This window comes from Pseudomonas sp. MF09156, assembly GCF_059862305.1.
Genome location: NZ_JCBCUR010000003.1, coordinates 230,329 through 287,999 on the forward strand (window position 1 = coordinate 230,329; position 57,671 = coordinate 287,999).

Annotated in this window: 42 protein-coding genes and 2 pseudogenes (2 of these 44 only partly in view); 22 read left to right on the forward strand and 22 right to left on the reverse strand. The window is 61.9% G+C overall.

What is annotated here, in order from left to right:
- Positions 1-728 carry the 3' portion of a metal ABC transporter ATPase gene (locus tag AC19YY_RS10165; protein ID WP_169952272.1) on the forward strand. 238 nt of this gene lie to the left of the window's left edge, so only the last 728 of its 966 coding nucleotides appear in the window; the start codon falls outside the window, past its left edge; it ends in the stop codon at positions 726-728.
- 27 nt (positions 729-755) lie between these two features.
- Here AC19YY_RS10165 and AC19YY_RS10170 read toward each other — a convergent pair whose 3' ends face one another.
- The 3 genes from AC19YY_RS10170 to msbA all read right to left on the reverse strand — a co-directional run bounded on the left by AC19YY_RS10170 (position 756) and on the right by msbA (position 5,059).
- A complete protein-coding gene (locus AC19YY_RS10170; protein ID WP_169952274.1) occupies positions 756-1,685 on the reverse strand; it encodes an NAD-dependent epimerase/dehydratase family protein in 930 nt (309 codons plus the stop codon).
- Positions 1,686-1,696: 11 nt separating this feature from the next.
- Positions 1,697-3,133 carry a bifunctional D-glycero-beta-D-manno-heptose-7-phosphate kinase/D-glycero-beta-D-manno-heptose 1-phosphate adenylyltransferase HldE gene (gene hldE, locus AC19YY_RS10175; protein ID WP_169952276.1) on the reverse strand — a complete coding sequence of 479 codons (1,437 nt, stop codon included), beginning with the start codon at positions 3,131-3,133 and terminating at the stop codon, positions 1,697-1,699.
- A 105-nt stretch (positions 3,134-3,238) separates the two neighbouring features.
- Complete coding sequence (gene msbA, locus AC19YY_RS10180) at positions 3,239-5,059, reverse strand: lipid A export permease/ATP-binding protein MsbA (protein ID WP_169992172.1); 1,821 nt, start codon at positions 5,057-5,059, stop codon at positions 3,239-3,241.
- A 124-nt stretch (positions 5,060-5,183) separates the two neighbouring features.
- Between msbA and AC19YY_RS10185 the strand changes: the two genes are divergently transcribed.
- On the forward strand, positions 5,184-5,840 hold the full coding sequence (locus AC19YY_RS10185) for a phosphotransferase (RefSeq protein ID WP_169952279.1): 657 nt from the start codon (positions 5,184-5,186) through the stop codon (positions 5,838-5,840).
- A gap of 2 nt (positions 5,841-5,842) precedes the next feature.
- Here AC19YY_RS10185 and AC19YY_RS10190 read toward each other — a convergent pair whose 3' ends face one another.
- From AC19YY_RS10190 to AC19YY_RS10205, 4 genes are all read right to left on the reverse strand, one after another.
- Positions 5,843-7,315, reverse strand: coding sequence for a hypothetical protein (locus AC19YY_RS10190; RefSeq protein WP_169952281.1), 1,473 nt, complete (start codon positions 7,313-7,315; stop codon positions 5,843-5,845).
- Positions 7,316-7,475: 160 nt separating this feature from the next.
- Positions 7,476-8,381 (reverse strand): glycosyltransferase family 2 protein, encoded by a 906-nt coding sequence (locus tag AC19YY_RS10195; RefSeq protein ID WP_169952283.1) that lies wholly within the window; start codon positions 8,379-8,381, stop codon positions 7,476-7,478.
- The gene (locus AC19YY_RS10200) at positions 8,374-10,128 is read right to left on the reverse strand and encodes a carbamoyltransferase C-terminal domain-containing protein (RefSeq protein ID WP_169952285.1); all 1,755 of its coding nucleotides are present in this window, start codon (positions 10,126-10,128) and stop codon (positions 8,374-8,376) included. Before AC19YY_RS10200 ends, AC19YY_RS10195 begins: the two co-directional genes overlap by 8 nt.
- 151 nt (positions 10,129-10,279) lie before the next feature.
- On the reverse strand, positions 10,280-10,621 hold the full coding sequence (locus AC19YY_RS10205; RefSeq protein ID WP_346266505.1) for a YceK/YidQ family lipoprotein: 342 nt from the start codon (positions 10,619-10,621) through the stop codon (positions 10,280-10,282).
- A gap of 163 nt (positions 10,622-10,784) precedes the next feature.
- Between AC19YY_RS10205 and AC19YY_RS10210 the strand changes: the two genes are divergently transcribed.
- On the forward strand, positions 10,785-12,881 hold the full coding sequence (locus AC19YY_RS10210) for a TonB-dependent receptor family protein (RefSeq protein ID WP_500604135.1): 2,097 nt from the start codon (positions 10,785-10,787) through the stop codon (positions 12,879-12,881).
- A gap of 151 nt (positions 12,882-13,032) precedes the next feature.
- Here the strand turns inward: AC19YY_RS10210 and AC19YY_RS10215 are convergent, their stop codons facing one another.
- The 9 genes from AC19YY_RS10215 to glnE form a co-directional block, all read right to left on the reverse strand.
- Positions 13,033-13,344 (reverse strand): hypothetical protein, encoded by a 312-nt coding sequence (locus AC19YY_RS10215; protein ID WP_170042423.1) that lies wholly within the window; start codon positions 13,342-13,344, stop codon positions 13,033-13,035.
- 209 nt (positions 13,345-13,553) lie between these two features.
- Positions 13,554-15,005: a lipopolysaccharide kinase InaA family protein gene (locus AC19YY_RS10220; protein WP_500604136.1), complete on the reverse strand. Its 1,452-nt coding sequence runs from the start codon at positions 15,003-15,005 to the stop codon at positions 13,554-13,556.
- Positions 15,005-15,757 carry a lipopolysaccharide kinase InaA family protein gene (locus tag AC19YY_RS10225; RefSeq protein ID WP_169952293.1) on the reverse strand — a complete coding sequence of 251 codons (753 nt, stop codon included), beginning with the start codon at positions 15,755-15,757 and terminating at the stop codon, positions 15,005-15,007. Before AC19YY_RS10225 ends, AC19YY_RS10220 begins: the two co-directional genes overlap by 1 nt.
- Positions 15,754-16,488, reverse strand: coding sequence for a lipopolysaccharide kinase InaA family protein (locus AC19YY_RS10230; protein ID WP_169952295.1), 735 nt, complete (start codon positions 16,486-16,488; stop codon positions 15,754-15,756). The genes AC19YY_RS10225 and AC19YY_RS10230 overlap by 4 nt, the downstream gene beginning before the upstream one ends.
- Positions 16,488-17,294: a lipopolysaccharide core heptose(I) kinase RfaP gene (gene rfaP / locus AC19YY_RS10235; RefSeq protein ID WP_500604137.1), complete on the reverse strand. Its 807-nt coding sequence runs from the start codon at positions 17,292-17,294 to the stop codon at positions 16,488-16,490. The genes AC19YY_RS10230 and rfaP overlap by 1 nt, the downstream gene beginning before the upstream one ends.
- Positions 17,294-18,415 carry a glycosyltransferase family 4 protein gene (locus AC19YY_RS10240; RefSeq protein ID WP_170042417.1) on the reverse strand — a complete coding sequence of 374 codons (1,122 nt, stop codon included), beginning with the start codon at positions 18,413-18,415 and terminating at the stop codon, positions 17,294-17,296. Before AC19YY_RS10240 ends, rfaP begins: the two co-directional genes overlap by 1 nt.
- Complete coding sequence (waaC, locus tag AC19YY_RS10245; RefSeq protein ID WP_170042415.1) at positions 18,415-19,476, reverse strand: lipopolysaccharide heptosyltransferase I; 1,062 nt, start codon at positions 19,474-19,476, stop codon at positions 18,415-18,417. Before waaC ends, AC19YY_RS10240 begins: the two co-directional genes overlap by 1 nt.
- 1 nt (position 19,477) lies before the next feature.
- Positions 19,478-20,512, reverse strand: coding sequence for a lipopolysaccharide heptosyltransferase II (gene waaF / locus AC19YY_RS10250; protein ID WP_169952302.1), 1,035 nt, complete (start codon positions 20,510-20,512; stop codon positions 19,478-19,480).
- Between the two features lie 198 nt (positions 20,513-20,710).
- A complete protein-coding gene (gene glnE, locus AC19YY_RS10255; protein WP_500604138.1) occupies positions 20,711-23,650 on the reverse strand; it encodes a bifunctional [glutamate--ammonia ligase]-adenylyl-L-tyrosine phosphorylase/[glutamate--ammonia-ligase] adenylyltransferase in 2,940 nt (979 codons plus the stop codon).
- A gap of 383 nt (positions 23,651-24,033) precedes the next feature.
- Between glnE and aceE the strand changes: the two genes are divergently transcribed.
- From aceE to msrA, 4 genes are all read left to right on the forward strand, one after another.
- Entirely contained in the window at positions 24,034-26,679 is a 2,646-nt protein-coding gene (aceE, locus tag AC19YY_RS10260; RefSeq protein WP_169952306.1) for a pyruvate dehydrogenase (acetyl-transferring), homodimeric type, read from the forward strand.
- Positions 26,680-26,690: 11 nt separating this feature from the next.
- Entirely contained in the window at positions 26,691-28,334 is a 1,644-nt protein-coding gene (gene aceF / locus AC19YY_RS10265; protein ID WP_170058109.1) for a dihydrolipoyllysine-residue acetyltransferase, read from the forward strand.
- Between the two features lie 311 nt (positions 28,335-28,645).
- Positions 28,646-31,336, forward strand: coding sequence for a putative bifunctional diguanylate cyclase/phosphodiesterase (locus AC19YY_RS10270; RefSeq protein ID WP_500604139.1), 2,691 nt, complete (start codon positions 28,646-28,648; stop codon positions 31,334-31,336).
- A gap of 67 nt (positions 31,337-31,403) precedes the next feature.
- The gene (gene msrA / locus AC19YY_RS10275; RefSeq protein WP_169952312.1) at positions 31,404-32,051 is read left to right on the forward strand and encodes a peptide-methionine (S)-S-oxide reductase MsrA; all 648 of its coding nucleotides are present in this window, start codon (positions 31,404-31,406) and stop codon (positions 32,049-32,051) included.
- A 96-nt stretch (positions 32,052-32,147) separates the two neighbouring features.
- On the opposite strand, the gene AC19YY_RS10280 is transcribed toward msrA, so the two are convergent.
- The gene (locus AC19YY_RS10280; RefSeq protein ID WP_032862126.1) at positions 32,148-32,984 is read right to left on the reverse strand and encodes a 23S rRNA (adenine(2030)-N(6))-methyltransferase RlmJ; all 837 of its coding nucleotides are present in this window, start codon (positions 32,982-32,984) and stop codon (positions 32,148-32,150) included.
- A gap of 252 nt (positions 32,985-33,236) precedes the next feature.
- On the opposite strand from AC19YY_RS10280, the gene AC19YY_RS10285 reads away from it, so the two are divergent.
- Positions 33,237-34,505 carry an O-acetylhomoserine aminocarboxypropyltransferase/cysteine synthase family protein gene (locus AC19YY_RS10285; RefSeq protein ID WP_170058112.1) on the forward strand — a complete coding sequence of 423 codons (1,269 nt, stop codon included), beginning with the start codon at positions 33,237-33,239 and terminating at the stop codon, positions 34,503-34,505.
- Between the two features lie 146 nt (positions 34,506-34,651).
- On the opposite strand, the gene putP is transcribed toward AC19YY_RS10285, so the two are convergent.
- Both putP and AC19YY_RS10295 read right to left on the reverse strand, forming a co-directional pair.
- Positions 34,652-36,136: a sodium/proline symporter PutP gene (gene putP / locus AC19YY_RS10290; RefSeq protein WP_169952316.1), complete on the reverse strand. Its 1,485-nt coding sequence runs from the start codon at positions 36,134-36,136 to the stop codon at positions 34,652-34,654.
- Positions 36,137-36,293: 157 nt separating this feature from the next.
- Complete coding sequence (locus AC19YY_RS10295) at positions 36,294-36,548, reverse strand: hypothetical protein (protein WP_172312384.1); 255 nt, start codon at positions 36,546-36,548, stop codon at positions 36,294-36,296.
- A 29-nt stretch (positions 36,549-36,577) separates the two neighbouring features.
- On the opposite strand from AC19YY_RS10295, the gene putA reads away from it, so the two are divergent.
- Both putA and AC19YY_RS10305 read left to right on the forward strand, forming a co-directional pair.
- Positions 36,578-40,531, forward strand: coding sequence for a trifunctional transcriptional regulator/proline dehydrogenase/L-glutamate gamma-semialdehyde dehydrogenase (gene putA, locus AC19YY_RS10300; RefSeq protein WP_169952318.1), 3,954 nt, complete (start codon positions 36,578-36,580; stop codon positions 40,529-40,531).
- A gap of 269 nt (positions 40,532-40,800) precedes the next feature.
- Positions 40,801-42,603: an acyl-CoA dehydrogenase gene (locus AC19YY_RS10305; RefSeq protein WP_500604140.1), complete on the forward strand. Its 1,803-nt coding sequence runs from the start codon at positions 40,801-40,803 to the stop codon at positions 42,601-42,603.
- Here AC19YY_RS10305 and AC19YY_RS10310 read toward each other — a convergent pair whose 3' ends face one another.
- Together AC19YY_RS10310 and AC19YY_RS10315 are read right to left on the reverse strand one after the other, a co-directional pair.
- Positions 42,604-42,897: a cell division protein ZapA gene (locus AC19YY_RS10310; RefSeq protein ID WP_169952322.1), complete on the reverse strand. Its 294-nt coding sequence runs from the start codon at positions 42,895-42,897 to the stop codon at positions 42,604-42,606.
- Positions 42,894-43,124 (reverse strand): hypothetical protein, encoded by a 231-nt coding sequence (locus AC19YY_RS10315; protein ID WP_029299225.1) that lies wholly within the window; start codon positions 43,122-43,124, stop codon positions 42,894-42,896. Before AC19YY_RS10315 ends, AC19YY_RS10310 begins: the two co-directional genes overlap by 4 nt.
- A gap of 341 nt (positions 43,125-43,465) precedes the next feature.
- Here AC19YY_RS10315 and AC19YY_RS10320 point away from each other — a divergent pair.
- The 6 genes and pseudogenes from AC19YY_RS10320 to trxC all read left to right on the forward strand — a co-directional run.
- Positions 43,466-44,122: pseudogene (locus AC19YY_RS10320) on the forward strand (MCP four helix bundle domain-containing protein); the annotation flags it as partial.
- Positions 44,123-44,425: 303 nt separating this feature from the next.
- Positions 44,426-45,025, forward strand: a pseudogene (locus AC19YY_RS10325) (methyl-accepting chemotaxis protein); the annotation flags it as partial.
- A 200-nt stretch (positions 45,026-45,225) separates the two neighbouring features.
- A complete protein-coding gene (locus AC19YY_RS10330) occupies positions 45,226-46,968 on the forward strand; it encodes a potassium/proton antiporter (RefSeq protein WP_029299228.1) in 1,743 nt (580 codons plus the stop codon).
- Positions 46,969-47,038: 70 nt separating this feature from the next.
- The gene (gene mscK / locus AC19YY_RS10335) at positions 47,039-50,377 is read left to right on the forward strand and encodes a mechanosensitive channel MscK (protein WP_169952326.1); all 3,339 of its coding nucleotides are present in this window, start codon (positions 47,039-47,041) and stop codon (positions 50,375-50,377) included.
- A gap of 48 nt (positions 50,378-50,425) precedes the next feature.
- On the forward strand, positions 50,426-51,889 hold the full coding sequence (gene selO / locus AC19YY_RS10340; protein WP_500604141.1) for a protein adenylyltransferase SelO: 1,464 nt from the start codon (positions 50,426-50,428) through the stop codon (positions 51,887-51,889).
- 120 nt (positions 51,890-52,009) lie between these two features.
- Positions 52,010-52,444 carry a thioredoxin TrxC gene (gene trxC, locus AC19YY_RS10345; protein ID WP_172312540.1) on the forward strand — a complete coding sequence of 145 codons (435 nt, stop codon included), beginning with the start codon at positions 52,010-52,012 and terminating at the stop codon, positions 52,442-52,444.
- A gap of 116 nt (positions 52,445-52,560) precedes the next feature.
- On the opposite strand, the gene AC19YY_RS10350 is transcribed toward trxC, so the two are convergent.
- Complete coding sequence (locus tag AC19YY_RS10350; RefSeq protein WP_169952333.1) at positions 52,561-53,331, reverse strand: ParA family protein; 771 nt, start codon at positions 53,329-53,331, stop codon at positions 52,561-52,563.
- Positions 53,332-53,678: 347 nt separating this feature from the next.
- Here AC19YY_RS10350 and AC19YY_RS10355 point away from each other — a divergent pair, with 347 nt between their 5' ends.
- The 6 genes in view from AC19YY_RS10355 to AC19YY_RS10380 are tightly spaced (at most 9 nt apart) and all read left to right on the forward strand, a layout consistent with a single transcriptional unit that may run on beyond the window.
- A complete protein-coding gene (locus AC19YY_RS10355) occupies positions 53,679-54,398 on the forward strand; it encodes a beta-ketoacyl synthase chain length factor (RefSeq protein WP_169952335.1) in 720 nt (239 codons plus the stop codon).
- Positions 54,374-55,186 (forward strand): lysophospholipid acyltransferase family protein, encoded by an 813-nt coding sequence (locus AC19YY_RS10360; protein ID WP_169952337.1) that lies wholly within the window; start codon positions 54,374-54,376, stop codon positions 55,184-55,186. The genes AC19YY_RS10355 and AC19YY_RS10360 overlap by 25 nt, the downstream gene beginning before the upstream one ends.
- Positions 55,164-55,433: a phosphopantetheine-binding protein gene (locus AC19YY_RS10365; protein WP_032862152.1), complete on the forward strand. Its 270-nt coding sequence runs from the start codon at positions 55,164-55,166 to the stop codon at positions 55,431-55,433. Before AC19YY_RS10360 ends, AC19YY_RS10365 begins: the two co-directional genes overlap by 23 nt.
- Before the next feature lie 9 nt (positions 55,434-55,442).
- The gene (locus tag AC19YY_RS10370) at positions 55,443-55,697 is read left to right on the forward strand and encodes an acyl carrier protein (RefSeq protein WP_500604142.1); all 255 of its coding nucleotides are present in this window, start codon (positions 55,443-55,445) and stop codon (positions 55,695-55,697) included.
- Positions 55,694-56,239, forward strand: a complete 546-nt coding sequence (locus AC19YY_RS10375; protein ID WP_169952341.1) for a COG4648 family protein — start codon at positions 55,694-55,696, stop codon at positions 56,237-56,239. The genes AC19YY_RS10370 and AC19YY_RS10375 overlap by 4 nt, the downstream gene beginning before the upstream one ends.
- Positions 56,236-57,671: the 5' portion of an acyl-CoA synthetase family protein gene (locus AC19YY_RS10380; RefSeq protein ID WP_172312536.1), read on the forward strand. Its footprint extends 235 nt past the window's final position; the window shows 1,436 of its 1,671 coding nt (coding positions 1-1,436); the start codon lies at positions 56,236-56,238; its stop codon lies beyond the right edge, outside the window. The genes AC19YY_RS10375 and AC19YY_RS10380 overlap by 4 nt, the downstream gene beginning before the upstream one ends.

Below are 57,671 nucleotides of genomic sequence, written 5' to 3' on the forward strand. Positions count from 1 at the left end.
TGTTGGTGCGCCAGCGCCGGCAGGACCGTGGCGATGTGGTGCTCAAGCTGATTTCCGGCTACGTGCCGGCCCATGAACTGAACCTGCCGTTGCACACGGCCATCCAGGAAATCGCCGAGGAATGCCTGCTGGAAACCCCGGAAGGCTGGCTCGGCGGGCGTTTCAACGACACCTGGCTGCCGGCGCCCTACTCCAGCGCGCTGCATTACCGTGAGGCCTTGCCGTTTCGCCTGTCACCGCTGTCCGGCGCCGCCCGCCCGGTGCGCTGCGCCAGCATGCAACTGATCGAACGCCCCCGGGCCTATGTGCACCTGCCCACGGCCTCCCTGCAATTGATCTATGACCTGCGCCTGGAAGTGCCCAAGGAAGCCAAGTCCTTGAGCCTGTTCCATGTGGACGAACGCCTGGAGGGTGATCAACTGGTGGCGCGCCTGGACCGCCAGCGCCCGGACCTGTACCTGATGCCCCTGAAGGACGGCCAGCCGTGCGCCGAGCTGTATACCCTGAAGAAGGATCAACTGATCCCGGCGAGCACGCGCGGCTTGTACCTGGCCGAGAGTTTTGCCCAGCAGGAAGGCTGGCTGGTGCGCGATGAGCGGATCCGCTGGAAGGACTGGCTCAGGCAACAGGGCCTGAGCGCACCAGAGAAGGAATCGAAGTTGAGCCAGTTGACCGGGCGGGCCAGGCAGATCTTGCGCAAGATGGTGCCGAAGAAGGCGGGTCGCTGAAGCAGCCCCGCCTGTGGCGAGCGGTTTCTACTGGTTGAGTAGTTTTTCCAGCCCAACCGTCAGCGGCGTCGGCTCAGGCAATGTGAAGCTCGCCGCCAAGCGCTGGTTGTTGGCCCTGGAATGCCGGATATCCCCCGAGCGCGGCGCGGTGTAGCTGACAGCCGGCAACGACCCGACGATTTGCGACAGCGCCTGCAGCAACTGCTTGAGGGTGGTGGTGCGGTTCCAGCCGACATTGATCGCGCCCAGCGGCGCATCGGCCATTTCCACGGCTTGCACCAGCACGGCCACCAGATCCCCGACGTACATGAAGTCACGGGTTTGCTCACCGTCGCCGAACACGGCAATCGGCAGGCCTTTTTGCGCGCGCTCGCTGAAGATGCTGATCACCCCGGAATACGGCGATGAAGGATCCTGGCGCGGCCCAAAGATGTTGAAGAAGCGGAAAATCACCGGCTCCAGGCCATGCTGACGACGGTAGAAGTCAAAGTAGTGCTCGCTGGCCAGCTTGTCCGAAGCGTATGGCGTCAACGGTGCCTTGGCGGTTTGCTCATCGATGGAGTCGCCTTCGCCGTTGTTGCCATACACCGCCGCACTGGAAGCAAACACCACACGCTTGACCCCAGCCTGGCGCATGGCTTCGCAGACATTGAGGCTACCCACGAAGTTGCTCTGGTGCGTACTGACCGGGTCATCCACCGACGCCTGCACCGAAGCGACTGCCGCCAGGTGCACTACCGCCGTAACCCCTACCGCTGCACGAGCGACCAGTGCGGCATCGGCCACATCGCCTTCGAGCAGTTGCAGGCGTGGGTTGTCCAGCGGCAGGTTGCTGCGCTTGCCGGTGGACAGGTTATCCAGCACGCGCACCGCGTAGCCCTTGGCCAGCAGTGCATCGACCAGATTGGAACCGATAAAGCCAGCACCACCGGTAATCAGTACGAGAGCATCAGACATAGCGGCAAACCCTATTGAGCGGCATCGTTGGTTTGGCGAATTTTTTCGACAATCGCGGTGGTCGAGCTGTTTTCCACCAACCCCAGGACTTTGACCTTGCCGCCATAGGCGTTGACGATATCGGCGCCGACGACCTGGTCGACCGAGTAGTCGCCGCCCTTGACCAACACGTCCGGCTTGACCTGGGCCAGCAGGTTTTCCGGGGTGCCCTCGGAGAAACTGATCACCCAGTCCACCGCGCCCAACCCAGCCAGGACCGCCATGCGCCGATCCACACTGTTGATCGGCCGGCCAGGGCCTTTGAGGCGGCTGACCGAAGCGTCGTCGTTGATCGCCACGATCAGGCGATCACCCTGGGCGCGGGCCTGCTCCAGGTAAGTCACATGGCCGGCGTGCAGGATGTCGAAGCAACCGTTGGTGAAAACGATGCTTTCGTTATGGGCACGGGCATCGTCAATCGCCAGCAGCAACTGCTCAAGGCTCAACACGCCACGCTCCGAGCCTTCCTCGCGCTGGATCGCACGGCGCAGTTCCGGGGCGCTGATGGATGCCGTACCCAGTTTGCCCACCACGATGCTCGCCGCCAGGTTGGCCAGGGCCACCGCGTGGGGCAATTCCTCACCGGCTGCGATCGCCGCCGCCAGGGTGGAAATAACGGTGTCGCCGGCGCCGGTGACGTCGAACACTTCCCGCGCTCGCGCCGGCAAGTGCATGGCCGGGTGGCCGGGGCGCAGCAGGGTCATGCCGTGTTCGCCACGGGTCACCAGCAAGGCGCCGAGGTCGAGGTCGGCCATCAGGCGTGCGCCTTTGCTCACCAAGTCGTGCTCATCGACACAACCGCCGACGATGGTTTCAAATTCGCTGAGGTTCGGCGTGATCAGGCTGGCGCCCCGGTAGACCGAGAAGTCCTTGCCCTTGGGATCGGCCAGCACCGGGATGCCCCGGGCCTTGGCGGCCTGGATCAGCACCTGGTGGTTTTTCAACGCGCCTTTGCCGTAGTCCGACAGCACCAGCACCTTGATGCCTTCGAGCAACGTGTCGACCTGGTCACTGAGGGCCAGGGCGTCGGTGGCGAAGGGTTCTTCAAAATCGATACGCAGCAATTGCTGGTGACGGCTCATGACCCGCAGCTTGACGATGGTCGGCTGGTGGGCAATGCGCTGGAACAGGGCACGCACGCCAGCGCCGCGCAGGCTGTTGGTCAGGCTGTCGGCGGCTTCGTCGTCACCGGTCACGCCGACCAGGGAGGCCGGGGCGCCGAGTGCAGCGATGTTAAGGGCGACGTTGGCAGCGCCGCCTGGACGGTCTTCGATTTGCTCGACCTTGACTACCGGTACCGGTGCCTCAGGGGAAATCCGTGAGGTACCGCCATGCCAGTAACGGTCGAGCATGACATCGCCGACCACCAAGACAGGGGCTTGATCGAATCGCGGCATGGACAACTTCATGGAGCAACCCACATACAAAATGAACAGGGGCGCGATATTAGCACAGGGAAAAGCATCGACCGATTCAATCCTGGCGGTCGATCCCAGCCTGGCTGCAATAGCGCCTCAATAGGCATCTGTCACGTGGGAGGGCGCCACAGGGTCACCTTCTTCGAACTCCTTGGCGTGCAAGCGGGCGTAGTAACCGTTCTTCGCCAGCAGCTCGACATGGGTGCCGCGCTCGACAATCTGGCCGTCGTCCATCACCAGGATCAGGTCGGCTTTCTCGATGGTGCTCAGGCGGTGGGCAATCACCAGGGTCGTGCGGTTCTTCACCACATGGTCCAGGGCCGCCTGGATATGGCGCTCGGACTCGGTGTCCAGGGCCGAAGTCGCCTCGTCGAGAATCAGCAGCGGCGCATCCTTGAGCAAGGCCCGGGCAATCGCAATGCGCTGGCGCTGGCCGCCAGACAGCAGCACGCCATTCTCGCCCACCAGGGTTTCGTAGCCCTGGGGCATCTTCACGATGAACTCGTCGGCATAGGCTTCGCGAGCGGCATGGTGCACCGCGTCGGCGGGCGCGCCGGCCAGGTCGCCATAGGCGATGTTGTTGGTCACGGTGTCATTGAACAAGGTGACCTGCTGGGTCACCAGGGCAATTTGCCGGCGCAGGTTGCGCAGGGTGAAATCCTGCACGCGTACGCCGTCGAGCAGAATCTGCCCCTGTTCGTGCTGATAGAAGCGCGGAATCAAGCCCGCCAGGGTCGACTTGCCGCTGCCCGAACGCCCCACCAGCGCGACCATTTGCCCAGGCTCGACGATAAAGCTGATGTCGTTGAGCACCTTCTTGTCGCTTTCCGGGTATTGGAAGCTGAGGTTGCGCACTTCAATGCGCCCAGCCAGACGTTCATGCTCGATCACGCCCTGGTCGACTTCGACCGGCTCATCCAACTGCTCGAAAATACTCTCGGCACCCGCCACGCCCTTTTGGATGGTCGAGCTGACTTCGGACAGCTGGCGAATCGGCTTGGGCAACAGGCCGGCCATGGTGATGTAGGCCACCAGGTCGCCGGGCGAGGCATCGCCACGCAAATACAGGACCAGGAACATGACCACGGCCATCGCACTGTAGGTCACCAACTGCAGCATCGGCGTGTATACCGCGCCGGTCTTGGTCATCGCCAGTTGTTTCTCGGTATTGCTCAGGCTCGCCTGCTCGAAGCGCACCTTTTCATATTGCTCGCCGCCAAAGCTGCGGACCACACGGTAGCCGTGGATCGTCTCGGAGGCCACATGGGTCACGTCGCCCATGGACACCTGGATTTTCTTGCTTTGCTTGCGGAATTTACGGCTGGTGCTGTTCACCATCATGCCGATCACCGGCAGGATCGCCAGCATCACCAGGGTCAGCTTCCAGTTCATCCACACCAGGGTGCAGAACAGGAAAATCACGGTCATGCCTTCGCGGATAACCACCTTGATCGCATCGGTGGCAGCACCGGTGACCATGGTCACGTTGAAGGTAATGCGCGAAATCAGGTGGCCGGAGTTGTTCTTGTCAAAAAAGCGGTTGGGCAACTCCAACAGTTTGTTGAACAGCACCACGCGCAGGTCGTGGACCAGGCCCAGGGAAACCCGTGCCAGGAAGAAGTTGCCGAGGAACGAACCCACGCCCTGCCAGGCCGCGATCAGCACGATCATCAGCGGCACGGTTTCCAGTAACTGCAACTTGCCCAGATAGGGGTTGCCGGGGAACAGGCTGGCCTCGGGATTCGCCAGGCCATCGACGAAATACTTGAGGATATAAGCGAGCATCGGTTGGGTCGATGCGAAGATCAGGAACCCGACGATACTCAGGATGAACAGACCCACATAAGGCCGTACGTAAGTCAGGAGGCGGAAGTAAATCGCCAGCGTCGACTGGGTTTTCGGTTCAGGACTGCTCATGGGAATCCGCGCAAATCAATAAGGCGCGGATCATATCACAGGCCTCTTCGCCCCAAAAAACATGAGCAGGGGCCAGCCTTGCATCAAGTCGGTTAAGATAACCGGCTATTGATGGGAGTCAGGCATGCAAGTAATCGATCACAACACCTATGAGGCATTGCGCGCCGGCGCGCAGGTGCTGGAAGCCGATGGTTCTGGCGACAAGGTGCTCCGGTTGACCGATGGTTGCATGCTCAAACTGTTCCGGCGCAAGCGCCTGCTCAGTTCGGCGCTGTTCTACCCGTATGCCCAGCGCTTCGCCAACAACACCCGCGCATTGCAGCAACGGGATATCCCCTGCCCGCGCATCATTGCGGTGTATCGCATTCCCAGCATTGCGCGGGACGCGGTGTATTACAGCCCGCTGGCCGGGGAAACCATCCGCCAGTTGAAACTCGCCAAGGCCGAGGCCGACGCCTTGCGTGTGCGCCTGGGCTGTTTCATTGCGCAACTGCATGAGAAGGGCGTGTACTTTCGCTCGCTGCACTTTGGCAACGTGGTCCTGACTCCGGAAAACACCCTGGGGCTGATCGACATTGCCGACCTGAGTTGCCAGGCCGCCGCCCTGAGCCAGAGCAAGCGCCTGCGTAACTTCAGCCATCTGCGGCGCTATCCCGAGGATCGGCAATGGCTGCTGGGCGATGATGCCGGGCAAGCCTTCTTCGATGGCTATCGCCAGGGCTTGCCGGCCGGCAGTCAGCAGGCGCCGCTGATTGAGCGCCTGCGGCAATTACTGGACTGACTTCACCGGGTGATGATCAGCACCGTGGCGCCTCGGCGATTGGCGAAGCGCTCGACGATGCGCATGTTGCGCTCGGCCAGCCAACTGATGAGCCAGGGCTCGTTACCGCGGGCCTCGATCAGGAAATAGCGGAATTGATCCGCATAGGCCGGCGACATCGCCGCTTCCCGGGTCAATTGCTTGAGCAGATAACCACGCCCGGCGTAATAACCGATCCGGCCGTCATCGAAATACGCTGGGACATCCGGCTCGACATTCGCCGCCATCCAGCGCCCCGCGTCAACGTACTGGACCTTGCCCGGCCCGGTGGACACCACATTGGACAACATCACCAAAAGGCAGACCGCCACCAGGGCCTTGCCCAGGCGCGGGAACTGTTGGGCAAACATCTGCATCGCCAAGGCCAGCGCCGGCACAAACAGTAGGTTCAGGAAGCTCATGTAGCGCAAGTTCATGAACTGCTGCTGGATAAAGAACAGCAGCAATACCAACAGGTACAACAGCGCCGCCCAGGCAAAAGGCCGGTATTCGTGCCAGTAGCGCTTGATCGCCTGCCAATTGCGGCCACGCAAAAACGGCACGGCAAACGGACCGCAAATATTTACAAAGCCGATGGCCATGGCCGCCAGGATGCCAAAAAAGATGATGCGTCCGGCTTCATCCTGGGAGTACTTGTTGATCAGCGAGTTGGCGAACTGATCGCGCAGCAAGTCAAACGACGCCAGCACCTGGTTGGGGTTGATCAAGCCCAGATAGTAGTCAACGCGAGCCGATGTAAAACCATCCGTGGCCGAGACCAGCACTATCCCCGCCACGACACCCAACAGCGGCAGCGCCACAAACTGCAGGAGCGCCAGGCGCCGCTCGCGCACCCACAGGCCAGGCAACTGCCATAAGCCCAACGCCGGCAACAGCAACAACGCTTCCAGCCGGAAGGCTGCCGCCGCGACAATCGCCAGGTGGATGATTGCCGCCCGCAGCCATCCACCGCGGGCCTGCCAGCGCATGGCCAGCCAAAGCGTCAGGATGCAGAAGAACCAGAAGCCGAACTCACGCAGGATCTCGCCACGAAACTGGTTGAACGCAGGCATCGCCAACACCACCAGGCAAGCCCAAGGCGCCACCTGCACCGAGCGCTGGCGCACGCAGTCAACCAGTAGCGCACAGGTACCGGCAGCAAACAGCGAACACCACAAGTACGCACTCAGTTCTATGGGCAGGGCTGAAACCGAATGGGTGCCCGCCAGGAGCAGGGAGAACCAGGGCCAGTTGAATACGGCAAAGGCGGCTTTCGGGCCATGGACGTGAGCGTCCTGGGCAATGGTCAGGTAGAAAGCCGCATCACGTCCGACAGTCGCTGCGCCCAGCACAGCGATCAGGGACAGCAGCAGGCTCCCAAAAAATGCCACTCGAACGGGATGCTCGACGACAATACTCAACACCCGGGCCCACAACTTGCTGCCTATTCCAACCACACCCCCCCCTTAAAACCTGGCGTCACATCGCGTGCACAAGATTTGAAAACATACATTTCAGAAAAACCACTGCACCACGAAAACCCAGCGCCCAGTCATTGCAATCAACTCTGGCGCTGCATAGGTAATTCCCGGCGTAGCGTAACAGGCTATAAAGCGCTTACTTGAACATCAGCTGAAGCGCCTTGCGTGTGTACGACCAGCGCGTCAGGGCGCGCCAGTCGGTACGTACCGCCTGGCAGTAAAACTGCCTGGCGAGCGTGTATTCCCCAGCACTGAAGCAATTGCGAAACAACGACAGGCAGCGCTGCGCGAGAAACGCACTGCGCAGGCCTTGCAACTCTGCTGGCATACGCACCGGCGAAAACACCTCGTCTACCAGGCTCACGCCAGCGGCGACACTGTGGTTGATGTCATGTCGCAAGCTGTCCGCATGCTTGTAGATCAGCGCCAGTGGCTGGTCGATGACCGTGCAAGGCACGCGCGCCAGGGCCTGGGCAAACACCGGGATATCCTCGGCATTACGCATGCGCTCCGGGTAGTTGCCCACCGCGAAGATGTCGCGGTGCATGGCGCAAGCGCCATTGGAGATCGCGATGGTCTTGTCCAGCAAGTACCCGCGCACCCGCTGGTATGGGGTGGCAGGCAGCGGCTTGACGGCATGCAGGCGGCGCTTGCCATCTTCAAATACCGACCAGTGGCCACCGATGATCAGGCGGCTATCCGGGTGAGCAGCAATATGCTGCGCAACCAGGGCCAGGGCGCCTGGGGCCATTTCATCATCGGCGTCGAGGAACATCAGGTACTGGCCCGCAGACTCCTCAATCCCGCGATTGCGCACCGAGGCCAGGCCGCCATTGGGCTTGCGCAGGGCCTGGAAACGCCCGGGGTGCTTGGCCAGCAGAGCTTCCAGCACCTGCGGCGTCTCATCGGTAGAGCCGTCATCAATCACCAACAGCTGCGCATCGGCTTCGTCGAGTTGCGCCAGCACCGACTCAACCGCGCGCCCCAGGGTGCGCGCGTAGTTGTAGGCCGGGATGACGACGCCAATCAGTGCTTCAGTCAACGGCTTGCCCTTCCACACCGTCTTTGACGACCAGGATGTCTTCCATGATCAGGTACTGCAGATCGGAGCCGAAGAACATGTTCAGGGCGTCGGTCGGCGAGCAGATCATCGCTTCGCCGCGGCGATTGAGCGAGGTGTTCAGGGACACACCGTTGCCGGTCAGCACTTCCAGCTCTTTCATCATGTCGTAGTAGCGCGGGTTGTACTCGCGCTTGAGCACCTGGGCGCGGGAGGTGCCATCTTCATGGACTACTTCCGGCACGCGGGTTTTCCACTCTTCGGCCACTTCAAAGGTGAAGGTCATGAACGGGGCCGGGTGATCGACCTTGATCATCTGCGGGGCCACGGTGTCGAGCATCGACGGGCAGAAAGGCCTCCAGCGCTCGCGGAACTTGATCTGGTGGTTGATCCGGTCAGCCACGCCCACGGCGCTCGGGCAACCAATGATCGAACGTCCGCCCAGGGCGCGCGGGCCGAACTCCATGCGGCCCTGGAACCAGGCCACCGGATTGCCGTCGACCATGATCTGGGCGATGCGCTTGGGCATGTCGTCGATCTGGCGCCACTTCGGCTTGCTCGGGTGCTTGGCGCACGCGGCAATCACTTCTTCATTGCTGTAGGACGGGCCGAGATAGACGTGTTCCATCTTCTCTACAGGTACCCCACGGGCATGGGACACATAGGCCGCCGCGCCCACGGCAGTGCCGGCATCGCCGGACGCCGGCTGCACGAACAGCTCCTTGACGTCGTCGCGGGCAATGATCTTCTGGTTCAACTTGACGTTCAGCGCGCAGCCGCCGGCGAAGGCCAGCTTGCCGGTTTCCTTGAGGATATCGCCCAGGTAATGGTCGATCATCTGCAAGGCCAGTTTCTCGAACAGCGCCTGCATGCTGGCTGCGTAGTGGATGTACGGCTCGTCGGCGATGTCGCCTTCACGCTTGGGACCCAGCCACTCAATCAGTTTTGGCGAGAAGTAGAAGCCCTTGCCCTTCTCTTTATAGCGGCGCAGGCCGATGACGTTGGCGTAGTCGGTGTTGATCACCAGCTCACCGTTTTCAAAGGAGGCCAGGCGCGAGAAGTCGTACTTGCTGGCATCGCCATAGGGTGCCATGCCCATGACCTTGAACTCGCCGTCGAGCATTTCAAAGCCGAGGAACTCGGTGATCGCGCCGTACAGGCCGCCCAGGGAGTCCGGATCGTAGAATTCCTTGATCTTGTGGATCTTGCCGTTTTCGCCGTAACCGAAGAAGGTGGTGGCGTACTCACCTTTACCGTCGATCCCGAGGATCGCGGTCTTCTCCTGGAAACCCGAGCAGTGATAGGCGCTGGAAGCGTGGGCCAGGTGGTGTTCAACCGGCTCGATCTTGATCTTCTTCGGATCGAAGCCCAGTTGCTCCAGGCACCAGACAATCTTGTTGCGGTAGCGCTTGTAGCGCCGGTTGCCCATCAGGATCGCGTCAAGGGCGCGGTCCGGGGCATACCAGTAACGCTTGGCATAGTGCCAGCGGGCCTCGCCGAACAGGCTGATCGGGGCAAACGGGATCGCCACCACATCAACGTCGGAGGGTTTGATGCCAGCCTGTTCCAGGCAGAACTTCGCCGACTCGTAGGGCATGCGGTTCTTTGCATGTTTATCGCGTACGAAGCGCTCTTCTTCGGCGGCCGCGATCAGCTTGCCGTCGATATACAACGCTGCGGAAGGATCATGGCTAAGGGCGCCGGACAGGCCAAGAATCGTCAATGCCACTGGGGTCTAGCCTCTTTTAGTCTGCATGCAGGCGCTGGCGCCTGAAAAAATGTGAGCCCCTCGCCTCGGCGAGAAAAGCTAAAGGGCGGGATTATAGCTTAAAAGCGGCAAAACGCCTCTAGCCGCAAATGGCACGGAGAAACAAGAGGCATCATCGGAAAATCTCGATACTGCCGTCTCGATTTTGCCGGTAGACGGTGTAGGGCAGTACCAAAGTATCGAGAACGCCAGATAGCACGAAATCAATGGCTATCCACGGCACCGAGGCGATCTGCTGGTCTTCCAGGCTTTTTTTGCTGTTGGGTTCGCCATTGAGGGAGCAGAAGTCATACACCACCCCGCTGTAGATACGGGGCACGCTCTCGCAGTGGCTGCGCAGGTCCTTGAGCTTCTGGCTGGCCACCGCATCTTCGCGAAACACCGTATTCAGGGTGCCGCAGGCCGTGGTCGAAAGGACAATGGCGGCGAGCAGCAGAATGTTTGTAGGATTCACGGGTAACCCTCTTTGGTATGGGGCGCACAGCCTAACCCAAGACTGTGTAAGACGAATATGCCGGCATTTTGCGGGAATATTCTTCAAAAAACGCCGCGCAGAATCGTTAAACTCGCGCCCTTTTTCCGCGCCCGCGCTGCGCGTCATGGAAGTTGGTTTGCTCATGAAAGTTGTTGCCCCCACGTGTTTTGCGATGTTGCTCCAGAGCCTGCCGGGCCTGCAGCAAACTGCCCTGGCCGAAGATGCCCTGCTGATCCTCGACCCCAGCGTGGTGACAGGTTCGCGCAGCGCCAGTCGCAGCTTCGACCTGCCCTACTCGGTGGACAGCATCAGCCGTGAGCAGATCAGCGACGGCCAGTTGGGTATCAATGCCTCGGAGGCCCTGTCCCGCGTGCCGGGGCTGGTGGTACAGAACCGCCAGAACTACGCCCAGGACCTGCAGATTTCCTCCCGCGGCTTTGGCGCGCGCTCGGCGTTTGGCGTGCGCGGGATCAAGCTGATTGCCGATGGCATCCCCGCCAGCACCCCGGATGGCCAGGGCCAGGCCGCCACCTTCAACCTCGACACAGCGGACCGCATCGAAGTACTGCGCGGCCCGGCCGCCACCCTGTATGGCAGCAACGCCGGCGGGGTGATCCAGATGTTCTCGCGCAATGGCGAAGGCCCGCCCCGTATCGGCGCCGAAACCCTGTTTGGCAGCGACGGCCTGAACAAGAATCACCTCAGCGCCGAAGGTGCGGTGCAGGGCGCCGGGTTTGTCCTCGATGCCTCGCGCATGGACACCGACGGCTACCGCGACCACAGCAGCGCCCGCCGTGACCAGACCTTCGCCAAGCTCAACCTCGAACCCGATGACGACAGCAAGCTGGCCCTGATCTATAGCAGCCTGGAGCAAAACGGCACCCAAGACCCGCTGGGGCAAACCTGGGCAGGCTACAAGGCCGACCCGCGTTCGGTAAACAGCAATGCCCTGGCGTACAACACGCGCAAGAGCATTGATCATCAGCAACTGGGGATGAATTACGAGCGGTACATTGGCGATGCGACGTTGCAGGTGAATGCCTATACCGGGCGGCGGAGTGTGATTCAGTATTTGTCGATTCCCAAGGGCACACCCACAAATGAGCTTGGCGGCGGCGGCGTGGTGCAATTCGACCGCAAGTTCTACGGCGGTGGCGTGCGCTGGATGCAGCCCATCGACAGCGTGCCGGGCGAATTGATGATCATCACCGGCCTGGACTTCGACCAGAGCGAAGACAGCCGTCACGGCTACAAGAACTACAACGGCATCACCTTCGGCGTGAAAGGCGAATTACGCCGCAATGAAATCGACACCGCCCGCAGCCTCGACCCTTACATCCAAGCCAACTGGGCCATCGAGCGCTGGACCCTGCAAGCCGGGCTGCGCCACAGCACGATGGAAATGGACGTGGATGACCAGTTCCTGAGCAACGGCGATGCCAGCGGCAATAAGACCTACCAGAAGAACACGCCCTCGATGAGCGTGATGTACGCCTTCACCCCAGACCTGCACGGCTACGTCAGCGCCGGCAAGGGCTTCGAAACGCCGACCCAGGCCGAAATGGCCTACGCCCCGGGCGCCATCGAAGGCTTCAACTTCGGCCTGAAGCCGTCAGAAAGCACTCAATATGAAGTGGGCTTGAAGGCGCAGGTGAACAACAGCACGCGGGTCAACGCTGCCGTATTCCAAATAACTACGGAAGATGAGTTGGTGGTCAATGCATCGAAGGATGGACGCACCAGCTACCAAAACGCCGGCCGCACCCTGCGCCGTGGCTTTGAGCTGGGTATCGAAAGCCAACTGAGCGAACAGTGGAGCGCCAACCTCGCCTACACCCGCCTGCAAGCCACCTACGACAGCAACTTCAGCAACAGCGGCAAAACCGTGGACAAGGGCAACTACCTACCCGGCATCCCACAGACCACGCTCTTTGCCGAACTGAACTGGAAACCAAGGGACTGGGTGAGTACCGCCGTCGAAGGTATGTACCGCAGCAAGATCTATGTCGAAGACACCAACCAAAAGCATGCTGCTCCGGCTTACAGCGTTTTCAACTGGCGTGCACGCTTTGAGCAGAAGGTCGAACACTGGACCTTTCACCAGACCCTGCGCCTGGACAACCTGCTGGATCGCCAGTACGTCGGTTCGGTGATTGTCGGCGATGGCAACGATCGTTATTACGAAGCCGCGCCCGGCAGGTCGTGGTATGCGGGCGCAGGAGCCCAGTACAGCTTTTGAGTGATAAAAACCAATGGGCAAATAACATTGCCCATTTGGTTCCCACATTAATAACAGACACTTCCTATAACCCAGCCCCTACACTTTGGAAAAGTACCCACCAAAATCATAAAGAACTATAAACGCAAACACCTACTCAACTTTTGAGCAATCACCCATCAGCCTTTAATTGCCACTCTCCATTAGCCCCGTAAACCAGTTCATGATCTATGGGCTCTCGATAGGGATCACCAAAGTTCACATGACCACCATCACCTTTGCCATTAGAGGCGGTTGGCTGCCATTCCTGGGTATCGGCGTTAAAAAATTCGGCGTCATCACCAGCGGTTGTGTCCTTTGGATTGCGGACACCCGACTGCACTTTATCTATCGGACTTGTTGGATTCACCGGATCTATCGGCTTATTTTTACCGGCCAGATCACTGTAAAAAGAAAACGGTTGAAAACCTGTTATCGAAGTCATTTGCACACTCCCGGAATTAACATTTCGATCACTCAATAAACATCTATATAAGATATTTTTATCACGCGTCGATACAACCTATTAACCCCAACGAACAATGTCCAGAGCACTACTTAATCAAAATATTAAGTAATGCCCCTTGCCTTCGAAAACACTGTGACTTCCCAGACCTGAAAAAATCGCTACGACTTATGACGGCCTCACGCGGATCACCTAGCTAACGCGCTCACCTTGGGCAAGCGCTGATCAATCACGCGATACAAAGCACTATCAGCCGGCCAGTTGCGCATAAACCGCGCACGGTCCTTGGCAAACGCCGGCGCGAAGCTGCTCAGCGAGCCATGCTGACACATCGAATCCAGATCAATCAGCACCCAACGCCCTCCCTGCCAGAACAGGTTGCGCCCCTTGAAGTCGCCATGGCTGATCCGCTCGCGAATCAGTTCGCCAAACAGGCGCTCCAGGGCCAGCAGTTCAGGCTCGGGCACCTCGCCGCTGTCCACGTAAGGGGCCAGGTGCTCGATCAGGTCGGGCCCGGACAGGTGCTCGGTGACCAGATAAGCCCGGCCGCGCAGCCAGAAAAAGCGTCGTTCCAGAAGCGCCAGGGGCTTGGGTGTGGCAATCCCCAGGAATGTCAGGCGGTTGCCTTCGCTCCAGGCGTGCCAGGCGCGGCTGGGCCTCCAGAAGCGCCTGAGCCAGTGGGCAAAACCCTTGATGTTGTAGCGTTTGATCACCAGCGCTCGACCTGCAGCATCAACCCCGGCCACCGTGGCCGAGGCGCCGGCTTTGTACATTTGGCCCTGGTCGATAAGCCTATCGACGTTTGCCAGCACCGGCAGCAGGGTGGCTTCTTCTTCACGCCGGATCGCCCGCAGCCCAAAGGCCCCGCGCACTACGCTGAACAAGGTGCACTCACGGCCGATCTTGCCCATGAAGTCTTTCAGGCGCCATGCGCGCACTTTGCGCACCTGTTTTTGCAAGGCTTCCAGAGGCAACGCGTGCTCGCCGTTGCTTAACAGGTAGTGCACCAGTAATTCTTCGGTAAACGGTTCGAGGTCGCTCGGTAACTGGGCAAAAAACACCCCGAGGTTTTCCAGCACCCGGTTGCGTGACAGGGGTTTACCCGCCTGCTCGACGCAGATGCCCCCCCCGTCGATCAAATACAGCTTGTCAGCCTGACGCATCAGGTTGTCCAGGTGCAGATCTTCCTGCCACAAACCCTTGGCGTGCATCTGGGCAATCGCACCCAGCGCTTGGGCCAGTACCGCCTGTTGCTCATCGGCCAAGAGCGGCAAGGCTTCGACTGCCGCCCAGGCGTCGGCCAGGCTTTGGGCCCCTTCCAGAAACTCGAACAGCAGCCAGCCACCCTCGCCGTCTTGCAGGCCGTCGGCGAGCAACAGCGGGGTAGTGAGGCCTTGCTCGGCGAGCAGGCGCACGCCCTGGAGTTCGCGCTGGAAATGTCGCGCGGCGTTGCTACCCACCAGCAACTTGGCCAGCACCGGCCGGCCGCGCCAGATGGCCGCGCCCACATAACGCTGGCCGGGCAACACCCGCAACAGGCTCAGCAGCTGCAACTGCCCAGGGCCCGCTGCATCCGCCAACTCAATACTCAACGGCAGCGCGGGGGTGCGCCCGGCGTTTTTGAGTTCAGACAGCCGCATCAGCGGGCCTCCTTGTGACTGCGGCGCCCCGCCAGGTAAGTTGCCCAGGTATCCACCAGCGAACTGTCGACCGGCTGGTCGAGGTAAGCCGCCAGAAATTGCCGCACCTGCTCTGCGGTCCATGCCCCGGCACGGCGCAGCAGCGGCTCCAGATCCTTGACCCGATCACGCCGGCCCAGCAACAGCGGCCGGGTTTTTTCCAGGTCGATCAACTGCGCCGCGTAACCGTCGCCGGTGGCCTGCAGGAAGATGTGCTTGGGGTAAAAACAGCCATGCACCTGGCCGACACCATGGAGCTTGCGCGCCAATTGGCCGCAGGCCACGAGGATTGCGTGGTGCTGGGCTTCGCTCAGGGCCGGCCACTGCTCCAGGAGTGAATCCAGGTCATTCCAGCCATCCAGCGCGCGGGTCAGCAGCAAGGCGCGGTATTCGCCGGCAACTTTGCGCTCGCCATAAAAGGCGGCCTGCAAGGCTGGGATCGCCTTCTGCCGATAGCGGCTGATATTGCGAAACTCGCGGGCAAAGGTTGGCTCGCCAAACGGCCGATGCAGGGTGCGCGTCAGGTAGTTGCTCTGGCGCTTGAGGTAGAAGCCACGGCCCTCCAGCTCCAGGCGGAACACACTGCTCCAGCCGCCGCGACTGGTGTTGGGCTCGTCCACTGCATCCAGTTGCCTGGCCCATAGGGCATCGAAGTCAGCCAGGCCATTGCGCTCCAGCAAGGCCCGGTCTTCAGTTGCCAGGAAGTCATTCATTCGCGTCCCTCGAAAAACTTCAGCACATGGCGGATCCGCTGTTTATCCGATGTGTTCAGGTGCTTGCGCCGACGATATTGCATGTAGAAGCGTAGGCGCTGGGTGGCCGACAAGTGGTATTTGGCGACCTTGTCCAGGCACGCCAAGTCCTTGGTGATCCGGTATTTGAGCCAGAAGCCGCGCCAGAAGTCGCCGTTGGGGCAGTCGATCAGGTACAGGGTCTGCTGGTCGTCGATCAACAGGTTGCGCCACTTCAAATCGTTGTGGGTAAACCGGTGGTCGTGCATGGTCCGGGTGTATTCGGCGAGCTGGCGGCTGACCTTGTCGACCCACACCGGGTCGGACAATTGCGGGTCCTTGCGTTCGGCCAGGGCCGCCAGGTCTTCAGTGCGCGGTAACTCGCGGGTGATCATCGCCCCACGGTCATAGGCCAGGCCCTTGCGCTCCAAGCCCCAGGCCACCACTTCGGCCGTGGGGATGCCCCACTTGGCGAAGCGCTTGAGGTTCTGCCATTCGGACTTGACCCGTGGCTTGCCCAGGTAACGCCGCAAGCCTTTGCCGGCGCCGGTGTAGCGCTTGACGTAGTAGTTGACCCCGCCGCGCTCCACGCGAATCACTTCGGACAGTGGGTCTCGGGTCAGCCGCTCGCCTTGCAGGGCGAACACCGCGTCGAGGCTACCAAAATCGTCCACAAGCTCCGAGTAAGCAGGTTCCAGGTTCCAACCCGCCATCAGAGCGCGCCTCCGTAGCGAATTTTACGGTCATAGAGTTTGCTGGCCTTGCGCTCCAGCCACTGTAGCAACGCGCCTTCCTCGGCCAGGATCTGGCGCAGGGGCTGCTGGAAGTAGCCCTTGAGGAAGCGCAATTTGTCGCGGCGGGTCAGGCCGATATCCAGGATCGAAAAATACAGGGCCGCCAGGTCCTTGTTGCGCCAGCGCTGACTGATGCGCGGCCGCACCTGGGCGCGGTGCAGGTCGATCACCGACAGCTTGAAGTCATCGACCGTCACCGGCTTGTCGGTGTGCAGCAGGAAGTGGCAGATGTAGCAGTCACGATGGTTGACGCCGGCGCGATGCATCATCCCGGTCATGCGCGCCACTTCGGCAATCAGCGCGCGCTTGAGACGCGGCTCGGGCGGCTGCTTGAGCCAGTCCATGCTCAAGTCTTCCAGGCTGATGGTCGGCGCCAGCTCTTGGGTGACAATAAAGGAATGCTGGTCGGCCGGGTTGGCGCCACGTTCGCCGTAGGCCACGGCGGTCATGGTCGGGACGCCCACTTCGTGCAGGCGCTGGATCGCCTGCCACTCCTGTCCGGCGCCCAGCACCGGCAATTTGGCGGTGAACAGGTTCTTGAAGATTTCACCCCAGCCGATGCCACGGTGGATTTTCACAAAGTAGCCGCGCCCATCCACCTCGGTGCGCAAGGTGCGACGGGCTTCCAGTTCACGGTAAACCTCACCCTCCAACAGCTCGACTTCGGCGAACGCATCGCGCCCGGCCCAAAGGCTCTTGAACGGTTCGGCAAGAATCAACTTCATCAGTGTTGCTCCGCCAGAATTACATCCGCAGCGTGCTGCGGCATGCTATAGAGGTCGGCCGTCTCGGCGAAGGCCAGACCATTGCGGCTCCAGGCCGCACGTTGCTGCTGATCACTGAGCATCCCGGCCAGGTACTGGTTGAGCTGGGCCTGCTCGAAAGGCTCGTCCAGCACACGCCCGCAATCGGCCTCGCTGATGTAATGGGCATAACCACACACCGCCGTGACCAATACCGGCAACCCGGCCACCAGGGCTTCGAGCAGCACGGTCCCGGTGTTTTCGTTGTACGCCGGGTGAATCAACAGGTCGGCGCCCAGCAAAAAACGCGGGATATCGCTGCGCCCCTTGAGGAACTGCACATTGTCGCCCAGGCCAAGGGTAGCACTCTGCAATTGGAATACTTTGGGGTCGTCCTGGCCAATTACAAACAGACGGGTGCGCTTTTTCAGGTCTGGCGGCAGTGCGGCCAGTGCCTTGAGGCTGCGATCCACGCCCTTGGTCTTGAAACCCGAGCCGATCTGCACCAGCAGCAAGTCATCGTGCGCAAGGTTGAATTCGGCGCGAAAGCCTGCGCGGATCTCGGCCGCATTCGGCGGCGCCCGACGGTCCTGGGCGATACCCGGCGGCAGCAGGTGGAAGCGCGCCAGCGGCGTGTCGTAGTGCTTGATAAACAGCGGCTGCTGGACCTCGGAGATCATCAGCACTTGGGTCTTGGCGTCCTTGGCAAACACCGCGCGCTCGTACTCGGCAAAGTGCCGGTAGCGGCCGAAGCTGCGATACAGCGAGTGCCGCAGGTTTTGCGCCTTGTCTTCAAAACAGCCGTCTGCCGCGTAGTACACATCCAGGCCGGGCATTTTGTTGAAGCCGATCAAGCGGTCCACCGGGCGCTTGGCCAGGTCGGCCTGCATCCAGGCGGTCAACTTCTCGTTGCGCCGATGGTTGAAGAACGCCTTGACCGGCGCCACCAGCACTTCAAAACCTTGGGGCACGTCGCCTTCCCAGATCAGGGTGTAGACACGGATCTGGTGGCCGCGCTGCTGGCACTCCAGGGCGATGCGCATGAAATCGCGCTGCAAGCCACCAAAGGGGAAATATTTGTACAGTACAAATGCCAGTTGCATTAGTGCAGCTCCTCAGCCAATAACAACGTGCTCAGTCGGCTGGCCACACGCTCAGGGTTCAGGCGAGTGAAGCACAACGGCCACTCGCGCTTGAGATCAAACCGGCGCTGGTCTTCGGCGGTCGGTTGGTAGGTGCATTTCTTTTGCAGGCAGGGCGCGCAGGGGAAATCGCTGCCCAGATGGATCTGCGCCTTGCCGTAGGCACCGGTCAGGCCCGGATTGGTCGGGCCGAACAGGGAAATTGTCGGCACATCCAGCGCGGCGGCCAGGTGCCCGAGGCCGGTATCCACCGCCACACAGGCCCTGGCGCCGGCCAGTACCCGCGCCACACCGGCCAGGTTCAGCTTGGGCAGCACCTCGGCGTTGGCCAGGCCTTGGGCCAGGCGCTCGGCGCGGGCTTTTTCGGCGGCATTGCCCCATGGCAACTTCACGTCCACCCCCAGGCTGCCCATGCGTTCGGCCAGGTCGCGCCAATAGGCTTCGGGCCAGTGCTTCGTGTCCCAGGTGGTGCCGTGCAGCAGCAGCACAAAGGGCTTCTTCGGCGGCAGGCCGAGCAGTTTTTCGGTGCTCAGGCCGTAATCCCCCAGGCCTTTGGGCAGGTCATAGCCCAGGGCCACGGCGAACAACTGGCGCAGGCGCTCCACCGCATGCTGCCCACGCGCAACCGCCAGGCGCCGGGAATAGAAGCGCGCGGCGATGGGTTCGCGGGCTGAATGTTGGTCAAAGCCCGCCACCGGCGCCCGCACATAGCGGGTCAGCCAGGCGCTTTTCAGCAGGCCCTGGGCGTCGATCACCAGGTCGTACTTGGTCGATTGGACCTGCTTCTTGAAGCGGCGCCACTCGCCACTCTTGAAGGTCTGCCAGAGGTTCTTGCGCCAGCGGCGAATCGCCACTGGGATCACCTTGTCCACCGCCGGATGCCAGGTGGGGATTTCGGCGAAGCCTTCTTCCACCACCCAGTCGAAACGAATCCCCGGGATCGCCCGGGCCGCGTCGGTCAATGCCGGCAAGGCGTGGATCACATCGCCCAGGGATGAGGTCTTGATTACCAGTACCCGCAACTCAGTGAACCTCGACCACGTTGCCCTGCAAGCGCTGCAAGGCTTGGGCTACCGAGTCGGGCAGCAACTGGCGCAGGCAGTTGTAGTGGCCGAAACGGCAGGTGCGGTCAAAGCACGGGCTGCACTCCAGGCCCAGGCGCACCACCTCGACCTTGTCGGCCAACGGCGGCGTGAAGCCTGGCGAGGTGGAACCGTACACCGCCACCAGCGGGCGGTTCAGCGCGGCGGCCACGTGCATCAGGCCAGAGTCGTTGGACACCACCGAGTCGGCGCAGGACAGCAGGTCGATCGCCTCGGCCAGGGACGTATCGCCACTGAGGTTGACCGCTTCTTCGCGCAGGCCGGGGATCAGGCGCTGGCGGATGTCCTCGCCCACCGAATGATCGTTTTTCGAGCCAAACAGCCAGACTTGCCAGCCTTCGCGGATTTTCAGCTCGGCAACCTTCGCATAATGCTCCGACGGCCAGCGCTTGGACTCACCAAACTCGGCGCCTGGGCACAGTGCCAGCACCGGGCGGTCGAGGCTCAGGCCGAACTTGGCCAGGGCTGCATCGCGGGTGACCGGGTCGATTTGCAGGCTCGGCCGTGGATACGGTGTCGGCAGCTCGGCATTGGCCGCATAGGCCAGGGCCATGAAGCGCTCGATCATCAGCGGGTAGCGGGCCTTGTCGAGCTTGCGCACGTCGTTGAGCAGGCCATAACGGAACTCGCCGCGCCAGCCGGTACGCTTGGGGATGCCGGCGAAGAACGGCACCAGGGCCGACTTCATCGAGTTGGGCAGCAGGATCGCCTGGTCGTACTGGCCGGCCAGGGACTTGCCGATCCGCCGCCGGGTCGCCAGTTCCAGCGCGCCATGGCCGAGCGGGAAGCTCAAGGCCTGCCGTACTTCGGGCATGCGCTCCAGGATCGGCCGGCTCCACTCGGGGGCGAGCACGTCGATTTGGCAGTCGGGATGACGCTGTTTCAGGCACTGGAACAGTGTCTGCGCCATCACCATGTCACCGACCCAACTGGGCCCAACGATCAGAATATTCATGTAGTTTCCACAAACGATTCGGGGAGGCTCATGCCTCCCCGCCTCGATAATTACTGTAGGTCACGGTGTGTGGGGGAGCGTGCTTGCCCGCGATAGCATCACCGCGTGCTGTCAGCCAGACCGCAGCGCCTGCATCGCGGGCAAGCCCGCTCCCACATAAAGCCGGTCTCCACATTCAATTGGGGTCGCTGTAGTGTTTTAGCTTAACCCCAGTTCTTGCCAGATCCGTTTCACCTGGCGCCGTTCGTCAGCAAACTGATCCCCGGCAACCACCCCCGCCTCGTTCTGCAAGGCCTGGCGATGAGCCGCCGAGCGGTAGGCCTTATACACCTCACGCAACAGGTGGGCATCGGCGGCGGGCATCAGCCCGACCTGCTCCAAGCCTTCCAGGATGCGGATATTGTCGGTGTAGCGCAGTAATGATGGATGCTGCGCAGACCACGCCAAAGCGGCGTATTGCACCATAAATTCAATATCGACGATACCTCCGGCGTCCTGCTTGAGATCGAACAGCGCCGTGGGCTCGAAGGCGTTCGCCGCCGTGCCGGCCCCGGTCGACTTGGTGCCCAGGTTATCGCGCATCTTGGCACGCATCTCGCTGACCTCCTGGCGCAGCTTCGCCAGGTCCTGCGTGCGGCCCAATACCTGCGCACGCACGCCTTCAAACGCGCGGCCCACGTCCTGGCTGCCGACCAGCACCCGCGCCCGCACCAGGGCTTGATGTTCCCAGGTCCAGGCCTCGTTTTCCTGATAACGGGCAAAAGCCCCCAGGGAGCTGACCAGCAGCCCGGATGCGCCAGAAGGTCGCAGGCGCATGTCCACTTCGTACAATTGCCCGGAGTTGGTCTGGGTGGTCAGCAGGTGAATGATGCGCTGGCCCAGGCGAGTAAAGAACTGCGCGCCATCGATCGGCTTGTCGCCGTCGGTTTCGGCCTGCGGGTCACCGTCGTGGATAAACACCAGGTCCAGGTCCGAGCCATGCCCCAGCTCGATCCCGCCGACCTTGCCATAGCCGACAATAATGAATCCGGGGTCGCACAGGGTGCCGTCCAGGCGTTGCGGCGTGCCGTGGCGCGCCACGGTCTGGCGCCAGGCCAGGGCCAGCACCTGCTCCAGAATGGCCTCGGCGAGCCAGGTCAGGTAATCGCTGACCTTCATCAGCGGCAGGCTGCCGGCGATTTCCGAAGCGGCGACACGCAGGCGGTGCGCCAACTTGAAGTGGCGCAGGGCTTCCATCTGCTGCTCAAGGTCATCTTCGGGGATACGCGTGAGGCGCTCGCGCAGTTCGGCGGCCAGTTCCGGCGCCAAGGGCGGCTTGAACAGGCGGCCTTCGTTGAGCAGTTCGTCCAGCAGCAGCGGGAAGCGGGTGATCTGCTCGGCAATCCACGGGCTGGCCGCGCACAGGGTCAACAGCCGACGCAGGGCGTCAGGGTTTTCCGTCAACAGCACCAGATACGCAGAACGCCGCGCGACAGCTTCTACCAGCGGCAGTACGCGCTCCAGCACCAGGTCCGGGTTGGCGTGTTCGACGGCCTGGGCCAGCAGGCGCGGGATAAACGCATCCAGGCGCTCACGTCCCAGGCGCTGCATCGCCCGCAGTTGCGGGCTGCCGCGCAGGCTGGCCAGGGCTTTCAGGGCCTTGGGCGCATCGGCAAAGCCGCCTTCGGCCAATTGGCGACAGGCGGCCTCCTCATTTTGGGATTCTTCCCACAAGGGCAGCCACTCGCCGCCGACCACCAATTCGCTTTCCACCCCCTCCTCTTCGTCCGGATCAGCGATCACCTGGCGGAAATGCCAATCCACCCGGCCACGCCAGTACATCAACTGCCCGTGGAACGCGGTCCAGTCGGCAAAGCCCAGCATGAACGCGATCCGCGCCTGGTCTTCATCACTGTGGGGCAACATCTGGGTCTGGCGGTCGGCGATGGCCTGGATCGCATGTTCGGTGTAGCGCAGGAACTCATAGCCGCTGCGCAACTCGGCAATCACCGCCGGCGGCAGGTAGCCCTGGCCTTCCAGGGTGCCCAGCACCTTCAGCAAAGGCCGCTGTTGCAGGCTCAGGTCGCGGCCGCCGTGAATCAGCTGGAACGCCTGGGCGATAAATTCCACCTCACGGATGCCGCCCGCGCCCAGCTTGATGTTGTCGGCCATGCCCTTGCGCCGCACTTCCTGCTGGATCAACTGCTTCATGGTGCGCAGCGCTTCGATCGCAGAAAAGTCCAGGTAGCGTCGATAGACGAACGGGCGCAACAGGTCGAGCAATTGCGCGCCGGCCACCTGGTCGCCGGCCACCACCCGCGCCTTGATCATCGCGTAGCGTTCCCAGTCGCGGCCCTGATCCTGGTAGTACTGCTCCAAGGCATTGAAACTCAGCACCAGCGCCCCGGCGGAACCGTAGGGCCGCAGGCGCATGTCGACCCGGAACACAAAGCCGTCGACGGTCATCGGGTCCAGGGCCTTGATCAATTTCTGGCCCAGGCGGATGAAGAATTCCTGGTTGTCCAGGGCACGCTTGGCCCCCACGGTCTCGCCGCCCTCGGGGTAGGCAAAGATCAAGTCGATGTCCGACGACAGGTTCAACTCCACCGCGCCCAGCTTGCCCATGCCGAGGATGACCATCTGCTGCGGCTCGCCGCTACGCCCGCCGGTGGGCGTGCCGAATTGCGCGCAGTGGCGCTGGTACAGCCACTGGTAAGCCTGGTCGATGCTGGCGTCGGCCATGTCCGACAGGTCGCGGCAGGTCTGCACCAGGTCCGCCTGTCGGGTCAGGTCGCGCCAGATGATGCGCACTTGCTGGCGGGTGCGCTGGCGGCGCAGCACGCGACCCAGTTCGTCTTCTGTTTGCGCCTGTTGCACGGCTGCGGCAATCTGCCCACACAGCTCATCGGGCGCAAAGCCCCGATCCAGCTCGCCCCAGGCCACCAGCTCAAGCAACATCAAAGGGTCACGAACACTCTGTTCAATCACAAAGTCACTGGCGGCGCACACCCGGGCGAAGTCGGCCCAACGTTGCGGCGTCCACGCAGACAGGCCATGATCGGCATCCAGCATGGCCACCGCGTCACGAAATGACTGCTCGGCCCGGCTGGCAAATGGCAACAGAATGGCTGGGAGTTCAACCAGCATTGGAAGGCTCATGGTCTATCCTTGATCGGCGCGTAAATGACTTGTAGCTGTGAACGCAAGAACCACGCTCGATGAAGGACTGTCGAACAAAGGTTAGAAATAGCTGAAAATTCTTTAATTTTGGCAGGCAACATTAAACTTCTACCTTTTCTTGTTCGCAAAAGATCAACAATAACGATTATGCTCACCAGCCAGACCGAGCCATACGCTCAGTCTTGTGTAGTTTTACTACTCGTATATACATTCGAAAGGCTGAAATGGCCGACGATTTGTAGTAAAACTACAGGACGCCGAAGCAACCTTCGGCCATCCAAGAATTTATGTCGTCTGCCCACAAGGCCAGTCGCAAACTTCAGGCAACCGATTCTGGTAGCCTTTCCGCCCTGGAGCAAGCCATGCAAGACCTCGATCCCGTCGAAACCCAGGAATGGCTGGACGCCCTGGAATCGGTTCTCGACAAAGAAGGCGAAGACCGTGCGCATTACCTGATGACCCGTATGGGCGAACTCGCGACCCGCAGCGGCTCGCAACTGCCCTACGCCATCACCACGCCATACCGCAACACCATCCCCGTTACCCACGAAGCACGCATGCCTGGCGACCTGTTCATGGAACGCCGCATTCGCTCGCTGGTACGCTGGAACGCGATGGCGATGGTTATGCGCACGAACTTGAAAGATTCTGACCTGGGCGGTCACATCTCCAGCTTCGCTTCCAGCGCAACCCTGTATGACATCGGCTTCAACTACTTCTTCCAGGCCCCGACCGAAGAACACGGCGGCGACCTGATCTACTTCCAGGGCCACACCTCGCCAGGCGTCTACGCCCGTGCGTTCATGGAAGGTCGCATCACCGAAGACCAGATGAACAACTTCCGCCAGGAAGTCGACGGTGGCGGCCTGTCGTCGTACCCGCACCCTTGGCTGATGCCTGATTTCTGGCAGTTCCCGACTGTATCCATGGGCCTGGGCCCGATCCAGGCGATCTACCAGGCACGCTTCATGAAGTACCTGGAAGCCCGTGGCTTCATCCCCGAAGGCAAGCAGAAAGTCTGGTGCTTCCTGGGCGACGGCGAGTGCGACGAGCCAGAATCCCTGGGTGCCATCTCCCTGGCTGGCCGCGAGAAGCTGGACAACCTGATCTTCGTCATCAACTGCAACCTGCAGCGCCTCGACGGCCCGGTTCGCGGCAACGGCAAGATCATCCAGGAACTCGAAGGCGTGTTCCGCGGTGCCCAATGGAACGTGACCAAAGTCATCTGGGGCCGTTTCTGGGACCCACTGCTGGCCAAGGACGTCGACGGCATCCTGCAACGCCGCATGGACGAAGTCATCGACGGCGAGTACCAGAACTACAAGGCCAAAGACGGCGCGTTCGTACGTGAACACTTCTTCAACACGCCTGAACTCAAGGCGATGGTTGCCGACCTGTCCGACGACGAGATCTGGAAACTCAACCGTGGCGGCCACGACCCGTACAAGGTCTACGCGGCATACCACGAAGCGGTCAACCACAAAGAACAACCGACCGTCATCCTGGCCAAGACCATCAAGGGTTATGGCACTGGTGCCGGCGAAGCGAAGAACACTGCGCACAACACCAAGAAAGTCGACGTCGACAGCCTGAAGTTGTTCCGCGACCGCTTCGACATCCCGGTCAAGGACGAAGAGCTGGAGAACCTGCCGTTCTTCAAGCCCGAGCCAAACAGCGCCGAAGCCCGCTACCTCAGCGAGCGTCGCACTGCACTGGGCGGTTTCGTGCCACAGCGCCGCGCCCAGAGCTTCAGCGTACCGACGCCACCACTCGATACCCTCAAGGCTATCCTGGACGGCTCGGGCGACCGTGAAATCTCCACCACCATGGCTTTCGTGCGGATCCTCGCGCAGTTGGTCAAGGACAAGGAAATCGGCCCGCGCATCGTCCCGATCATCCCGGACGAAGCCCGTACCTTCGGTATGGAAGGCATGTTCCGCCAGTTGGGCATCTACTCCTCCGTCGGCCAGCTCTACGAGCCAGTCGATAAAGACCAGGTGATGTTCTACAAGGAAGACAAGAAGGGCCAGATCCTCGAAGAAGGTATCAACGAAGCGGGCGCCATGAGCTCCTTCATCGCTGCCGGTACTTCGTACTCCAGCCACAACCAGCCGATGCTGCCGTTCTACATCTTCTACTCGATGTTCGGCTTCCAGCGTATTGGCGACCTGGCCTGGGCAGCAGGCGACAGCCGTACCCGTGGCTTCCTGATCGGCGGTACTGCCGGGCGGACCACGCTGAACGGCGAAGGCCTGCAACACGAAGACGGTCACAGCCACATCCTGGCTGCCACCATCCCGAACTGCCGCACCTTTGATCCAACCTACGGCTACGAGCTGGCGGTGATCATCCAGGACGGCATGAAGAAGATGACCGAAGAGCAGCAGGACGTTTTCTACTACATCACCGTGATGAACGAGTCCTACCAGCAACCAGCCATGCCGGCCGGTGTTGAAGAAGGCATCATCAAGGGCATGTACCTGCTCGAAGAAGACACCAAGGAAGCGGCACACCACGTACAGCTGATGGGCTCCGGCACCATCCTGCGCGAAGTGCGTGAAGCGGCGAAGATCCTGCGTGAAGAGTTCAACGTCGGTGCTGACGTATGGAGCGTTACCAGCTTCAACGAACTGCGTCGCGACGGCCTGGCCGTGGAACGCAGCAACCGCCTACACCCAGGCCAGAAGCCTGCGCGCAGCTACGTCGAAGAGTGCCTGACCGGCCGTAAAGGTCCAGTCATCGCCTCTACCGACTACATGAAACTGTTTGCTGAACAAATTCGCCAGTGGGTCCCGTCCAAGGAATTCAAAGTCCTGGGCACCGACGGTTTCGGCCGCAGTGACAGCCGCAAGAAGCTGCGTCACTTCTTCGAGGTCGACCGTCACTTCGTGGTGTTGGCAGCCCTGGAAGCCTTGGCTGACCGTGGTGAAATCGAACCCAAGGTGGTAGCAGACGCTATCGTCAAGTTCGGGATCAACCCGGAAAAACGCAACCCACTGGACTGCTGAGGAGATTTTTTGTGAGCGAACTCATTCGCGTACCTGACATCGGCAGCGGTGAAGGTGAAGTAATCGAGCTGTTTGTAAAGGTCGGCGACACCGTCGAAGCCGACCAGAGCATCCTGACCCTGGAGTCGGACAAGGCGAGCATGGAAATCCCTGCTCCCAAGGCTGGCGTGGTCAAGAGCCTGAAAGTGAAGCTGGGCGACCGCCTGAAAGAAGGCGACGAACTGCTGGAGCTGGAAATCGAAGGTGCCGCTGATGCGGCCCCGGCGGCGGCGCCTGCTGCCGCTGCTGCACCGGTGCAGGCTGAAAAGCCAGCGGCGGCTGCCGAGGCCCCTGCGGCCCCGGCCGCTGCACCGGCGGCGGCGACTGTCCAGGACATTCACGTCCCGGACATCGGTTCGTCGGGCAAGGCCAAGATCATCGAGCTGCTGGTCAAGGTCGGCGACACTGTCGAAGCCGACCAGTCGCTGATCACCCTGGAGTCCGACAAGGCCTCCATGGAAATCCCATCGCCGGCTGCCGGCGTCGTGGAAAGCATCGCGGTCAAGCTCGAAGACGAAGTCGGCACTGGCGACTTCATCCTCAAGCTGAAAGTACAAGGCGCTGCGCCTGCTGCTGCCCCGGCGCCGGCCGCTGCTCCTGCTGCCAAGGCTGAAGCTGCACCGGCTGCCGCCGCCCCGGCTCCTGCGGCAAAAGCCGAGGCCGCACCGGCCCCGGCGGCTGCCCCAGCGCCAAGTGGTGCCAAGGCTCACGCCGGCCCTGCCGTGCGTCAACTGGCCCGTGAGTTCGGCGTCGAGCTGAGCGCTGTCAGCCCTACCGGCCCACACGGTCGTGTGCTCAAGGAAGACGTGCAGGTCTACGTCAAATCCATGATGCAGAAGGCCAAGGAAGCTCCGGCTGCCGGCGCTGCTACCGGTGGCTCGGGCATTCCGCCGATCCGCACCGTAGACTTCAGCCGCTTCGGCGAAATCGAAGAAGTGCCGATGACGCGCCTGATGCAAATCGGCGCTGCCGGTCTGCACGCCAGTTGGCTGAACATTCCGCACGTGACCCAGTTCGACCAGGCCGACATTACCGACCTGGAAGCTTTCCGCGTTGCGCAGAAAGCCGTGGCCGAAAAGGCCGGCGTGAAACTGACCGTGCTGCCACTGCTGCTCAAGGCCTGCGCGCACCTGCTCAAGGAACTGCCGGACTTCAACAGTTCGCTGGCACCAAGCGGCAAGGCGATCATTCGCAAGAAATACGTGCACATCGGCTTCGCGGTCGACACCCCGGATGGCCTGCTGGTACCGGTCATCAAGAACGTCGACCAGAAGAGCCTGCTGCAACTGGCTGGCGAAGCGGCTGCACTGGCTGCCAAGGCCCGCGACAAGAAGCTGACTCCGGACGACATGCAAGGCGCCTGCTTCACCATCTCCAGCCTCGGGCACATTGGCGGTACTGGCTTCACGCCAATCGTCAACGCGCCGGAAGTAGCGATCCTTGGTGTTTCCAAGGCCACCATCCAGCCTGTGTGGGACGGCAAGGCCTTCCAGCCGAAGCTGATGCTGCCACTGTCGCTGTCCTACGATCACCGTGTGATCAATGGCGCGGCCGCTGCACGCTTCACCCAGCGCCTGAGCCAGTTGCTCAACGACATCCGCACCATCCTGCTGTAAGCCGCAGCAGCCTCCCCTTCACCGGGGAGGCTGGTTGCAACGATTTCCGAGCGCCACGCTCGTACCTCAACCCCGCCAATTTGGCGGGGCTTTTTTTGCCTGTGGTTTGCAGGAGCCGGCTCCTACAGGGAATCGACAGACCATCTATCAGGCCGACTGTAGAAAACCGCCCTGCGGCCGATAACCCACTTATAGCACTTAGCCTTCATCCTCTCTTGTCAGTCCGCGCTGCATGATGCAACCTTGCCGCAGACAGCAGCAAAGAGGGCGATAGCCCGGCGCGATGCGCATTTTTCCAAGCGAGTTCCCCCATGAAAAGCCAACCCGATGTCGCCCGAACGGCGGCCGAGGTCGTGACGCAATTACCGGTGCCTTCGCGCCTCGGTATGCTGCGTTTCGAGCGGCTGAATGAGGCTAGCTGGGCGCTGCTGTACCTCGACCCCAATTGTGAACGCCAATTCGGCTTGCCCGCAGTAGAGCTGTGCTCGCTGATCGGCTCGCCCTACGCCAGCCTGATGGAACCCCAGGCGCGCTATCAGTTGCACGACACGATCCAGCAGCAACTGACCACCAGCCCCCATTACCTGGTGCGCTACACCCTGCACACCAACGACGGCCCGCTGAGCCTGCTGGAGGTCGGCGAGGCCTACAAGCAACACAATCGCCACCTGCTGCGCGGCTACCTGATGGTGGTGGACGGTTTATTCAGCAACCTGGCGCCGCTGCCCGCCGCCGACCTGGAAGACCAGAACAGCCGCCTGCAGATCGCCCTGGAGCTCAACCAGCGCGCCCAACAGGAGCAGTTGCAGCACCTGGAGCGGGTGCGCGCCCAGCAGGAACTGATCCTGCTGCTGGCCCGCCAGCGCTACAGCACCAACAACTCCCTGCAAGAAGCCGCCGAACTGATCACCCGCAGTGCCTGTGACATCTACCAGATCGACTGCGCCAGCATCTGGAACCTCGAAGGCCAGCAGTTGGTGCCGATCTCTGCGTTTCATCGCGCCGACCAGCAACACCATATGCCGGCGCCGATTGATGCCAGTGGCTTCCCGGACTACCTCGAAGCCCTGCAGAGCAGCCGCGCCATCGATGCCGGCAATGCGATGCGCGACCCGCGCACCCGGGACATGGTCGAAAGCCTGCGGCCCATGGACATCCACGCCATGCTCGACGCCAGCATCCGCGTCGATGGCCAGGTGGTGGGCGTACTGTGCCTGGAACAAAGCGCTGGCACCCGGGACTGGCTGTCCGATGAAATCGCCTTTGCCGGCGAATTGGCCGACCAGTTCGCCCAGGTCATCAACAACCATAACCGGCGCACCGCCACCAGCGCCCTGCACCTGTTCCAGCGCGCCGTGGAGCAAAGTGCCAATGCCTTCCTGCTGGTCAATTGCGACGGCGTGGTGGAGTACGTCAACCCCAGTTTCACCGCGATCACCCAGTACAGCACCGAGGAAGTCCACGGCCATCGCCTGGCCCAGTTGCCGGCCCTGGAAAACCTCAGCGAACTGCTGTTCGACGCACCCTCCAGCCTTGCCAAGAGCAACAGTTGGCAGGGCGAGTTCAAGAGCCGGCGCAAAAACCTCGAACCGTACTGGGGCCAGCTGTCGATCTCCAAGGTGTATGGCGACAACCGCGAACTGACCCACTACATCGGCATCTACGAAGACATCACCCAGACCAAGCTGGCCCAGCAGCGTATCGAGCGTCTGGCCTACACCGACAACCTGACCAACCTGGGTAACCGCCCGGCGTTTATCCGCAACCTCGACGAACGCTTCGCCCGCGACAGCGACGCGCCCATCAGCCTGCTGCTGGTGGATATCGACAACTTCAAGCGGATCAACGACAGCCTCGGCCACCAGACCGGCGACAAGCTGCTGATCAGCCTGGCCCGACGCCTGCGCAACAGCCTCAATGCCGGCGGCAGCCTGGCACGCTTTGCCAGTAACGAATTTGCGGTGCTGCTCGACAACGCCGACCTTGAGGCCGGCCAGCAAATGGCCTGCCAGTTGCTGATGACCCTCGACAAACCGATGTTCGTCGACAACCAGTTGATCAGCGTCACCGGCTCCGTGGGCCTGGCCTGCGCGCCGCTGCATGGCCGCGACCCGCAGACCCTGATGCGCAACGCCGGCCTGGCGCTGCACAAGGCCAAGGCCAACGGCAAGCACCAGGTGCAGGTGTTTACCGAGGCCCTGAATGCCGAGGCCAGTTACAAACTGTTCGTCGAAAACAACCTGCGCCGCGCCCTGACCCAGAACGAGCTGGACGTGTTCTACCAGCCCAAGCTGTGCCTGCGCAGCGGGCGCCTGCTGGGCATGGAGGCGCTGCTGCGCTGGAACCACCCGGAAAAGGGCATGATCCGCCCGGACCAGTTCATCAGCGTCGCCGAAGAGACCGGCCTGATCATCCCCATCGGCAAATGGATCGCGCGCCAGGCCTGCCGCATGAGCAAGCACTTGAGCGCCGCCGGCCTGGGCAACCTGCAGGTGGCGATCAACCTGTCGCCCAAGCAGTTTTCCGACCCGGACCTGGTGGCCTCCATCGCCAGCATCCTCAAGGAAGAACAGCTGCCGGCCAACCTGCTGGAGCTGGAGCTGACCGAGGGCCTGCTGCTGGAAGCCACCGAAGACACGCGCCTGCAACTGGACCAGTTGAAGAGCTTTGGCCTGACCCTGGCCATGGATGATTTCGGCACCGGTTACTCGTCCCTCAGTTACCTGAAGAAATTCCCCATCGACATCATCAAGATCGACCGCAGCTTTATCCATGAGATCCCGGACAACCAGGACGACATGGAAATCACCTCGGCAGTGATCGCCATGGCGCACAACCTCAAGCTCAAGGTGGTCGCCGAAGGCATCGAGACCGCCGAACAACTGGCGTTCCTGCGCCGCCATCGGTGCGACGTCGGCCAGGGCTACCTGTTCGACCGGCCAATTCCCGGCTCCGAGTTGCTAGAGAAGCTCAAACGCTATCCGCGCGGGCCAATCGCCTGACAGCGCTGTAACACTCGGGCACACTGGTGGTCTGAACTGTTAACTCAACCTGACGAGAGGACTGATCATGGTCTTGCGCTCGGAAATCCTGGTGAATAAAAACGTGCTGCCTACTGCCGAACAAGCCTTGCCTGGTCGTGAAACCCCGATGAACCTGCCCGAGACGCACTTCGTCAACGGTAACCCGCTGCTGGGCCCGTTTATGGACGATGTGGGCTTTGCGATCTTTGGCCTCGGTTGTTTCTGGGGCGCCGAGCGCAAGTTCTGGCAGCGCGACGGCGTGGTCAGCACGGTGGTCGGCTACGCCGGCGGCTTCACGCCAAACCCGACCTATGAAGAAGTCTGCTCGGGCCTGACCGGCCATAGCGAAGTGGTGCTGGTGGTGTATGACCAGGCCAAGCTCAAGTACGAAGACCTGTTGAAGATGTTCTGGGAACTGCACAACCCGACCCAGGGCATGCGCCAGGGCAATGATATCGGCAGCCAGTATCGCTCGGTGATCTATGCCACCACGCCTGAGCAACTGGACGCGGCGCAGGCCAGTGCACAGGCTTATCAGGAAGAACTGACCAAGGCTGGCCTGGGCGAGATCACCACGCAAATCGACCAGGCGCCAACGGTGTACTTCGCCGAGGCCTACCACCAGCAGTACCTGGCGAAGAACCCGCAGGGTTACTGCGGGATCGGCGGTACTGGCGTGACCTGCCCGATCTGACCTCAAAAGCATCGCGGGCAAGCCCGCTCCCACATGGGATCGCATAACCATGTGGGAGCGGGCTTGCCCGCGATAGCAATCTAAACAGCGATGCCGTTATTCGGCGATCAACCAATCCATCTGCCAGCCACCCTGGGTCTGCCCCAGTTTCTTTGACAGCCACGGCAGCAGCTCACGCAGTTCCTCCTCCAGCCCCCACGGCGGGTTGGCAATCGCCAGGCCCGAGCCGGTCAGGGTGTTGGGCGTGTCCAGCGGATGCACCAGCAATTCCACACGCAGCAGCTTCGGCGCGCCGGTGCCGGCCAGGTCCTGGTAGAAGCGGCGCAACATGCGCTGATCCTTCACCGGGTACCAGATCGCGGCGACCGTCTGGCGCATGCGGCCCACGGCTTCCTTGAGGGAGGCGGCGCAGCGCTGCATCTCGTCGAGTTGCTCGAAGGGTGGGTCGATCAGCATCAACGCGCGCTTTTCCGGCACCGGCAGCAAGGCCCGTGGCACGTGCCAACCTTCGCCCAGATGGACCTTCACACGCCGATCGCCCTTCATGTTGTCCTTGAGCAACACACCGTCTTCGGGGTGTTTTTCGTTGAGCAGCACGCGGTCCTGGGGCCGGGTCAGGCGCCGCGCCAGCTCTGGCGAACCCGGGTAATAGCGCAATTGGCCATCCGGGTTCATCTCGTGCAGCACCTGCATGTAGTCGGCGGTCAGCGCCGGCAGGTCCGCCTCGCCCCACAGGCGGGCGATGCCTTCCAGGTATTCACCGGTGCGGTTGGCCTGGTCGCCTTGCAGGTCGTACAGACCAATCCCGGCGTGGGTGTCGAGATAGGCAAACGGCTGCTCCTTGCGCGACATCAGGGCGATGAGGCGGGTCAAGGTCAGGTGTTTGAAGACATCGGCATGGTTGCCGGCGTGAAAGGCGTGACGATAATTCATGGTTGCTCCTGCGCAGGGGGCGAAGTTTACCTTTTACGCGGGCAAAGGTGCAGGGCTGCATGCTGGGCGGTGCTTATGTCGCAAATGTAGGAACAGCAGCGAAAACGTTCTAGCGAGTTATGTGCGAGCGGGCTTGCCCGCGATGCAGGCGACGCGGTATTACCCGTACTCTGCGCTGATGCCATCGCAGGCAAGCCAGCTCCTACCTTATCCGGGGCTGCCCCATGCAATCCAGGGAGGTCAGTAACACTCATGAAAGACGCCACAATCGCATTGCATCACGGCTTCAAGTCGGACCCGACCACCAAGGCCGTCGCCGTGCCGATCTACCAGAACGTCGCGTTCGAGTTCGATAACGCCCAGCACGGCGCCGACCTGTTCAACCTCGACGTGCCCGGCAACATCTACACACGGATCATGAACCCCACCAACGATGTGCTGGAGCAGCGCATGGCGGCGCTGGAAGGCGGGATCGCTGCCCTGGCCGTGTCGGCGGGCAGCGCGGCGATCCACTATGCCATCCAGGCCCTGACCCGCGCCGGCGACAATATCGTCTCCACCCCGCAGTTGTACGGCGGCACCTACACCCTGTTCGCCCACCTGCTGCCGAGCTTCGGCGTGGACGTGCGCTTCGCCCGTGATGACTCGGCCGAGGCCATCGCCGAGCTGATCGACGACAACACCAAGCTGGTGTACTGCGAAAGCATCGGCAACCCGGCCGGCAATATCGTCGACCTGCAGGCCCTGGCCGACGTCGCCCATGCCCGTGGCGTACCGCTGATGGTGGATAACACCGTCGCCACGCCGATCCTGTGCAAGCCGATCCAGTTTGGCGCGGATATCGTCGTGCATTCCCTGACCAAGTATGTCGGCGGCCACGGCAACTCCCTGGGCGGAGTGATCGTCGACAGCGGCACCTTCCCCTGGACCGACTACCCGCACAAATTCCCCGGCCTCAACCAGCCGGAGCCGGCCTACCACGGTGTTGTGTACAGCGAAAAATTCGGCCCGGCGGCCTTTATCGCCCGTGCCCGCACCGTACCGCTGCGCAACACCGGCGCAGCCTTGGCGCCAATGAACGCCTTCCTGCTGCTGCAAGGCCTGGAAACCCTGGCCCTGCGCATGGAGCGCCATACCGAGAACGCGCTGAAAGTCGCGCAGTTCCTGCAAGCCCACGAGCAGGTGGAATGGGTCAGCTACGCCGGCCTGCCGGATCACCCGCACCATCACCTGGCGCAAAAGTACATGCAGGGCAAACCCTCGGCGATCCTGTCCTTCGGCCTCAAGGGCGGCTATGCGGCCGGTGTGCGTTTCTACGATGCGCTGCAAATCTTCAAGCGCCTGGTGAATATCGGCGATGCCAAATCCCTGGCCTGCCATCCGGCGTCCACCACCCACCGGCAGATGAACGAAGACGAGCAAGCCAAGGCCGGGGTACGCCCGGAGATGATCCGCCTATCGGTGGGTATCGAGGCGGTTGAAGACCTGCTCGATGACCTGCAACAGTCACTGGACGCCTGACTCACCCGCGCACGCAGCCAGGCAAGGCTGGCGTGGCTGCGTGCGCTACAGGCAATTTCAGTAAATCCCGACACAAAAAAAGGCCCGCCATCCAAGAATGCGGGCCTTTTTCAGTTCACCTGGCCATCAAGGCCAATACGAACGCCTCATTTGTTGAGGTTGTAGTCTTTCTCGGCAGCAGTGAAGCGCTCAACCATACCGGCAGTCGGGGCGCCCATCTTGCTCACGAAGTAGATCGCCAGGCTGGCGAACAGGAAGCCTGGGATGATTTCGTACAGACCCAGCAGTTCGAAGTGTTTCCACACGATCACGGTGATCGCGCCGACCAGGATCCCGGCCAGTGCGCCGTTGCGGGTCATGCCTTTCCACAGGACCGAGATCAGCACCACAGGACCGAACGCAGCGCCGAAGCCGGCCCAGGCGTAGCTCACCAGGCCCAGTACGCGGTTTTCCGGGTTGGCGGCCATTGCGATCGCGATCAACGCTACCACCAGCACCATGATCCGGCCGACCCATACCAGCTCAAGCTGGGACGCGCCCTTGCGCAGGAAAGCCTTGTAGAAGTCTTCGGTCAGGGCGCTGGAGCACACCAGCAGTTGGCAGCTCAGGGTGCTCATCACGGCAGCCAGGATGGCCGACAGCAGCACGCCAGCAATCCACGGGTTGAACAGCAGCTTGGCCAGTTCGATGAACACACGCTCAGGGTTTTCGGTCACGGGACCGGCGACTTCAGGGTGTGCCGAGAAGTAGGCAATACCGAAGAAGCCTACCGCCACGGTGCCGGCCAGGCACAGGATCATCCAGGTCATGGAGATACGACGGGCATTGGCAATCGACTTGACCGAATCCGCCGCCATGAACCGCGCGAGGATGTGCGGCTGGCCGAAGTAGCCCAGGCCCCAGCCCATCAGCGAGATGATGCCGATGAAGGTGGTGTTTTTGAGCATGTCGAAGTTGGTTGGATCGTTCGCTTCGATAGCCAGGAACGTGGTATCGACACCGCCGGTGGCCAGCAGCACGATGATTGGCGTGAGGATCAACGCGAAGATCATCAGCGTGGCTTGTACGGTATCTGTCCAGCTCACTGCCAGGAAACCACCGATGAAGGTGTAGGCAATCGTCGCCGCAGCACCGGCCCACAGCGCAGTCCCGTAGGACATGCCAAAGGTGCTTTCGAACAGACGCGCACCCGCGACGATGCCGGAGGCGCAGTAGATGGTGAAGAACACCAGGATCACTACCGCCGAGATAATCCGCAGCAGGCCGCTTTTGTCTTCAAAGCGGCTGGAGAAGTAGTCCGGCAGGGTCAGGGCGTCGCCGTTGTGTTCGGTCTGCACGCGCAGGCGACCGGCCACAAACAGCCAGTTCAGGTAAGCACCGACGATCAGGCCGATGGCGATCCAGCTTTCCGACAGGCCCGACATGTAGATGGCGCCCGGCAGGCCCATCAACAACCAGCCGCTCATATCCGAGGCGCCAGCCGAGAGTGCGGTAACGACGCTGCCGAGGCTGCGACCACCGAGGATGTAATCGGAAAGGTTATTGGTGGAGCGATAGGCCATGAGACCGATCAGCACCATTGCGGCGATGTAGATCACAAATGTGATCAGGGTTGGATTACTTACGCTCATTGAGTTACGCCCTGGCTTTGTTTTTATGTAGCGGCGGTCTGTCAGCTCTTGTAGACGAAGCTGCATGCCGCGCATTTATGACTGACGTTTCCCCAGGAAAGCCATCAGCCGATGAACCGAACTTTACAATTGGTTGCACCTTGGCCGCGAATGCTATTCAACAAAGCAAATAAGGTGCAACCAGTTTCTTGAGAATTAGTTGCACCTGTAGGCGTTTTTCGGCAAATGGCAGTTTTTTGCTCCTTTTCGGAGCAAGAACAGCCAAATCCAGAAGTAAATGCACCAACAACAAGCCGATTCCGTCGAGTGAAAATGAATTCTGACGAGCAGTGCGGATTTCCTGAAGAAAATGGGTTGCACCCGGTTGCACCTCGTACGGCGCAAAGCTAATCTTGCCGCCAGCTGATGCCACGCAGTAGTGGCACCCATGAGGATAAAAATATGGCTACGACCACCCTTGGGGTCAAACTCGATGACCCGACCCGCGAACGCCTGAAGGCCGCCGCGACCTCCATTGATCGCACGCCGCACTGGCTGATCAAGCAGGCAATTTTCAATTACCTGGAGAAACTGGAGGGTGGTGCAACCCTGACCGAACTCAACGGTTCGGGCCTCAAGGACGCAGACGACGCCGGTGAGGTGCAGAACGACCACGCCCACCAGTGCTTCCTCGAATTTGCCGAAAGCATCCTGCCGCAATCGGTGCTGCGCGCCTCGATCACTGCCGCCTACCGCCGCCCTGAGCCGGAAGTGGTGCCGATGCTGATCGAGCAGGCCCGCCTGCCGGCCCAGATGGCCGAAGCCACCAACAAGCTGGCCGCCTCGATTGCCGAAAAACTGCGTAACCAGAAGAGCGCCGGCGGCCGTGCCGGTATCGTCCAGGGCCTGCTGCAGGAATTTTCCCTGTCGTCCCAGGAAGGCGTGGCGCTGATGTGCCTGGCCGAAGCGCTGCTGCGTATCCCTGACAAAGGCACCCGTGACGCGCTGATCCGCGACAAGATCAGCACCGGCAACTGGCAGCCGCACCTGGGCAACAGCCCGTCGCTGTTCGTCAACGCCGCCACCTGGGGCCTGCTGCTGACCGGCAAACTGGTCGCCACCCACAACGAGGCCGGCCTGACCTCCTCCCTGAGCCGCATCATCGGCAAGAGCGGCGAGCCGATGATCCGCAAGGGCGTCGACATGGCCATGCGCCTGATGGGCGAGCAGTTCGTCACCGGCGAAACCATCGCCGAAGCCTTGGCCAATGCGAGCAAGTTCGAAGCCAAGGGCTTCCGCTATTCCTACGACATGCTCGGTGAAGCTGCACTGACCGAACACGATGCACAGAAGTACCTGGCCTCGTACGAACAAGCCATTCACTCCATCGGCAAAGCCTCTCACGGCCGTGGGATTTATGAAGGCCCAGGCATCTCCATCAAGCTGTCGGCCCTGCACCCGCGCTACAGCCGTGCCCAGTACGAGCGCGTGATGGACGAGCTGTACCCGCGCCTGCTGTCCCTGACCCTGCTGGCCAAGCAATACGACATCGGCCTGAACATCGATGCCGAAGAAGCCGACCGCCTGGAGCTGTCCCTGGACCTGCTCGAGCGCCTGTGCTTCGAGCCGCAACTGACCGGCTGGAACGGTATCGGTTTCGTGATCCAGGCCTACCAGAAGCGCTGCCCGTACGTGATCGACTACGTGATCGACCTGGCACGCCGCAGCCGTCACCGCCTGATGATCCGCCTGGTAAAAGGCGCGTACTGGGACAGCGAGATCAAGCGCGCCCAGGTCGAAGGCCTGGAAGGCTACCCGGTCTACACCCGCAAGGTGTACACCGACGTTTCCTACATCGCCTGCGCACGCAAGCTGCTGTCGGTACCGGAAGTCATCTACCCGCAGTTCGCCACGCACAACGCCCACACCCTGTCGGCCATCTACCATATTGCCGGCCAGAACTATTACCCCGGCCAGTACGAGTTCCAGTGCCTGCACGGCATGGGTGAACCGCTGTACGAACAGGTTGTAGGCAAGGTTTCCGAAGGCAAGCTGAACCGTCCGTGCCGCGTGTACGCTCCGGTCGGCACCCACGAAACACTGCTGGCCTACCTGGTGCGTCGCCTGCTGGAAAACGGCGCCAACACCTCGTTCGTCAACCGGATCGCCGACCAATCCATCTCGATCCAGGAGCTGGTGGCCGATCCAGTGGCCAGCATCGAGCAGATGGCTACGCTGGAAGGCGGCTTCGGCCTGCCGCACCCGCGTATCCCACTGCCGCGCGACCTGTATGGCAGCGAGCGCGCCAACTCGGCCGGTATCGACCTGGCCAACGAACACCGCCTGGCGTCGCTGTCCTGCGCCTTGCTGGCCACCGCGCACAACAACTGGAAAGCCGCGCCGATGCTCGGCTGTGCTTCGAGCAATGAAGCCGCTGTGCCGGTACTGAACCCGTCCGACCTGCGGGATGTGGTCGGTCATGTCCAGGAAGCCACGGTCGAAGACGTCGACAACGCGATCCAGTGCGCCCTCAACGCCGCACCGATCTGGCAGGCCACCCCGCCGGCCGAACGCGCCGCGATCCTGGAACGTGCCGCCGACTTGATGGAAGGCGAGATCCAGCCGCTGATGGGCCTGCTGGCCCGCGAAGCCGGCAAGACCTTCGCCAACGCCATCGCCGAAGTGCGTGAAGCCGTGGACTTCCTGCGCTACTACGCAGTGCAGGCGCGTAACGACTTCACCAACGACGCCCACCGCCCACTGGGCCCGGTAGTCTGCATCAGCCCATGGAACTTCCCGCTGGCGATCTTCAGCGGCCAAGTCGCCGCCGCACTCGCCGCCGGTAACCCGGTACTGGCCAAGCCGGCCGAACAAACCCCGCTGGTTGCCGCGCAAGCCGTGCGCCTGCTGCTGGAAGCCGGCATCCCTGAAGGCGTGCTGCAACTGCTGCCGGGCCAGGGCGAAAGCGTCGGTGCCCGCCTGGTGGGTGATGATCGCGTCAAAGGCGTGATGTTCACCGGTTCCACCGAGGTGGCGCGCCTGCTGCAACGCAACGTCGCTGGGCGCCTGGATGCCCAGGGCCGCCCAATCCCGCTGATCGCCGAAACCGGTGGCCAGAACGCGATGATCGTCGACTCCTCGGCCCTGACCGAACAGGTGGTGATCGACGTCGTGTCCTCGGCCTTCGACAGTGCCGGCCAGCGCTGCTCTGCCTTGCGCGTACTGTGCCTGCAGGAAGATTCGGCAGACCGCGTCATCGAAATGCTCAAGGGCGCCATGGCCGAATGCCGTCTCGGCAATCCGGAGCGCCTGTCCGTGGATATCGGCCCGGTGATCGATGCCGAAGCCAAGGCGGGCATCGAGAAACACATCCAGGCCATGCGCGACAAGGGTCGCACCGTGTATCAGGTGGCAATCGCCGACAGCGAAGAAATCAAGCGCGGCACCTTCGTGATGCCAACCCTGATCGAGCTGGAAAGCTTCGACGAGCTGCAACGGGAGATCTTCGGCCCGGTCCTGCACGTGGTGCGCTACAAGCGTAAGGAAATCGACCAGTTGATCGGTCAGATCAATGCTTCTGGCTACGGTCTGACCCTGGGCGTGCACACCCGTATCGACGAGACCATCGCCAAGGTGATCGACAACGTCCATGCCGGTAACGTCTACGTCAACCGCAACATCGTCGGGGCCGTGGTCGGCGTGCAGCCATTCGGCGGCGAAGGCTTGTCGGGCACCGGTCCGAAAGCCGGTGGCCCGCTGTACCTGTACCGCCTGCTGTCGACACGTCCTACCGATGCGATCGAGCAATCCTTCGTACGGGGTGACGCACTGGCCGCGCCGGATGTACGTCTGCGTGACGCCATGAGCCAACCGCTGACCGCCCTGAAAACCTGGGCCGAGAGCAATAAGTTCAGCGACCTGGGCGCCCTGTGCAACCAGTTCGCCGCGCAATCGCAAAGCGGTATCACCCGCCTGCTGGCCGGCCCGACCGGCGAGCGCAACAGCTACGCCATCCTGCCCCGCGAGCACGTACTGTGCCTGGCAGAGGTGGAAGGCGATCTGCTGGCGCAACTGGCGGCGGTATTGGCTGTAGGCAGCTCGGCGGTATGGCCGGAAACTGACCTGACCAAGGCGCTGTTCCCACGGCTGCCGAAGGAAGTTCAGGCGAAGATCCAGCGCGTGGCCGACTGGACCAAGGACGAAGTGATCTTCGATGCGGTCCTGCACCATGGCGATTGCGACCAACTGCGCGGGGTTTGCCAGCAAGTGGCGCAGCGTAGCGGCGCGATTGTCGGGGTCAACGGCCTGTCTTCGGGCGAAACCAACATTGCGTTGGAGCGCCTGGTGATCGAACGTGCATTGAGCGTCAACACCGCTGCGGCGGGTGGTAACGCGAGCTTGATGACCATCGGCTAATCAATCCAGTGGGGCACCTGCAATGGGTGCCCCACTGCATTGCATCGGTCGAAACCGGATAAGTGTGGGAGCGGGCTTGCCTGCGATAGTGGCGGGTCAGCCATGCAAATATTGCCTGGCCTACCGCTATCGCCGGCAAGCCAGCTCCCACATTGACCGCGTCATACCTTTGCGCTGTGTTTTGCTGCTCCATCACCCAGATCAATCTTGCTATCGCGCCTCTATTCGCGCACTTAGACTGCAGCCTATTCCCACATAGGTAAGCCGCCATGTCCGAGACGCTCCTCAGTTCCCGCAATCTGGCTTTCGAGCTGTATGAAGTCCTCGATGCCGAGGGCCTGACCCAGCGCGAGCGGTTTGCCGAACATAATCGCGAAACCTTCGATGCCGCCATCGGCACTGCCCGCAGCATCGCCGAAAAGTACTTCGCCCCGCACAACCGCAAAGGTGACGAAAACGAACCGCGCTACGAAGACGGCCAGGCGATCCTGATCCCGGAGGTGAAACCTGCCGTGGATGCCTTCCTCGAAGCCGGCTTTCTGAATGCGGCGCGCAGTTTCGAAGCCGGGGGCATGCAACTGCCGACACTGCTGTCCCAGGCCTGCTTTGCGCATTTCCAGTCAGCCAATGCGGCTTCCACTTCGTACCCGTTCCTGACCATGGGCGCGGCCAATCTGATCGAAAGTTTTGGCACCGAGGAGCAGAAGCAGCGTTTTCTGCAACCGATGATCGAAGGCCGGTTCTTCGGCACCATGGCCTTGACCGAGCCCCATGCCGGCTCGTCGCTGTCGGATATCCGCACCCGCGCCGAGCCGGCGGCGGACGGCACCTACCGGCTCAAGGGCAACAAGATCTTTATCTCCGGTGGCGACCACCCGCTGTCGGAAAACATCGTGCACATGGTCCTGGCCAAACTGCCGGATGCGCCCGCTGGGGTGAAGGGCATTTCGCTGTTTATCGTGCCCAAGTTCCTGGTCAACGAGGACGGCAGCCTGGGCCCGCGCAATGATGTGCTGCTGGCCGGACTGTTCCACAAGATGGGTTGGCGCGGCACCACTTCGACGGCGCTGAATTTCGGCGATAACGGCGAGTGTGTCGGCTATCTGGTGGGCAAGCCGCACCAAGGCCTGGCGTGTATGTTCCAAATGATGAACGAGGCACGGATTGGCGTCGGCATGGGCGCGGTGATGCTTGGCTACGCCGGTTACCTGTATTCCTTGGAGTACGCCCGGGAACGCCCGCAAGGCCGCCTGCCGGACAGCAAGGACCCGAACACCTCACCGGTGTCGATCATCCAGCACGCCGATATCAAGCGCATGCTGCTCACGCAAAAAGCCTATGTGGAAGGCGCCTTCGACCTGGGCCTGTACGCCGCGCGGCTGTTCGATGACACCACCACCCTGGACAACGAAACCGCGCGCAAGCAGGCCCATGAATTGCTCGATCTGCTGACGCCGATCGTCAAGTCCTGGCCCTCGGAGTTCTGCCTCAAGGCCAACGAACTGGCGATCCAGATTCTCGGCGGCCACGGCTACACCCGCGAATACCCGGTGGAGCAGTACTACCGCGACAACCGTCTGAACCCGATCCACGAAGGCACCCACGGCATCCAGTCCCTGGACCTGCTGGGGCGCAAGCTGGGGCAAAACGGCGGCGCGGGTTTGAAGCAGTTGATTCGCCTGATCGCCGAGACGGGCGCACGGGCGCAGGAATATCCGTCACTCACGCCATTGCGCGAGCCGCTGGAGCAACTGGTGGCACGCCTGCAAAGGGTGACCCTGGGACTGTTGACGGATCTCGCCCAGGGCAAGGTCAACAGCAGCCTGGCGAACTCGGCGCTGTACCTGAAAGTGTTTGGGCATACGGTGATTGGCTGGCGCTGGCTGGAACAGGCGATCCGCGCCGAAGAAGGGTTGGCCAGGGGCAATGCGGCGGATGTGGCCTTCTATAAAGGCAAGCTGCAAGCGGCCCGGTACTTCCTGACGTGGGAAGTACCGGGCTGCCATCATGAACTGTCGATCCTGGAAACTCGGGACGATACGTGCCTGGCCATGCAGGATGAATGGTTCTGATCAGGGCTGGCCGATGGCCTTGGCAATCACGTCGACCGTGGCGCTGACTTGCTCTTGGTAACGGTCGAGTTCCTGCTGGTGACGCTGCTGCATGTCGATCTGCTCGGCACATAGATTCAGCGCCGCCAGCACCAGCAGCTTGTCGCCGATCAGGGTCGGGTACTTCTGCTTGGTGGTGGCCAGGGACGCCTTGAGCAGGGTCACGGCCTTGAGCAGGGTGTTGTCTTCCCCGTCCGGTGCCTTGATCGAGTAATCCTCACCGAGAATCGAAACGACCTTTATCCCTTCACTCATGCGCTCACAGGACCTGCGCTCACACGCTCAACCAACGCCTGGATACGGGCTGCAGTGGCGCCCTGCTTTTCTTCCTGTTCCATCAGGTTCAGTTGCAAGCTGTCGTTCTCATCCTTGGCGCGGGCCAGTTCCGCCTTGAGGGATTCGTTGGTGCCCAGCAATGCTTGATTCTGCTGCACCAGGTCACTGACCAGTTGTTCCAGTTGGCTGAGGGATGTTTCTAACATTTTGAATTCTCGGGCTTTTTCAAAGGGCGGTGACGATAAAGAAAATTCACCGTGGAAGCCAGGGTTATCCTGGCGCGCAGCCCCGATTTCACGGGTCAGGCCACGCTGTGGAGCCTTAGTGACTGCATTTACGCCATCTGGTTCCTGAATCCATTCCAATGCGCGCAAGGTGCGACAAAAGCGCACAGCCCCTCAAGACTTTAGTCGTATGTCCGATAGGTCATGCTTACCCCGCCTCAAAGCCGCACGGATCGCGCCTCTCCCAGGACCATTGCATGTCTCTTCGTAATATGAATATCGCGCCGCGCGCGTTTCTCGGCTTCGCGTGCATTGGTGCGCTGATGTTGTTTCTCGGTATTTTTGCGCTGAACCAGATGAGCAAGATCCGTGGCGCCACCGAAGACATCACCCTGCGCAGCGTGCCGAGCATTCGCGCGCTGGACGACTTCACCCAACTGACCCTGCGCCTGCGCGTGCTGTCCTACCGCTTGCTGACCAACCGCGAGCCGGATGTGCAACAAAAGACCCTGGAAGCCTTTGAATTGCGCAACCAGCAGATTCGTGCCGCCCAGAGCGTGTACGAAAAGCTGATCGACAGCCGCGAGGAGCGCTCGGCCTACGACGACTATGTACGCCTGCTGGGCCAGTACCGGCAGATCGAAGAGCGGATGAAGAGCCTGTCGCGCAACAATCAGACCGAAGAGCTGCGCACCTTGCTCAACACCGAACTGCTGAGCAACTCCGAGGCGGTCAACGCGGTGCTGACGCGCCTGCTGGACATCAACAATTCGATGGCCAACGACAGCAACCAGAAAGCTGCCGATCAATATGATTCAGCCTTTGACCTGGTAGTGGCCCTGCTGGTGCTGGCCACGGCGCTGACTGTGCTGTTTGCCTGGCTGCTGACCCGCAGCATCACCCTGCCCATTGCCCAAGCCCTGGACGCCGCCGAGAACATTGCCGAAGGCAACCTGACCCAGCCGATCAAGGTCGATGGCGACGACGAAGCCGGCCGCCTGTTGCGCGCGATGAATAAAATGCAGGAGAAATTGCGCGACACCCTGCAGCGCATTTCCGGCTCGGCCACTCAACTGGCCTCGGCTGCCGAAGAGCTGAACGCCGTCACCGACGAAAGCGCCCGTGGCCTGACCCAGCAGAACAATGAAATCGAGCAGGCAGCCACCGCTGTCAACGAGATGACCAGCGCCGTCGAAGAAGTCGCGCGCAATGCGGTCAGCACCTCCGAGGCCTCGAAAAACGCCACCACCTCGGCGGGCGATGGCCGCGACCTGGTGCAGGAAACCGTCAGCGCCATCGAACGCATGAGCGGCGATGTACAGGGCACCGCCACCCTGATCGGCGCCCTGGCCGAAGAATCGCGGGATATCGGCAAGGTGCTGGATGTGATTCGCGGCCTGGCCGACCAGACCAACCTGCTAGCCCTCAACGCCGCCATCGAAGCGGCGCGTGCCGGGGAAGCCGGGCGTGGTTTTGCGGTGGTTGCCGATGAAGTAAGGGCCCTGGCCCATCGCACCCAGCAATCGACCAGTGAAATCGAGCGGATGATCGGCAGTATCCAGGCCGGCACTGAACAGGCGGTGGACTCGATGCGCAACAGCACCGAGCGCGCCGAGTCGACGCTCAATATCGCCAAAGGCGCAGGGATGTCCCTGGATACCATCAATAGCGCGATTATCGAGATCAACGAGCGCAACCTGGTGATCGCCAGCGCCGCCGAAGAGCAGGCCCAGGTCGCGCGGGAAGTGGACCGCAACCTGGTGAACATCCGCGACTTGTCGGTGCAATCGGCCACGGGCGCCAGCCAGACCAGTGCGGCCAGCGGCGAGTTGTCACGCCTGGCGGTGGATTTGAATGGGATGGTGGGGCGTTTCCGCCTCTGAAATACAGTCACCCCCTGTAGGATCTGGCTTGCCTGCGATGGCAGCGCCGCGGTGAGCCTGATTCACCGCGGCGCTGCCATCGCAGGCAAGCCAGATCCTACAAAAGCTTTTTGACAGCGCAGCAATTCAACAGGTTAGAATCGCTGGCACGCAGACTGCATGGTCAGTCTGCGCCTCGCCTTAATTCCGGAGTACTGCCTTTGAATGCGACGACCATCAACAGCCTGTTCTTGATCGGCGCGTTGCTGGTAAGTGCGAGCATTCTGGTGAGTTCTCTTTCGTCCCGCCTGGGGATCCCGATCCTGGTGATTATCCTGGCCGTGGGCATGATTGCCGGCGTCGATGGCGGCGGGATCATTTTCGATAACTACCCTACCGCGTACCTGGTGGGCAACCTGGCATTGGCAGTGATCCTGCTCGATGGCGGCTTGCGGACCCGGGTCGCGAGTTTTCGCGTGGCACTGTGGCCGGCCCTGTCGCTGGCGACCGTGGGGGTGTTGATAACCACCGGCCTCACCGGTATGGCGGCGGCCTGGCTGTTTGACCTCAATATCATCCAGGGCCTGCTGATCGGCGCCATCGTCGGCTCCACCGACGCCGCCGCCGTGTTCTCGCTGCTGGGCGGCAAGGGCCTGAACGAACGGGTCAGCGCCAGCCTGGAAATCGAATCCGGCAGCAACGACCCGATGGCGGTGTTCCTCACCGTAACCCTGATCGACATGCTCGCCAGCGGCCAGACTGGCCTGCACTGGAGCCTGTTGACCCACCTGATCCGCGAATTCGGGATCGGCGGCATTATCGGCCTGGGCGGCGGTTGGTTGATGCTGCAACTGGTCAACAGGATCAACCTGGCAAACGGCCTGTACCCGATCCTGGTGATCGCCGGCGGCCTGTTCGTCTTCGCCTTGACCAACGCCCTGCACGGCAGCGGCTTCCTCGCCGTGTACCTGTGCGGCCTGGTGATCGGCAACCGTCCGGTGCGCAGCCGCCACGGCATCCTGCATATGCTCGACGGCATGGCCTGGCTGGCGCAGATCGGCATGTTCCTGGTGCTGGGGCTGCTGGTCACGCCCCATGACCTGCTGCCCATCGCCCTGCCGGCCCTGGGCCTGGCGCTGTGGATGATCCTGTTTGCGCGGCCGCTGTCGGTGGCGGTTGGCCTGCTGCCGTTCAAGGCGTTCCATGGCCGCGAAAAAGTGTTTATCGCCTGGGTCGGCCTGCGCGGCGCGGTGCCGATCATTCTTGCGGTGTTCCCGCTGATGGCCGGCTTGCCCCATGCCCAGCTGTATTTCAACCTGGCGTTCTTTATCGTGCTGGTGTCGTTGCTGGTGCAGGGCACCAGCCTGCCGTGGGTAGCCAAGCTCTTGAAAGTAACGGTACCGCCCGAGCCCGCGCCGATTTCCCGGGCGGCCCTGGAAGTACACGTCACCAGCGAGTGGGAGTTGTTCGTCTACCGCCTGGGTGCCGAGAAATGGTGCATCGGCGCCGCCCTGCGCGAGCTGAAAATGCCCGAAGGCACGCGGATCGCCGCCCTGTTTCGCGGCCAGCAACTGCTCCATCCGTCGGGTAGTACGGTGCTCGAAGCCGATGATTTGCTGTGCGTGATCGGCCATGAACACAACCTCGCCGCCCTCGGCAAACTGTTCAGCCAGGCGCCGCAACGGGGCCTGGACCTGCGCTTCTTCGGCGACTTCGTGCTCGAAGGCGACGCCCAGCTGGGCGCGGTGTCGGCGCTGTACGGGCTCAAACTCGACGGCATCGATCCGGACATGCCGCTGGGCCAGTTCATCACGCAGAAGGTCGGTGGCGCCCCCATCGTCGGCGACCAGGTGGAGTGGAACAACACCATTTGGACAGTCGCCGTGATGGACGGGAACAAGATCGGCAAAGTCGGCGTCAGATTCCCCGAAGGAAGTCGCCCGGCCCCCGGACTCTTCCTCTAAACTGCGGGGCGACGGTGTGCCATTGGCCATCAACACGCCCCCTATTCTTCATCTTGTTCGACCGGTCTCTATGACAATCCTGCGCACTTTTTTAGCCACTGCCCTGCTGGGCCTGAGTCTCTGCGTCAGCCCGGTGTTCGCCGCCGACCCGCCAAGCATCGAGAGTGTGCAACAGACCCTGGACAAGCTGCCGGACCGCAAACTGCCCGACGCCGACATGAAGGCGCTGCAAAATGTGTTGCAGCAGACCCTGACGTTGCTGGGCAACAAGCAGGACTACGAGCAACGCCTGAGCGATCTCAAGCGCCAATTGCAAGACGCGCCACGCCAGACCACGGAAAACGCCCGTGAACTGGCCCGGCTCAAGGCCACCAAGGTGGTCCCGGTCGCCCAGCGCTACGCCAGCCTGCCAGTGCCGCAGCTCGAACAACTGCTGGTGCAGCGCAGCACCCAGCAAGGCGACCTACAAAAGGAGTTGGCCGACGCCAACAGCCTGAGCATCGCCGCCCAAACCCGCCCCGAGCGTGCCCAGACCGAAATCAGCAACAGCCAGACGCGCATCCAGCAGATCAACGGCATCCTCAAGGCCGGCAAGGACAATGGCAAACCGCTAAATGGCGACCAGCGCAACCTGCTGAACGCCGAACTGGCGGCGCTCAACGCCTTGATCCCGCTGCGCCGCCAGGAGCTGGCGGGCAACAGCCAACTGCAAGACCTGGGTAACAGCCAACATGACCTGGCGGTGGAAAAAACCGCGCGCCTGGAGCAGGAAATCCAGGACCTGCAAACCCTGATCAACCAGAAACGCCTGGCCCAGTCCCAGGAAACCGTGACCCAGCAGTCCATCGAAGCGCAGAAGGCCGGTGGCAGCAGCCTGCTGGCTACGGAAAGCGCAGCCAACCTGAAACTCTCTGACTACCTGCTCAAAAGCACCGACCGGCTCAATGAGCTGACCCAGCAGAACCTGCAAACCAAACAGCTGCTGGACAACGTGACCCAGAGCGATTCGGCCCTGGACGAGCAGATCAACGTGCTCAAGGGCAGCCTGCTGCTATCGAAGATCCTCTATAAACAGAAACAGGCCTTGCCGCGCCTGAAGGTCGACCGCGACCTGGCCGACGATATCGCCAACATTCGCCTGTACCAGTTCGAGGTCAACCAGCAGCGCGAACTGATCAGTTCGCCCAGCACCTACGTCGACAACCTGCTGGCCAACCAGCCCGAGGACCAGGTCACGCCACAGTTGCGCCGCACCCTGCTGGAGCTGGCCGTGACCCGCAGCGACCTGCTCGAACGCCTGAGCCGGGAGTTGAGCGCGCTGCTCAACGAATCCATCACCCTGCAACTGAACCAGAAACAACTGCTCAGCACCGCCGCCAGCCTGCGCGCGACCCTCGACGAACAGATGTTCTGGATCCCCAGCAACAAGCCGCTGGACGTCGAATGGCTCGAAGGCGTGCCCAACCGCCTGAGCAAACAGGTCGACACCCTGCCCTGGGCCTCCAGCCTCAGCGAACTGTATGACGGCCTGGCCCAGCGCCCGCTGCTGTTCCTGCCCCTGCTGCTATTGATCGGCGCGCTGTTGTGGCGGCGCAACAGCCTCTACGAGCGCCTGAAAAAAATCCATATGGATATCGGGCACTTCAAGCGGGACAGCCAGTGGCACACTCCGGTCGCGATCCTGGTGAATATCCTGCTGGCCTTGCCGGTAACCCTCGGCCTGGCGCTGTGCGGCTACGCCCTGCAGATCGATGCACGCGGGCAGAACGCCAACCTGGGCATGGCCCTGGTGCAAATTTCCCAGGCGTGGCTGGTGTTCTACACCGCCTATCGCATCCTCGCGCCGGGTGGCGTGGCCGAATTGCATTTCCGCTGGGAAAAACCCCAGGTCGAGTTTCTCCAGGGCTGGATCCGCAAGCTGGGGCTGGTGGTGCTGGCGCTGGTGGCCGTGGTGTCCATCGCCGAGCACCAGCCGGCAGCCCTGGCCGATGATGTGCTGGGGATCGCCGTAGTCCTCACCTGTTATGGGCTGATGGCCTGGCTGCTCAGCCGCCTGCTGCTCAACAGCCCGACCCATGAAAAGGCCTCGCTGTTTCGCAAGGTCGTCGGCGTGGCGTTTACCGCGCTGCCCATCGCGCTGTTTATCGCCGTGTGTTTTGGCTACTACTACACCGCGCTCAAACTCAGCGACCGCCTGATCAACACCCTGTACCTGCTGATGTTCTGGCTGGTGATCGAAGCCACCTTCGTCCGTGGCCTGGGTGTTGCCGCGCGGCGCCTGGCCTATGCCCGGGCACTGGCCAAACGCCAGGCCGCCAAGGAAGCCGGCGACGGCGAAGTGGTGATCGAGGAACCGACCCTGGATATCGAGCAGGTCAACGAACAATCCATGCGCCTGATCCGCCTGGCCCTGCTCGGCGGCTTTATTGCGGCGCTGTACTGGGTCTGGTCGGACCTGATCTCGGTGTTCTCCTACCTGGACAACGTCACCCTCTACGAATACACCAGCGGCACCGGCGCCAATATCAGCATGGTGCCCATCAGCATCGGCGACATGCTGGGCGCGCTGATCATCATCGGCATTACCTTTGCCCTGGCGCGCAACCTGCCGGGCCTGCTGGAAGTACTGGTGCTGTCGAAGCTGGACCTGGCCCAGGGCAGTGCCTACGCCACCACCACCCTGCTGTCGTATGTGATCGCCGGCGTGGGCTTTGTGTCGACCCTGTCGACCCTCGGGGTGAGCTGGGACAAGTTGCAATGGCTGGTGGCCGCACTGTCGGTGGGCCTGGGCTTCGGCATGCAGGAGATCTTCGCCAACTTTATCTCCGGCATCATGATCCTGTTCGAGCGCCCGGTGCGCATCGGCGACACCATTACCATCGGCAACCTGTCGGGCACGGTGAGCAAGATCCGCATCCGCGCCACCACCATCACCGACTTCGACCGCAAGGACATCATTGTCCCGAACAAAACCTTCATCACTGGGCAACTGATCAACTGGTCGCTGACCGACACCATCACCCGGGTGACCCTCAAGCTCGGCGTGGACTACGGCTCCGACCTGGACCTGGTGAAGGAATTGTTGCTCAAGGCCGCCAGGGATAACCCACGGGTATTGAAAGACCCGGAACCCCACGTGTACTTCCTCAACTTTGGCGAAAGCACCCTGGACCACGAACTGCGCATGCATGTGCGCGACCTCGGCGACCGCAACCCGGTCATCGATGAGGTCAACCGCTTCATCAACCGCGAGTTCAAGAAGCAGAGCATCAACATTTCGTTCCGCCAGATGGAGGTTTACCTGAAGAACCTGCACGGCCAGGAATACAAACTGGTGGAAATCGAGCCCTTGAGCAAGCCGGCCAATGACGGCTCGCCGCAACCCACGCCGCCGGCCAAACTCGACTAACCGCGCTATCCCCAGCAGAATGCTCGGACATTCTGCTGGAGATGGCCGGTGAAAGCCCTCGACGACCTGACCTTCGACAACCGCTTCGCCCGCCTGGGCGACGGTTTCTCAACCCACGTATTGCCCGAGCCCATCGACGAGCCGCGGCTGGTGGTGGCGAGCAACGCCGCCATGGCCCTGCTGGACCTCGATCCAGCCGTCGCCCAGACGCCAGTGTTTGCCGAACTGTTCGGCGGCCACAAGCTGTGGGCCGAGGCCGAACCGCGGGCGATGGTCTATTCCGGGCATCAGTTTGGCTCCTATAACCCGCAACTGGGGGATGGTCGCGGCTTGCTGCTGGGCGAGGTGTATAACGCGGCGGGCGAACACTGGGACTTGCACCTCAAGGGCGCCGGGCAAACGCCGTACTCACGCATGGGCGATGGCCGCGCGGTGCTGCGTTCGTCGATCCGCGAGTTTCTCGCCTCCGAAGCCTTGCACGCCCTGGGCATCCCCAGCAGCCGCGCCCTGTGCGTGATCGGCTCGGACACCCCGGTATGGCGCGAGAAGCAGGAACGCGCGGCCATGGTCCTGCGCCTGGCGCCGAGCCATATCCGCTTTGGGCACTTCGAATACTTCTACTACACCCAGAAAACCGAGCTGCACCAGCAACTGGCCGAGCATGTGCTGAAGTTGCACTTCGCCCACTGCCAGGAGCAACCCGAGCCGTACCTGGCGATGTTCCGCGAGATCGTCGAGCGCAATGCCGAGTTGATCGCCAAATGGCAGGCCTACGGCTTTTGTCACGGGGTGATGAACACCGACAACATGTCGATCCTGGGCATTACCTTCGACTTCGGGCCGTTTGCCTTCCTCGATGACTTCGACGCCCACTTCATCTGCAACCACTCCGATCACGAAGGCCGCTACTCCTTCAGCAACCAGATGCCCATCGGCCAATGGAACCTCAGCGCCCTGGCCCAGGCGCTGACGCCGTACATCAGCGTGCAAGCCCTGCGCGAGACCCTGGGCCTGTACCTGCCGCTGTACCAGGCCCACTACCTGGACCTGATGCGCCGCCGCCTGGGCCTGACCACCGCCGAGGACGATGACCAGAAACTGCTGGAGCGCCTGCTGCAACTGATGCAAAACAGTGGCGTGGACTACACCTTGTTCTTCCGCCATCTGGGCGACGAATCCGCCGCACTGGCCGTGGCGCGCCTGCGCGATGACTTTGTCGACCGCGCGGGCTTCGATGCCTGGGCCGACGACTACAAGGCCCGGGTTGAGCGCGACGGCACAGGCAGCGAGGCAGAACGCCGCGAGCGCATGCACGCGGTCAACCCGCTGTACATCCTGCGCAACTACCTGGCGCAAAACGCCATCACCGCCGCCGAATCAGGTGACTACAGTGAAGTGCGAAGGCTGCATGAGGTATTGAGCCAGCCATTTGAAGAACAGGCCGGGATGGAGCAGTACGCGCAACGGCCGCCCGATTGGGGCAAGCATTTGGAGATCAGTTGTTCGTCCTAGGATCAAAAGCGCAGCGTGCTCACGCCACGTTAGTCTTCACTGTCGCCTATTCGTCTGGCCTTGATAATCCCCGTGACGGGCGCCAGATTGAGCCCATAGGCCACACCCAAGGAGCCCATCATGTCCGATTCTCTTGTAATCCCCTGCCCACACTGCAACGCCCTCAACCGCATCCCCCACGAACGCCTGGGCGATGCCCCAAAGTGCGGGCGCTGCAAGCAGCCGGTGTTGCTCAGCAAACCGTTTGAATTAAGCCAGGGCGATTATTCCAGCCAGATCAAGGGCGATTTACCGCTCCTGTTGGATGTGTGGGCCGAATGGTGCGGGCCGTGCAAGTCGTTTGCGCCGGTGTTTGAACAGGCGGCCGGGCAGCTGGCCGGCAAGTGCCGGCTGGCCAAGCTCGATAGCGAGGCCAACCAGCAGCTTTCGGCGCAATTGGGCATTCGCTCGATTCCCAGCCTGATCCTGTTCAAGAACGGCCGGGAAGTGGCGCGCCAGAGCGGGGCATTTGCGTTACCGCAACTGATGAGCTGGTTGCGTAGCCAAGGGGTGTAACCCTGTAGGAGCGGGCTTGCCCGCGATGGCGAGGGGCAACTTGATGGATATGCAAGCTGGCACACCGTCATCGCAGGCAAGCCAGCTCCCACATCGAGCGTGCTCATCCTTGATGATCAGGCGTTTTCCAGCAGGTTATGCAACTCCACAAACTGCTGGGTCAGCTTGTGGCGCGGGTCGAGGTGGATCAGCGGTTTGCTCTCCTGGTGGGATTCGCGCATGCGCACCGAACTGGCCAGGTACACCGGCAGTACCGGCAGGCCCTCGGCGATCAACTCGTCCAGCATCTTCTGCGGCAGGCTCGCCCGGGCCTGGAACTGGTTGACCACGATGCCTTCCACTTCAAGGCCTTCGTTGTGGTCCTCCTTGAGCTCTTCGATTTCCGCCAGCAGGCCGTACAGCGCCTGGCGCGAAAAGCTGTCGCAATCGAAAGGGATCAGTACACGATCAGCCGCGATCAACGCCGAAACCGCATAGAAGTTCAGGGCCGGCGGGGTATCCAGGTAAATCCGGTCGTAATCCTCGGCCAGTTCATCCAGCAGCTTTCGCAGCTTGTTGATCTTGTGCTTGGCCTCGAGCTTGGGCTGCAGGTCCGCCAGTTCTGCGGTGGCGGTGATGACGTGCAGGTTGTCGAACGGGGTTTCGTAGATATCCACCTGGTTTTTCTTCGAAAACGGCCCGGATGACAGGGTCTGCTTGAAGAAGTCGGCAATGCCCATGGGAATATCGTCACCCGTCAGCCCTGTCAGGTACTGGGTCGAGTTGGCCTGTGCATCGAGGTCCACCAACAGGGTTCGATAGCCTTCGCTGGCGCTGACCGCCGCCAGGTTGCAGGCGATGCTGGACTTGCCAACGCCACCTTTTTGATTGAACACCACGCGCCGCATGGAAAAACCTCCGTGTATCAATGAATGCCCGAGTGTAGAGGGCAAAAGCGCCCGCTCGCTACCTTGATCAAGCTTGTACTACAGCATCTGAAGACGGATCCCGCATAACTATCTCGTAATACGCCAACCAATAAAGAGTTGCCTGACACCAGCCCCCCGTAGCCATTGGCGGACAATCACTGATTCTTTTCGGCGAATTTGTAAATTCTCGTGAACAATTCTTTACCAAAGTTTGCTAGAACCCCACCGCACCCGGATAATGCGCGCCACTCGGCCATCGCGCCATGCCCCGGTTTTATGGGCAATTTGCAGCACAAGGAAGCCCGCAGGGGCGGGAAATCTTCTCAGTGATCAACTTCAACATCGCCCAATGGCGCGCCTGGGCCCCTGGGCTCGACAGCGTGGATGCCTGGCGCGACTGGTGCCAGGCCCCAGTGTTGGTGGCCCAAAGCGATGCCGCGCCCGATGTGTCGTTCCTGCCGGCCATGCAGCGCCGGCGCCTGAGCCGCCTGGCCCGGATGGCCTTCAGCGTCGGCTGGCCCTTGGCCGACGGCCTGCAGGACCTGCCGCTGGTATTTGTCTCGCGTCATGGCGAAACCCCACGCACCCTGGACATTCTCAGCGACCTGGCCAACGACCAGCCGCTGTCGCCCACCCAATTCAGCCTGTCGGTACACAATGCGGTGATTGGCCTGTGGTCGATCCTGCGTAACGAAACCAGCGAAATGACCGCCCTGGCAGCCGCGGGCGACGGCCTGGAGCACGGCATGCTCGAAGCCGCAGCCCTGCTCAACGAAGGCGCGCCGGCCGTTCTGCTGGTGATTACCGAAGAGCAGCCACCCCTGGCCTACGCGCGGTGGATCGATGATGTGCCGTTCCCCTACGCCCTGGGCCTGCTGCTGACCCCAGGCGACGAATGGCAACTGGCGCTGCACACCACAACGGTCCAACCCACCGAGACCCAGTGGCCCCACGCCCTGAACCTGCTGCGCACCCTGCTCACCGAGCAAGGTGCCTGCCAACATGCCTGGAAGAACCGAGTATGGAACTGGCAACGCAAACCCTGACCGACAAGCCCCGGGACGCCTACTACTGGCGCCTGTTCGCCACGGCAGCCAGCTTCGTGCTGTTCGGCGTGGGCGGCTTGTGCCTGCGCTTGCTGGTGTTCCCGCTGCTCAGTTGCCTGCCGGGGGACGCCCGGCAGCACCAGCGCCGTGCGCGCCTGACCGTCGGGCGGTTGTTCTGGTTCTTTATCAACATGATGTACCGCGCCGGCATTCTCACCTACAGCGTCGAAGGCGCCGAAAAACTCGGGCGCCCCGGGCAGATGATCATCGCCAACCACCCGTCGCTGATCGACGTCGTGGTGCTGATCGGCCTGGTACGCCAGGCCAATTGCGTGGTCAAGCAGAGCCTGTGGCAAAACCCCTTCACCCGTGGCCCCGTGAATGATGCCGGCTATATCAGCAACGATGGCAGCATCGACATGCTCGATGCCGCCGCAAGTGCCCTGCGAGGCGGCCAGACCCTGATTATCTTTCCCGAAGGCACCCGCACCGTGCCGGGCAAAGCCCCGGCCTTTCATCGCGGGGCCGCCGCCATCGCCCTGCGCGGTGCGACAATCATCACCCCCGTGGTGCTCAAGGTCAGCCCGACCACGCTGACCAAGGCCGAGCCCTGGTATCGCATCCCCAACCGCCGCTTTCACTTCAGTTTGCGGGTGGGTGCCGATATAGACCCACAGGTGTTTGCCTCACAAGGGCCACCACCTCAGGCCTCACGCAAGCTCAACGATTATCTGCATCACTATTTCATTAAGGAGCTCGCCGAAGATGAGCAACCCCAACAGCCTTGAACACGAAATCAAAACCCTGATCATCGAGGCCCTGGGCCTGGAAGACATCGACGCCTGCGACATCGGCAGCGAGCAAACCCTGTTCGGCGAAGGCCTGGGCCTGGATTCGGTAGATGCCCTGGAATTGGGCCTGGCGATCCAGAAAAAGTACGGCATCAAGATCGATGCCGACGCCAAGGACACCCGCAATCACTTTATCAACGTGGCCAGCCTCGCGGCGTTCGTCACGGCCCGACAGGCAGCTTGAGACCCGACCATGCAAACTCGTGACGATATCTTCAACACCCTGCGCGACGCCCTGGTGGAACTGTTTGAACTGGAGCCTACGCGGGTCACCCTCGACGCCAACCTGTACCAGGACCTGGAAATCGACAGCATCGATGCGGTGGACCTGATCGACCATATCAAGCGCCAGACCGGCAAGAAAATCGCCGCCGAAGAGTTCAAGGCCGTGCGTACGGTCAATGATGTGGTCGAGGCGGTCTACCGTCTGGTCCAACCGACCGCATGAGCCGGCTGATCGGCCTTGGCCTGTTGCTGGTAGGGCTGCTGTACCCTTTCGCGGTGTATTACGGCACGGAGCATTTCGCCCCGTGGCAATTCGGCCTGCTGCTGGCCAGCCTCTGGCTGCTGCGCGCGCTGACCGGCCCGCGGCGTCCCGGCAGCGGCTGGATGGCCGGCGTGGCGCTTGTGTTTTGCCTGCTGCTGGCCTGGTTCGACAACCCGCAGTTGCTGCGCTGGTACCCAAGCCTGGTCAGCATCTTCATGCTGGCGCTGTTCGGCCTGAGCCTGAAGTACGGCCCGCCGATGGTCGAGCGCCTGGCGCGCCTGAGCGATCCGCATCTGCCTGAAAAGGCCATTGCGTACACGCGCCAGGTCACCGTGGTGTGGAGTGGGTTTTTCTTGTGTAACGGCCTGCTCGCCGCTGCGCTCACCTTGTGGGCACCGTTGAGCTGGTGGACGTTGTACAACGGCCTGATCGCCTATGGGCTGATGGGGTTGTTGTTTGCCGTGGAATGGCTGATACGACAAAGGGTTCGAGGCCGCGTATGAATTGGGTCAATCTTGAGCATCTGTTGCTTGAGCCTGTGCAACTGCGTTCGGTCACCACTGAACCTGCAATGAACCACGCACAACTGTGCGAACGGGCCCTGAGCCTGGCGGCCGGGCTCAAAGCCCGTGGCATCCAGCGCCTGGCCGTGCACCTGAGCGACGCCGGCGAGCTGGCGATTGCCCTGCTGGGCGCCTGGCGCGCCGGGGCCAGTGTGCTGCTGCCCGCCGACCTGCAACCCCAGACCCGCCAACGCTGGGCCACTGCGGTCGACGCCTGGCTGACCGAAGCGGGCGACCTGGAGGCGCTCTACCACCCGCCGCTCGCCGCCGCAGCCCTGGACCTGGACGCCTGCCAATTGGGCCTGTGCACCTCCGGCTCCAGCGGCGCGCCCAAGCGCATCGACAAGACCCTGCGCCAACTGGCCAACGAGGTACAGGCCCTGGAAGCCTTGTGGGGCGCCGACCTGGGCCGCGCGTGCATCGTCGGCAGCGTCGCTACCCAGCACATCTATGGCCTGTTGTTCCGCGTGCTGTGGCCGCTGTGCGCCGGTCGCAGCTTTGTGCGCCAGCAACTGCCGTTCCCCGAAGACTTGCAGCGCGTCAGCCGCCAGCACCCGCATTTCGCCTGGGTGGCCAGCCCGGCCCTGCTCAAGCGCATGGGCGATAACCTCGACTGGACGGCCTTGAGCACGGTCAAGCGCGTGTTCTCCTCCGGAGGCGCGCTGCCTGCCGATGCTGCCGACAGCCTGCACCAACGCCTGCACCAGTGGCCGACCGAGATCCTCGGCAGTTCGGAAACCGGCGGCATTGCCTGGCGCCAGGGCCACACGCCCTGGCAGCCGTTTGCCGATGTACGCCTGACTCAGGATGCCGATGGCGCCTTGTGCATTGCCTCGCCGTACCTGCCGGCCGGGCATGTCGAGCAGACGGCCGATGCCGCGCAGATCCACGCAGATGGGCGCTTCGAACTGCTCGGGCGCCTGGACCGGATCGTCAAGCTGGAAGAAAAACGCATCTCCCTGCCGATGCTCGAACAGGCCCTGGCCGACCACGCCTGGGTCGCGGAAGCGCGCCTGGGAGTGGTCCAGGAAAACCGCGCGTCCCTCGGTGCCCTGGTGGTACTCAGTGGCGACGGCCTGCACGCCCTGCGCAACCAAGGCCGGCGCAGCGTCACCCAAGCCCTGCGCCAGCACCTGGGCCAGCACTGCGAAGCCCTGGCCCTGCCCCGCCGCTGGCGCTTGTTGCGCCAGTTGCCGCTCACCCCCCAGGGCAAGCTGCCCCAGGCCGATGTCGAAGCCCTGCTGCTGGCGCCGCGCCCCAAGGCGCCGGAATTGCTGGCGCAAGTCGAGACCGACGGCGAATGGACCCTGCAACTGAGCATCCCGCCGGACCTGGCCTACTTCAGCGGCCACTTCCCTCACACCCCGGTGTT

What these genes read in the sequence shown, in the direction of transcription:
- AC19YY_RS10170 (WP_169952274.1), bottom strand. Translation starts at nt 1,685, where the DNA reads ATGTCTGATGCTCTCGTACTGATTACCGGTGGTGCTGGCTTTATCGGT.
- hldE (WP_169952276.1), bottom strand. Translation starts at nt 3,133, where the DNA reads ATGAAGTTGTCCATGCCGCGATTCGATCAAGCCCCTGTCTTGGTGGTC.
- msbA (WP_169992172.1), bottom strand. Translation starts at nt 5,059, where the DNA reads ATGAGCAGTCCTGAACCGAAAACCCAGTCGACGCTGGCGATTTACTTC.
- AC19YY_RS10185 (WP_169952279.1), top strand. Translation starts at nt 5,184, where the DNA reads ATGCAAGTAATCGATCACAACACCTATGAGGCATTGCGCGCCGGCGCG.
- AC19YY_RS10210 (WP_500604135.1), top strand. Translation starts at nt 10,785, where the DNA reads ATGAAAGTTGTTGCCCCCACGTGTTTTGCGATGTTGCTCCAGAGCCTG.
- AC19YY_RS10215 (WP_170042423.1), bottom strand. Translation starts at nt 13,344, where the DNA reads ATGACTTCGATAACAGGTTTTCAACCGTTTTCTTTTTACAGTGATCTG.
- AC19YY_RS10220 (WP_500604136.1), bottom strand. Translation starts at nt 15,005, where the DNA reads ATGCGGCTGTCTGAACTCAAAAACGCCGGGCGCACCCCCGCGCTGCCG.
- AC19YY_RS10225 (WP_169952293.1), bottom strand. Translation starts at nt 15,757, where the DNA reads ATGAATGACTTCCTGGCAACTGAAGACCGGGCCTTGCTGGAGCGCAAT.
- AC19YY_RS10230 (WP_169952295.1), bottom strand. Translation starts at nt 16,488, where the DNA reads ATGGCGGGTTGGAACCTGGAACCTGCTTACTCGGAGCTTGTGGACGAT.
- rfaP (WP_500604137.1), bottom strand. Translation starts at nt 17,294, where the DNA reads ATGAAGTTGATTCTTGCCGAACCGTTCAAGAGCCTTTGGGCCGGGCGC.
- AC19YY_RS10240 (WP_170042417.1), bottom strand. Translation starts at nt 18,415, where the DNA reads ATGCAACTGGCATTTGTACTGTACAAATATTTCCCCTTTGGTGGCTTG.
- waaF (WP_169952302.1), bottom strand. Translation starts at nt 20,512, where the DNA reads ATGAATATTCTGATCGTTGGGCCCAGTTGGGTCGGTGACATGGTGATG.
- glnE (WP_500604138.1), bottom strand. Translation starts at nt 23,650, where the DNA reads ATGAGCCTTCCAATGCTGGTTGAACTCCCAGCCATTCTGTTGCCATTT.
- aceE (WP_169952306.1), top strand. Translation starts at nt 24,034, where the DNA reads ATGCAAGACCTCGATCCCGTCGAAACCCAGGAATGGCTGGACGCCCTG.
- AC19YY_RS10270 (WP_500604139.1), top strand. Translation starts at nt 28,646, where the DNA reads ATGAAAAGCCAACCCGATGTCGCCCGAACGGCGGCCGAGGTCGTGACG.
- msrA (WP_169952312.1), top strand. Translation starts at nt 31,404, where the DNA reads ATGGTCTTGCGCTCGGAAATCCTGGTGAATAAAAACGTGCTGCCTACT.
- AC19YY_RS10280 (WP_032862126.1), bottom strand. Translation starts at nt 32,984, where the DNA reads ATGAATTATCGTCACGCCTTTCACGCCGGCAACCATGCCGATGTCTTC.
- AC19YY_RS10285 (WP_170058112.1), top strand. Translation starts at nt 33,237, where the DNA reads ATGAAAGACGCCACAATCGCATTGCATCACGGCTTCAAGTCGGACCCG.
- putP (WP_169952316.1), bottom strand. Translation starts at nt 36,136, where the DNA reads ATGAGCGTAAGTAATCCAACCCTGATCACATTTGTGATCTACATCGCC.
- putA (WP_169952318.1), top strand. Translation starts at nt 36,578, where the DNA reads ATGGCTACGACCACCCTTGGGGTCAAACTCGATGACCCGACCCGCGAA.
- AC19YY_RS10305 (WP_500604140.1), top strand. Translation starts at nt 40,801, where the DNA reads ATGTCCGAGACGCTCCTCAGTTCCCGCAATCTGGCTTTCGAGCTGTAT.
- AC19YY_RS10310 (WP_169952322.1), bottom strand. Translation starts at nt 42,897, where the DNA reads ATGAGTGAAGGGATAAAGGTCGTTTCGATTCTCGGTGAGGATTACTCG.
- AC19YY_RS10315 (WP_029299225.1), bottom strand. Translation starts at nt 43,124, where the DNA reads ATGTTAGAAACATCCCTCAGCCAACTGGAACAACTGGTCAGTGACCTG.
- mscK (WP_169952326.1), top strand. Translation starts at nt 47,039, where the DNA reads ATGACAATCCTGCGCACTTTTTTAGCCACTGCCCTGCTGGGCCTGAGT.
- trxC (WP_172312540.1), top strand. Translation starts at nt 52,010, where the DNA reads ATGTCCGATTCTCTTGTAATCCCCTGCCCACACTGCAACGCCCTCAAC.
- AC19YY_RS10350 (WP_169952333.1), bottom strand. Translation starts at nt 53,331, where the DNA reads ATGCGGCGCGTGGTGTTCAATCAAAAAGGTGGCGTTGGCAAGTCCAGC.
- AC19YY_RS10360 (WP_169952337.1), top strand. Translation starts at nt 54,374, where the DNA reads ATGGAACTGGCAACGCAAACCCTGACCGACAAGCCCCGGGACGCCTAC.
- AC19YY_RS10365 (WP_032862152.1), top strand. Translation starts at nt 55,164, where the DNA reads ATGAGCAACCCCAACAGCCTTGAACACGAAATCAAAACCCTGATCATC.
- AC19YY_RS10370 (WP_500604142.1), top strand. Translation starts at nt 55,443, where the DNA reads ATGCAAACTCGTGACGATATCTTCAACACCCTGCGCGACGCCCTGGTG.
- AC19YY_RS10375 (WP_169952341.1), top strand. Translation starts at nt 55,694, where the DNA reads ATGAGCCGGCTGATCGGCCTTGGCCTGTTGCTGGTAGGGCTGCTGTAC.